Here is a 57,671-nt window from a genome sequence, read left to right on the forward strand (position 1 = left end):
TGCCAGCGTGAGCGCCGTCATTTTGCCAAGTCCCTTGGCACTGCCTGTGATCAGGGCAACCTTTCCCCTCAAAATGCCACCCTCCTTTCTGCTATCCGAGCTTCCCATCCTTTTAACCATTCGAGACACATCATTCCTATTAAAAATATAATGGTGTATGTATGTACAAACCTCACGCAAGATCATTGACCCTGTATAGTATAAAAGATTTCACGGCACCGCCGCAACTTGGAAACCCAGTACACCGGGCAGCGGGGAAAAGCGAGCCAAATAAAAAATGTTTGCCCGACGCAGATGCAAATAAAAAAGCCGCAGGGGATGAACCCCTTGCGGCTGTGCTGCGCATTGCACAGGCTTTAGAATGCCGGGATAACGGCACCTTTATACGTGTCTTCGATGAACTTCTTCACGTCGTCGGAAGTCAGAGCAGCAGCCAGCTTCTTGATGGCATCGGAGTCCTTGTTATCCGGACGGGCCACCAGAATGTTAACATAAGGGCTGTCTTTGCCTTCGATGAAGAGCGCGTCTTTCGTTGGATCAAGGCTGGCTTCCAGGGCGTAGTTGGTGTTGATGACGGCCAGGTCGAATTCGCTCAGCTGACGCGGCAGCATTGCAGCATCGACTTCCTTGATTTTCAGGTTTTTCGGATTCGCGGTAATGTCCTTCACCGTGGATTCGACTTTGTTCGGATCTTTCAAAGTAATCAAGCCTTGCTTGGCCAGCAGGCTGAGCGCGCGTCCGCCGTTTGTTGCATCGTTCGGAATGCCGACGGTTGCGCCGTCCGGAACTTCGTCAGCGCTCTTCACCTTTTTGGAATAAGCACCAAGCGGCTCCAGGTGAACGCCTACGACCGGAACAAGGTCCATCTTACGCTGTTTGTTTTCATTGTCGAGGTAAGGCTGATGCTGGAAAAAGTTGGCGTCGAGCTGTTTCTGGAACGTCTGCACGTTCGGCTGCACATAATCGGAAAACTCTTTGATGACGAGCTTCACGCCCTCTTTTTCAAGCGCAGGCTGGATATGCTTCAAAATTTCGGCATGAGGCTTCGCCGTCGCGCCAACCGTCAGTGTAACCGTTTCGGCTGCAGCCGGTTTGTCCCCGGATTCGCCCGCAGCATCGCTGCTGCTGTTATTCGGCTTGCTGCCGCACGCGGCGAGCACGACAACCAGGGCCAGGGTCAGAAAAGAAACGAGCCATTTTTTCATTGGATAAATCCCCCTTAAATTCATAAGAATAATATGATTTATATTAGAAAGGCAGTGCTTTGATGTTACCTGCCTTGCCTTTCCAGGTCAAATCCGGTGATCCGGATGCATGACTGTGAGCCAAACACGTTGTACGCCTTACTTTCTGGTAAAGTGACGCACCAGCCGGTCGCCCGCCATTTGCAGCAGCTGCACCAGCACGATCATGAAGATGACGGATATAATCATGACGGTCGTTTCATAGCGGTAATAACCGTAGCGGATCGCCAAATCGCCGAGACCGCCTCCGCCAACCATCCCCGACATCGCCGTATAGGATACGAGTGTCACGACCGTAATCGTAATTCCGGCCAGCAGGCCTGGTCTTGCTTCGGGCAGCAGCACCCGCGTGATGACCTGCCAGGTCGAAGCGCCCATCGAATGCGCCGCCTCGATTACGCCGCGGTCCACTTCGCGCAGCGATGTTTCGACCAGTCTGGCGAAGAACGGCGCAGCACCGATCACCAGCGGCGGAATCGTTCCCAGCACCCCGAAGGTGACGCCGACGATCGCTTTCGTGACCGGGATCAGGGCGACGATCAGGATGATAAACGGGACCGAACGGAGGATGTTCACGATAAAGGAAATGACCGCATAGACGGCACGCACCCAGCCCGTCGTCGAGCGCGATGCCATAAACAGCACGATGCCGATCGGAAGACCGAGGACAAAGGTGAACACCGCGGAAGCCCCGAGCATTTTCAGCGTATCCAGGGTGGCTACGCCGATCTCGTTCCAGTCAACCGAGGAAAAATCCAAACCCCACATCAGTTCATCACCTCCACGTCAAGCCCTTGCTCGCTCAGCTTCGCGAGCGTCGCATCGATCTGATCCCGTCCGCCCTCAAAGCGGACAATCAGCTGCCCGTACGGGGTATCTTTAATGGTGGAAATGGTGCCCTGCAGGATGGCGAAATCCGCCCCCGTCTCGCGCACGGTCCGGGACAAGATGGACTCGTACGTTTTGCTGCCGAGAAACGTAATTTTCACAGCCTGCGCCGAACCCGTTCCGGAAGCCTGGGCAGCCAGCTCAAGCGGTTCGCCCTGGCTCTGCTCCCCGCGGACAAAATCCTTGGTCACGGGGTGCTGCGGCTTCAGGAATACGTCCGTTACCGCGCCTTCTTCAACGATGCCGCCTTGATGGATCACGGCCACCCGGTCGCAGATGCTCTGGATGACGTGCATCTCATGGGTGATCAGGACGATCGTCAGATTAAACCTCTGGTTAATGTCCAGCAGAAGCTTCAGGATCGAATCCGTCGTCTGCGGATCGAGCGCCGAAGTCGCTTCGTCGCACAGCAGCACCTGCGGATCGCTGGCCAGCGCGCGGGCGATGCCCACTCTCTGCTTCTGGCCTCCCGACAACTGGGCCGGATATTTATTGCGGTGGGCTTCCAGCCCGACCAGCGCGATCAGCTCGTTAACCTTAGCCTCCACCTCCGCTTTGCCCTTACGGGCTAACCGGAGCGGAAAAGCAATGTTGTCATACACTGTCGCCGAGCTAAGCAGATTGAAATGCTGAAAAATCATCCCGATCTTCCGCCGTTCGTTCTGCAGCCGCTGCTTGCTCAGGCCCGTCAGATTAACGCCGCCTACCCATACCTCTCCGGAGGTCGGGCGTTCCAGCAGGTTCATGCACCGGATCAAGGTGCTCTTCCCTGCGCCCGAGTGGCCGATCACGCCGAAAATTTCTCCTTTATTAATGCTGAGGTTCAGCCCGGACAAAGCCTCCGTCGCCTTTGCCCCTTGGCCGTACCTTTTCGTCAGCTGCTTCAGTTCGATCAACCGAAGGGCCCCCTCTCTTCCCCCTATCCTACCCGGATAGGGTTCGCATAATCTATCTAAATGACCAGTCTATTCTATTGAATCCAGGCAAAATAAAAAGCCCCTCTGACAGAATCAGAAAAGGGGCTCCCTTATTTGTAAAAGTCGCTGCCTTCTCATCTGCCAACCTGCAGCTCAAGCTGCAGCTTGTAGGAATTAGCACCATGACATTCGAGTAACGGCGGATGCCGTGCTCAAATCGGTTGCCGGGCTTCATCGGGCCTGTCCCTCCGCCTCTCTCGATAAGAAAAGATTATGAAATTAATGATGACGTGTTTTCATTTTTACAGTATAGATATATTTGCCCACTTTGTCAAAAGGAAATTTGTTGTATCCCTTTATGGATGCATGCCTTCCTTTTTCCACAGCTTGTTGGCGTAATGAAAGGAAGCCGAGAGCGACTTGCATACCATGTCCAGCCCCTGCTTCAGCTCGCTCAAATGCTGGTCCAGATCCTCCAGCTCGACCTTATCCTTAAGACCTTGGTGCCGCTGCCACAAGTCATCCTGCATCTCGGAGTTCATGTAATGAACCTCCGCATTGCGCCGTTTGCGCAGCACGTTCAGGGCGCTCTTGTATTCGTCCTTAATCTTCGACAGCTGCCCGGCCAGGCCTTCATGGGTTTTCATGTAGTGAAACTGCCGGAGCACCGTAAAATAGGAAAAATGCGGTTTGGTCTTCTGCGTGTTCAGATCAAACAGATCATTGAGCACCGTACCGAGTTTGTCCAGAACGGAAAACACGCGGATAAACCCGTTTTTATAGAAGTATACGTACCTGGCGTACTCGGCCTGCTCCTCAATCGTCATGTCATCCACATAACCGGCCTTGACCGATTGACGGAAAAAGGAAGCGGCATACCAGCTCTGCTCCAATTCATCCAGGGAAGACACCAAACCGCGTGTCCATATCTCCAGTTTACGGTAATCATGGCTGGGATCCTCATTCTTTTCGATCTCGTTCTGGAGCAAATGGATCGTCTCCACCATCGTTTCGATGGCATCTTCGAGCAGCCCGTTATTTTGGCGGGGCATCTCTCCAAGCAGCGTTCGCAGCATCGGCATTCTCTCCCTGATCAGTATTTACGCAAAATAACTGTTCCAGCGTTCATCCACCTTCTTGACGATATCCTCCCGCGGAATCAGTTCGTCCGGATACCCGGTTTTCATGCGTGCATCCACTACAATCGGCAGTCGGTACGACAGATGGTGATTCCGTACTTCGGCACCCGCATAGATGTCCGTGGCCGGGTTGAAGCGCGTAAACACCGTCCACAGGAAGGACGTCTGGTCGGCTGCCGTCTGGCGGGCATCGTCCACCAGAAGGACGAGCGGCCATTCGGTTCCCTTCTCCTGCAGCCGCTGCAGCAGGCGCTCCGGCAGCTCCGGTTCGTCCTCGTACCCTGCGCCTGAGACAAGGAGGCAGCCTCCGCAGTAAGGAACAATCTGTTCGATCTCCGCGATCGGCCCCTCCTCATAAGCACGCGGCAGCTCGCGGACCGGCTCCCCGATCCCCATCAGCACGGCTTTGCTGCCGTGGTTCAGCTTGCGTCCGGTGTAATCGAGCGTATCGTGGGATGTCTTATTAAATATAAACAGATCGACGGTCGGGTTAAACCGCGCAAGCACCGTTTCCAGCAGCTCGCTGGCGTTCTCGAGATCGACCGGCTGGTCGGTCAGGATCAGGAATTTGGTGAGGGACAGCTGACCTTCGCCCAGCATCCGGAAGGCGGATACGAGCGCTTCGCGGGAGTAACTGACGCGGACAATAGCCGAAGCAAGGGCATGGAATCCCGTCTCGGCATATGTCCACAGCGATTTGATCGAAGGCATGACGAGCGGGAAGGCCGGCGACAGCAGACGCTGCAGAAATTCGCCCATGAAATAGTCCTCCTGCCGCGGCTTGCCTACGATCGTCGCCGGATAAATGGCGTCCTTGCGGTGCCACATATGGTTGACGTGAAAGACCGGAAAGTCATGCAGAAGGGAGTAATACCCGTAATGGTCCCCGAACGGACCTTCCGGACGCCGTTCGAACGGCGGGACGAGGCCGCTGATCGCAAACTCGGCTTCCGCCGGAATCCGGTGCCCGCCGAGCGGATTTTCCACCATCGGCAGCTTTTCGCCGAGAATCATGGACGTGAGCAGCAGCTCGGGCAGCATTTCCGGGCCCGGCGCAATCGCCGACGCGATCAGGGCCGGCGGTCCGCCAAGGAACGTCGTCATGCGCAGCGCTTCGCCGCGCTGCTCGGCTTCGTGGTAATGGAAGCCTCCGCCCTTATGGATCTGCCAGTGAATACCGGTCGTCTGGTTGTCATAAATCTGCATGCGGTACATGCCCAGATTGTGGTCCTTGGGCCGCGATGGGTTCTCCGTATAAACGAGGGGCAGCGTAATGAACGGGCCGCCGTCTTCCTGCCAGCTTGTGACCCGCGGCAGGTCTTTCAGCGGCTGGTCGCTGCGGGAGACGCCGAGCACAGGAGCATCGCCCATCGGAACGGTTTTCATGCCTACCTTTAGAATGTCCTTGATCAGGCCGCGTTCATTCCACAGCGCCGACAGCGTCGGCGGAAGCATCGTATCGAGCGCACCCACCAGGGACTTCATCAGCTCCTCCGGACGCGGTCCGAACGCCATATCTACGCGCCGGCTGGTACCGAACAAATTCGTAGCCACGGGAAACGGAGTCCCCTGTACATTCGTGAACAGCAGCGCCGGCCCCTGTTCGTCGATGACCCGGCGGTGGATCTCCGCCAGCTCCAGGTACGGATCCACGGGAGCCTCGATCACTTTCAGGTCATTTTCCTTGCGCAAGGCTTCGAGCCATTGGCGTAAATTTTGATAGCTCACACGATCATTCCTCTCCAGAATAAGCCAAAAAATAATAAATAAACTTACAAACAAAGCCCTCGAATCACTTCGCGGACTTTGGATGTGCAGCGGTATTCAGTTCATCGTTTGCCGCCCTGCGGCTCAAAGCCGATTCCCCGGGCGGCCGAAGCGGACTTCGGCTGCTGAAGCGTCGCCCTTCCGGTCTGCCAGACACGGACGCTCAAATAACAGAGCACGCCGAACAGAGACGAAATCAGCAGATTGTGCAGCAGCGCGGAAAAGATGTAAACCTCCGGCTTGTTCAGCGTCGACACGATCGCCGCCCCGCTGAACACCTGCATCAGGCACAGCGTTACCGCGGCGATGCCGAGGCCCTGCAGCTCCCGGTTCCCCCGGTTCAGCCGGTAGCCGCAGACGGCCAGTACGGCGATCGCGATCAACAGCAGCAGTGCCGCGATCCGGTGGACAAACGCGATAGTCACCCCTCCGGACAGCTCGGGAATGAACTTCCCGTTGCACAGCGGCCATCCCAGGCAGCCTCCCGCCGAGTTGGTGTGGCTGACATATGCTCCGATATAAACGACGATATAGGAGTAGATGGTCACGGCCCATGTATAGCCGCGGAAGGTCGCGCTGACGCGCGACGTACCGCCGGACGGGTACGAAGCCTCGCCCAGTTTGTCCATCCTGCGGGCGCCTAAGGCCAGCATCAGCGAGCTGGCAAACGCGATCAGCGAGAAACCGAAGTGGAAGGCAAGCACGGCCGAGGACTGGTCATACACGACAGCCATTGCCCCCATGACAGCCTGAACCAATACGAAAATAAGGGTCAACACCGAATACGTGCGCAGGTCGCGCCGGTTCTTGGCGAACAGATGGAAGGCGACCACCACCGCGACCGCTGTAAGTCCTGCCAGCCCGCTGACCAGCCGGTGCGAATATTCAATTAATGAGGCGATGGTATGCGCCGGAACGAACTCACCGTGACACAGCGGCCATTCATGCCCGCATCCGAGTCCGGAATCGGTCTTGGTGACCACGGTTCCGCCGAACGTCGCAAAAAACATCACGACAAACGTTAAATAACTGAGCCATTTCAATTGTCTGGTATTCAAAATTCTCTCACCTGCTGCTCATAATAAAAACTTTACCACTGAAGACAGGTACCTCAATATTTTACCAATCTCATCTATTATACCTGATTCCTTGACATACATCACGGCCACTTTGTGACAAAATGTCGGAGAAATGTCGGAGAAATGAAACAGCCCCACGAAGTGGGGCTTTGCTTCGCTGCCGGTTCGGCCAAATGGTGGTGAAACCCGAATACCTTCGGTTCCGTACAGCCATGCCATGAAGCTGCTCTTTAAAGAGAAAAGCACCGCCTCAAATGCCTCTGTGCGGCAAGAGCGGTGCGAATTAGCTTATTTATGAATCGTTCTGTATACGTCCAGCGCCGTATTCAGGAATCCCTCGATTTCTTCGCGCGATTTGCGAAGCTTGTTTACCAGCCGCACCAGCTCCCGGCCGTCCGAAAAGGCCACAAAGCTCGGTATGCCCAAAATGTTCAGTTCCTGGCTGAGGTCGCCGACTTGATCCACGTCCACTTCGACAAGCGTCAGATCGTTCGAAAATTTCGTTTCCACGTCCGGCATAAACGGGTCCATAAATTTGCAGTCCGAGCACCAATCCGCTTTAAATACGGCTACGGTCAGTCTCGGAGACTGGATTGCGACTTGAAATTCGGCTTGAGAAGTAATTTTTTGCATGGATATCCGCCCTTTCTATCCCATATCTTGTCCAATTCTTGTCCATTTCTTCTCTTAGTGAATCAAAATACCGAGTGGAAGTCAAATTTTTTAGCCATACTGAAGGTAATGAGAGATTTCCAAGAAAGGAGGATGCGGACATGCCGGTAACATCTGCGCAGCGCACCCTTGTACCCGCCTGGATCCGGATCATGTCGGCCCTGCCGAAGACGGCCGCCGAGATCGCTCGCGGCAAAGCCGCCGGCTGGAAAGCCTCCCGGCAGCTGACCCGCCGCCGCCGGCCGCTCGACTGGAAGGAGACCTCCGCCCAGAGTATCCGCGACCAACTGGACCGGATGGCCAGCGACATCGGCCGGATGCGGGAAATGCGCCACCACCTGGCTTATCCCCGGCATACGAATGCCCGCTCCCAGGAAGAGCAGGACATTCTTCATACGATCCGGACCCGCACCCGGGAGGCGAACCGCAGCAACATTACGCGGACGAAGGCCTATTACGATTGCTACCGGGAGTATCCCGAGCTCCATTGGTCCTTTTTGGCCCACATGGTGTCGCGGAACGCCGGCTGGAATATGAGCGACCTGAAGGGCGGACTCATGTCCGATCTGATGGAGCCTTCCGCCCGGGAAGACCTGTACCGGATGCTGGAGCGGTGCAACGCGCTCATTTTTCAGGACGCCTACCCCCAGCTTCTGCTGTACAGTCACAGCCGGCGCCTTGGACGGAGCTTGTTTCACCTGCTCCCGAGCTTTGGCGTGTCGGCGTTCATGAGCCCCTTCTGGGACCGCTTCTGGATCGAACGGGACAGCGCCCTGCTTGCCGTCGGGCTGATCATCAATGAACAAAATTATATTGAGGGCCGCGTTGTGCAGAACGGTTATTATCAAAGCCGGATTCTCCGTAAAAAGGCATTTTCCCTGCACAGCAAGTTTCAGATGAATCAAGTCGTCTTCCCGATGCTGCCGCATATCCCGGAGCTCGAAGCCGACGTGTTCCATACCCCCGAAGAAAAGTCCCGGATCCGCGAGTCGGCCGGCTACGCCGCCGATTCCATGGTCGGACTTATTCTGGAGCAGTTCTCCAGCCTGAACGAGAGGATTGCCTTCGGCAAAGCGCTTTACGCCACTCTGTTCGGTTACGAGGATGTATTGTCCGGCGTGCACTCGTTCGCCTCAGTCGTCGAGCACCGCGGTTCACGGAGCGAATATTGGCCGCAGCTGTTTACCCATGACAAGAAAAACGCGCTGAACTCCCCGCTGGAAAGTGTCGAGCTGATGAAGCAGGAATGGCTCCCCGGAGGCCGGCGCCTGTACAGCCCGCTCCTGCACGACGTGTGGCACGACCTGTACAGCGAACCGATCCCGCGATATGACTGGTTCAAAAACGAGGATGCGATTCATTACGTAAGCCGGCCGAGACGGCCCTTTATGATCGAAATGACGCATGCCCACCGGAACGCGCTGCAAAAAACAGCCCTCACGCACGATGTCGGGAGGGCTGTGACTTCAACGTATTAGCTTGTCTATAAACTGATGCGGCACGGACCGTATTAACCCCGTTCCTGCGATTTCAACCGGGACGGCTGCAGGCGCATCAGCGGACGCAGCGCCTTCTGCAGGATACGCGGATAGCTGGACAGCTCCTGCTGGCGCAGCACGCCGAGCATGACCAGCAGTGCAAGATACAGCACCACGACTACGACGCCAACCACCAGGCAGGTGATCAGGAACGCCAGCCTGTCCGGCAAAATGTGGACGAGCTGATCGCCCGCGGCGTTAAGCCCGTATCCAACGGCACCGGTGACGATCACGGTAATGAGAAAACCACGCCAGCGTTTCCCCAGAATGGAGAACGGCACGATTTTTTTCATGACACGCAGGTTCAGCCACGTAATGACGAGGAAGCAGAGTCCCGTCGCGGCGATGATGCCGTATATGCCAAGCCATGGAGCGAGAATAAGGCTTCCAAGGAGCTTGATGATAATGCCCATCATCACGCTGATGACCGTCAGGTACGCTTTGCCGACACCCAGCAGGATCGAGTTGGTCGTCATCATCGTAATCTGGAAGATCGTACCAAACGTCAGCAGCATAATCAGTCCGCTGCCGTCCAGGCTGCTGAACAGCAGGCCGTTGATCGAATACGACGCCACGCAGAGGGCGATGACGATTGGCATGCCGGTCAGGATCGAGATGCGCAGCGCAAGCGTGATTTGCTGCTTCAGATGCGCTTCGTCCTTCCGGGCGAAGGCGGCCGAAATGACCGGAATCAGCGAGGTGCTGAGCGCGATGGCCAGAATCGGCGGAATGCCGGCCACGCTCTGCGCGCGCTGTCCGAGAATCCCGAGCAGCTGCGTCGCTTTCGCTTCGCCGATCCGGCCGATCAGGAGCGGATTGACGATCGACGAGTCGATAAAGTTGACCACCGGCACGGTCATCGATGACAGGACGATCGGAATCGAGATCGTAAAAATATCCTTGTAAATCTGTCCCATCGGCAGATGCGAATCCGGACCGGCTTCCAGCATCAGCGCCCGGTCCTGCTTGCGAATCTTGACGGTGTAATACAGCATGACGGCAAACGCGCCGATGCTGCCGAGCACGCCCCCGAAAGAAGCGCCGGCCGCCACCCAGCTGTCCTCGTATCCGCTCTTCAGCAGAATATAAGCCAGCAGGATTGCAGTGCCGACCCGGGCGAACTGCTCGACGATTTGCGAAATGCCGCCCGCGGTCATGTTGCCGCGACCCTGGAAGTATCCGCGCATCATCGCGATCGCCGGAAACAGCAGCAGCGCCGGCGCCAGCGCGCGGATGGCGAGCGACGCTTCCGGCACCTTGGAAACGTAGGTCGCATAATACGGTGCGAGCACATACAGCAGAATGGTGATGATGACGCCCGCCGCCGCGGCGAAAATAAGCGCTGCGTGGTACACGCGCTGCGCTTCCGCCGGCTTCTTCAGCGCATAACGCTCGGATACCATTTTGCTCAGCGTACTCGGAATGCCTGCCGTTGCCACGGTCAGCAGCAGCAAATAGACGTTGTTCGAAATCGTAAACGAGGCCTTGCCTATGTCATTAAACAGGTGATCCAGCGGAACCCGCTGCACCAGTCCGAGCACGCGCGCCACCAGCGCAGCGGCAGCCAGAATGAGCGTGCCTCTAATAAATGATTCTTTCTTCGCCAAACCCTATTCCCCTTCTTTCCCCAGCAAGCACAACCCCGGACGGGTGACCGCCCATGCGTTATCTTCTCATTAGAAAAACACGATCCAAACGAAAAATACGATGATCATGACGATTTGCAGGATCACTTTCATCACCATGCTGCTGAACAGGCCGACAAGCGTCCCGAAGCCCACTTTCACCGCTTTTGACGGCGACGATCCGTTGATGAGCTCTCCCACAAACGCGCCTACAAATGGTCCGATCACAAGTCCGAAGGCCGGAATGACAAACGGCCCGATGATAGCCCCGATAGTGCTTAGAATGACCGACAGCCTGGAGCCGCCGAATTTCTTCGTTCCCCAGGCGCCGACGGCATAGTCGGCTACGAACAGCACCACGATGATGAGGCCCTGGATGATCCAGAACCAGGTGTTGAAATGGGAAAACGTAAAAAACCAGCCATACACAAAAAAGGCAAAAAAGATAGCCAGCGCCCCCGGCAGTATCGGGTACACGGCGCCGGCCAAGCCGATTGCGAACAGCGCAATGACCAAAATCCAGCCAAGCACAGCCATCGCCTATGCTCACTCCTCGTCAAAAATGAATTTTTGGATAACCTCAGCGATTCCGTCATCGTTGTTGCTTGACGTAATATAATCGGCTGTATCTTTCACGACCTGCTGCGCGTTGCCCATAGCTACGCCGAGCCCGGCCTGCTGGATCGCCGCCAGATCGTTCATGCTGTCTCCGACCGCAATGACTTCAGACATCGTCAGGCCCAGCAGCTTGCACACTTCCGCAATGCCCGCAGCCTTGTTCACGCCTTCCGGGTTGATCTCCAGATTAAACGGCGAGGAGTTGGTGATTTCAAGGCCGCCCATATCCTGCAGCTTCATGAGTATACGGTGTCTCGCTTCGTCATCCTCTGTATGATAGCCGAATTTGAGCCATTCCTTGCCTTCGACGTCATCCGTCCAATGATCCTTATTGTACAGCTGCTCAACGGAATAGGCCCAGTACCAGCAGTCCTCCTCCACCGCGATGTCGTGCATCGCCTTCACCAGCTCCACATCCATCAATGAGCGCAGGTGAAGCTCATGCGGGGCACGCCATACTTCGCTGCCGTTTACCGTAATCATGGGCGTGGTCAGACCGAGCTCTTCCCCATAAGGCAGGGCGCTCATAAATGCGCGTCCTGTCGACAGGCACACATGCACGCCGTGCTTCGACGCCTTGCGGATCCACTGCGCCGTTTCCTTCGAAATGTTCTGCTCATCGGTCAGCAGCGTTCCGTCCATATCCAGTGCGAGTAACTTGTATTTCGTACTCATGCCGTTTCCCCCTGTCCTTGTTCCAGCGCTTTTCTTTCCGTTTTGACACAGACATACGGACATTTTACCACAAGGACCGGGACCTCACAAAAAGGATTTACAGCGGCACTTACATTGCTGGACAGGCCTATCATTAAAAAAGCAGGCAGCCGGGGAAAGTCCCGTGTCACTGCCTGCCTAGATCAGCCAGTTTACCGCAAGCACCGATGGAATCCACGGCCTTGCAGGCACTGCCTGAATTTATTATGGGTTGCTTTGACCATCAGTCGTTTCCTTCTTGCCTTTCGGAACGCCGTCCAGTCCGTACACCTCGTCGTACGCGTCGAAAATTTTACGCGCGATCGGCGCGGCGCTCTGCGAGCCGAAGCCCCCTTCCGGGATCATAACCGCAATGGCCAGAACCGGATTTTCCTTCGGAGCAAAAGCGATAAACACCCCGTTATCGATCAGCTTGCCGCCGACGCTCTGGGTCGATGTCCCCGTCTTCCGGGCAAAGCTGTAAGGGAAGCCTTCAAAGGAGGAGACGTCACTCTTCATCCCGCGCTTGATTTCATCCCAGTACGACTGGCTGAAATTGACGGTGTTCAGCACTTCCGGCTTGAACGTCTTAAGGATGTTGCCTTTGTCGTCGGTGATCTTGCTGACGAGCTGCGGCTTCAGCCGCTTGCCTTCGTTAGCCAGCATGGCGGCGTATTGGGCGAGCTGCAGCGTCGTGTATTTCCCCTGCTGCCCGAAGGAAGCATAGGCCATGGCCGCCTGGGCTGAACCGGCTGCTTTTACATCCATATACTCCTTGCGGCCTTCCCATTCACCTGGCAAACCACTGCCCGTGCTGACCCCGAGGCCAAACGAAGTCATGTAGCCGTCCCATACTTGGATGGCTTTGGAGCCGTATTTTTCATACAGCTTTTTCCCAATTTCGTCGACCATAAACGCGTTGGACGATTTTTCGATCGCACGCGCCGGATCCATCCCGCCGTACACGTGGCCTTGGGAGTTCTGTACGCGGGTCTGGTGGCCTTCTTTACCGAAGTATGCCGCACCCGTATCGTTATAGTAGGTGTTTGTTCGAATCAAGCCTTCCTTCAGTCCGATCAGGACGCTAAGTGGCTTCATCGTGGAACCGAGCAGCACGACCGATTCCGGATGGCTGCCGGATTTACCCGGATTAAAGGAACGGATCGTGCCGTTCTGGTAAATGTTCTGGATTTTATCCCAGTTCTCCGGCGAGATGCTGCCCGACTGCCATACGTTCGTATCGTAGTCCGGCATGCTGGCCATGGCGACGATGTTGCCCGTCTTCACTTCCATCGCGACGGCAAATCCCGTCGTCGCGTTCGGATGCAGCTTGCCCGAAACCGGATGCGTATGGAGCCAGCTCAGCTGGTCGGTAATGGCCTGCTCCGTCTGCAGCTGAATCTCCTTGTTGATCGTGCTGTAGACGTTATGCCCTTTCTCCGGAGGCACGATGTCCTCCACGCCCTCCGGCATGTTGCGGGGATCGATCGGCACCTTCTTGTATCCGTTCTTGCCGCGCAGATCGTCCTGATACATCAGCTCCAGGCCATCGTAACCGACAAACTCGGGTTCAGTATAAATCAGGCCCGGGTCGGTCTGAGCATCGCCGCTGCGCTGCTGCTCGTCGATCGTCTTGTACTTGGTCAAACTTTTGGAACCCTTAAAAGTCCGGATGTACCCGATCGTCTGCACCGCCACGGTGTCGGGGTCATAATGCCGGATGCTTTCCTCTTCGATCGCGATACCCGGGAAATCGGACTTATGCTCCGAGAAGTAGGCGATTTCCTTGTCCGACAAATCCATCTTGATCCGGCGCGGTGAATAACCCGAGTATTTCTTGTAATCCAGATCCATTGCATCTATGATATCCTGCTTGGTCATTTTCTCGCCGTTCGGATCGCCGTATTGATTGAACACTTCCAGCAGATCCTCCGCCATCTTTTCGGCTTCCGGACGGTTCTTCTTCCCGTTCTTCTCGCTGTAATCCTTCATCAAGGTAAGATACAGCGACTGGGTCGGCGTGGAATAGGCCAGCTTCACGCCCGAAGCGTCGTAAATTGTTCCCCGGACCGGAGGCAACGGCACATCCTTGACGATGTTGCTGGACTCCTTCTCCGTCAGCGTCGGCCCCTCCACAAACTGCAAAATGGCGAGCCGGATAATGATGACACAGAAAATAATAAACGTACTGAAAAAGAACAGGTTAATCCGCAGGTTAAAGCTGTTTTTCCCCTTCTTCGGACCTTCCTGCGCATGGTCCGTCGTATAGTCGCTCACCAGCATTCCTCCTTCCTGTCTGACCTATGTAAAACGACCTTTATTATTCTAGCATAAAAGGCATGCATTCGACATCTTTCGCTCTTCCCCTGGGTTGGGACATAAGGATGCTGTTGCTTTTTTAAGAACAACAGAAAAAGACCGCCCGGAAAATCGGGTCGGTCTTCATCCAATATATACATATGAAAGCATGATTCTAACGGAGCGGACATCCAGGGAAGCTGCTAAGCCGAATGGCCGTTGTTTTCGAACGGTTTTAGGGGTTCACAGCCTGCTTGTTTTTCTTCGGTACCCCGTCGAGTCCGTATTCCTGGTCATACGCATCGAAAATTTTGCGGGCGATCGGAGCTGCGCTGTATGCGCCAAAGCCCCCTTCCGGAATGACGACGGCGACGGCCAGCTTCGGATTGTTCCGCGGGGCATAGGCGATAAAGACACCGTTATCCCGGTTTTTTCCATCTGCCCACTGCTCAGAGGTGCCTGTTTTTCTGGCAAAATCATATGGGAAGCCTGCAAACGCCGACTTTACGTCGGTGTTCATCCCTCGCCGCACAAGATTCCAATACGATTTGTCAAACTCGTCGGTCTTGTTCAGCACCTCACGCTTAAAGGTTTTGATCACCTTGCCGTTCTGGTCGGTAATCTTGCTGACGATCTGCGGCTTGATGCGTTCCCCTTCGTTGGCTAGTGTGGCGGTATATTGAGCGAGCTGGAGGGTTGTATACTTGCCTTCCTGGCCGAAGGAAGCATAGACGAGAGAACCCTGGGCGCTGCCTGTTTGCGGAAATTTGCCGTTTTTGTCGGGCATATACTCCCTTCTGCCCAGAAATTCATTGGGGAGATCGATCCCCGTTGATACCCCTAAACCGAACTGCTTCATATAGTTGTCCCAGACGTCGATGCCCTTGTTGTATGTACCGCCCTTGTTTTTATATTTTGAATACAGCCTGTCACCGACCATTTCGACCATAAAGGTATTTGACGAATGCTCGATGGCCTCGGCGGGGGTGCGGAGGTATCCGTAAGCATGGTTCTGCGAGTTGCGTACAGCTTTCTTCTCTTTGCCGAAATACGCAATGCCGACATCGTTATATGGTGTCGTCGTCGAGAACAAGTGCTCCTTCAGGCCGACCAGCACGCTGAGCGGCTTCATCGTGGAACCGAGCAGCAGCGTAGACTCCATATTGTGGCCTGATTTACCTGAGGAAATGGGGGTAATGGTCCCATTCTGGTAATTGAACTTGATCTTTTCATAATCCTTATCGGAGATCCCCCCGTCCGCCCATACATTTGTGTCATAATCCGGCATGCTGGCCATGGCCACAATCTTGCCGGTATCCACCTCCATGGCAACGGCGTAACCCGTCAGCGCATTGGGATGCGTTTCACCAGACACGGGATTGTGATGCACCCAGTCCAGCTGGTCCATGATCGCCTGCTCCGCCGTCTGCTGCACCTGCTTGTTGATCGTCAGCCAGACGTCGTTTCCCTTCTCGGGCGGGACGATCTCCTCAACGCCGTCGACGATGTTGCCCGGCGTTACCGAGACTACTTTATACCCGTTTTTGCCCCGCAACTCTTTTTGAAAGGACATCTCGACACCGTCGACCCCGACCAGCTCATCCGGTGTATAGACGAGTCCGGAATCCTTCTGGTCTTTGCGCGCCTCATCATACTCTTTTAACGACTCCGTATGCTTGAAGCTCTTAATATATCCGACCGTTTGCACCGCGATCGTATTCGGGTTATATGTCCGCTTTGATTCCTCAATAATTTCGATCCCCGGAAATTCGGATTTCCGCTCCATGAAATAGGCGATCTCCCGCTGTGATAAATCCATCTTGATCCGGCGCGGATAATACCCGTGCTCTTTCTTGGAATCCAGGTCCATCGCTTCGATGATGTCTTCCTTCTTGATCGGGTCCCCCAATCCGTTAAAGACATCCGCTATTTTTTGTGCCAATTGCTCCGCTTCCTTGCGGTTCTTCCTGCTTTTTTCCGTCGCGTTGCTGTAATCCTTCTGAAGGGTTATGTACAGTGACTGTACCGGCGTAGAAAAAGCCAGTTTGGTTCCGGTCGCGTCCAAAATATCTCCACGGGCAGGCGGGAGCGGAATATTTTTCGTGTTTTGCCCTGTTTCCTTCTCCGTCAGCGTATCCGCTTCGACGAATTGTATGACGGCCAACCGGATAATAATGACGCAAAATATGACGAAGGTGCTGAAAAAAAACAAATTCACCCGTAAGTTAAGCCCGGACTTAGGCTCATTGTCCTTGTCGCCCTTCACGTTCCTTCCCAAAAAATTGTTCACCGATCTCCCCACTTCCTAGCACTGATCTCTAACTGGAAAACACTCCCTACAATTTTAACATATCTTGACAGTGAGGAGAATGATAGGAAAATGATAAATATACGATTTCCTTGAATATATCGTTATGACTCAAGCGAAGTCGGCCTTTCGTCGTTCGGATTCTCAAATGGGGCGGGATATCAAATCTGAAGTCGCTGCCAAGCATGTGGAGGTATTGAAAAGACAGGGCCAGCATCCATCGGGAAGGGGGATGTCAACTGCTGGCATTTCCCTGTTGCAGGGTGAGCAATAAAGCGCGGGGATCCTGTATCATTTGTATAAAGCAAGCCATTTGCGCAAATTTCGTTTCATCATCTCCCTGTAAAATACAGGCTCCATGATTTCGGCTTCAGCCCCATACTGGGACAGCCAGCTTATAAATTCAACCACGTTGGTCACACATAACTCCACAATCAGACTGCCGTCCAGGCTCTCCGCCATTCGCATCGGGGGAATAAACGCCTCAGTTTTGAACATATTCGCCATCCGGGGGGAGATCCTGATTTTAAACTGTATTTGGTCTTGCTCGTGCTGCTCATGATAAGGATCCAACAACTCTTGCTGAACATGCATATGTACTTTGACGAATACGTCATCTAAAACTTCTACCTGCTGAAAATTGCTAAGAGGGTAAATTTGGATATTCCCTTCCGAATGACTCCGGCCGACCAGATAAAAGCGCTGCTTCCAAGGTACGAGCCAGTAAGGATCGATTCTTCCGGACTTTCGCTCCCGGCGGTCAGAAAGAACGTATTCCGCCTGGATCGTATGCTGGGACAGGGTGGCCATGAGGATCGGGATGAGAAACGGCGGCTGATCCCGTATCGCTGCCGCAGACTTGTCCGCCGATGTCATTGCTTCTTGCTGCTCTGTTACCGCGGAATCTGCTCTGCGCTTATGGTTCGCCGCCATGACTTTCTCATATGCACTTTCAAACGCCGCGGGCAGGATTGGTTTAATCTGATTCATAATGGAAGGAAGCGCCGCGAAAGCGGACGTTTCCTCTTCCGTCCAATCCAGCGGATACAAGGCAAAATCCCCGATGAACCTGTACCCCTTGCCATGCCCCTGATGGGTAATCGGAATGTGCATGGCGCTCAGGGCATCCATATCGCGATATATCGTCCGCTCGCTGGTCCCGCAGCGCTCCGCAAGCTCCCTCGCCAGAATGCCGGGCTTGGCCTGAACCAGGGTGATAATGCGCATTAGTCGGATCAGTCTGTCTGTCATGTGGATTCTCCTAGCTCGTATAGTAAATTAGACTCATATCTCAACTTCCGAAGTAGTCCATTCGACTTGTAGCAAAGTGAATCCTGCTTTCATGTTCCAAAGACCATCCCCTTCGTTTTTGCTATTTTTTCTTGAAAAATATGTACTTGAAATGGCAGGGTATACATGCGACTCCTTACCCGTTTCTGACCAAAGAAGTATTCCTATTCATGTAAGTTCCTACATAGTGCTCACTAAGCTGGTACAGCATGTCGGCCTCGGCCAGTAAACGGCCGTCCGCGTTCCGGGCCGCGTTGATCAGCAGCTCGTCCCCCTTGCGGCGGAGCACCCATTCCCCATGCTCAATATCGCCGAATTCGAACAGCCTGATGGCTTCCTTGACTACTCCCGGTGTTTCCAGAAGTTTCACATGCTTATGGACGTGGAAATCCTCCTGCTGACGCAAAAGCCCCATGTGATACGTGTAATTCATATAAAGTTCTTTGACGGGGAGCTCCTTGATCCGCTCCTTGTTCCGCTCCTTGTAACGCCACTGGGCCGAGATAACGCCGTGAAGACCTGGGCTTTGCGGCTCAAGGGCAAGCTCGATCGCAAAGAACTGCTTGACTCCGTCCTGCAGATGCCCAAGCGGCACGATCAATGAATGATTCAGTCCTCTTCTTGCCTTTGCCCCGTAAATACGCAGCAAGGTCACATGCGGTTCCAGCCACAAGTGCAGCTCCACATCCCGGGCGATAAGCTTAGGGGAGGTTCGCCTCCGGGCAGGACGCAGCGTCCCTCCGTACCACTCGACTAGTAGAATAGCCTTATTCATTCCGCTGGCAAAAATATGATTGCGGTTCCATGTAAATTGATCCTGTATACCTGACTGCATGGATGTTCACCCCTATCTTAATTCATCATCTTTATATCGTACCAATGTTGGCTGACAGCATCTTGTCACGGAACATACGTTCGCATTCATATATTTGTAAATAATATCACAACATTCCACTATTTTCTACCTGATTCTTCCTTTTTTTCGAGTAAACCACTCCCTTTATCGCGGCTTTTTCACTTCAATGCATCTTTATGTAAAAAGTCCTACGATTTGTCCTAAACTAGTATAAAAGAACGAAATTGAAATAAATGTCGAAACGTGTAGTGTAGATTCGAAGCGGCAAACTTTTTTTATCGGCATAAATTTCGCCCGTGCGAAAAAAGACCCAGAATCTCGAAGGATTCCAGGTCTTTTGTGTTTTGAAATATGGTATTATTTAGACATTAACTGACAATTGCATTCATTTTGGTTTCGGTTGGACCGGCCGTTTCGCGGATTTGGACCGGTGCATACGTAACTTTGTCAATCCACAGCTCCTTGCCCAAAGGCTCGCCGTTAACGGTAATCATAATCTTTTTATATTGTTGTTCTGTTTCACGCATCATTCATTGCTCCTTTTCATGTCGTATATATTCGTATATTTGAGAGGGCTTCTTCTATTCCTGCGACTGGCTCTTCTGTCCGCCTTTTGGTACGTCATCCGGCTTCCTTTTTCATTTACCCGCTTTGGGCGCCATTTGAAACCGGTCCGGCAAAAATGGACGAAAGTGGAACTTATCCGCCGGTTTTCGAGTATATTCTATGGACGGCTCCGGCCTGTCCTGCGTGATGGACAACCCTCACTTTCTATAACTCTATGCAGGAGGTTGTTGCTTTATGAACCGGAACTTATCGCTGATCCGCCTATTATGCGCGGTGATGATTGTCATATGCGGCACGATGCTGTTCAAGACTTCCGCCAAAGCGAATTATTTCGACGATTTTTATAAAGGGGTGGAGACGTTCTCCGGCCTCCCCAGCGAAGTCAACCGGCTGAAGGAGAGCTACCGGGAAACTTTGGACGACCTCGACCGGGCTCAAGCCGACGCGAAGCAGTACCAGGAGCAGAACGCCGAGCTGATGGCGCAGAACAAGGAGCTGTCCGAAACCGTTCAGGCGCTGCAGGAAACCAATCAGGCCAGGGCAGCCAGGGAGCATAAGCTGAAAGTCATGCTGGTCACAGTGGTTGCTCTGGCCGCCGGGTATTTTGTTTTTATCCGCATTATGCGGTACTTCATGCGCAGAGCCAACCGGATTTAGCGACAAATCCCGGAGTCCGAAGTAGGAGGAATTGCCATTGAATCTGTCGATACAGGAACATGCAAGCCCGGACAGCGGACAAGCCGTGACCTTCCTGCTGGAACAAGGGGAAGAGATGCATTTTCTGCATCCGGAGCAGATCATCGCCTACAGGGGACCGTCCGACGGGCGGAGCGACCGGCTGATGAACATCAAGGGGATGTACCGGAAGAAAAAGCTGATTCAGGCGGATATGCGGGGGAGCTGCAGTTTTACCGCAGCGCTGCCTCCCGGCTACAGCGTCAAGCCGATTGAGCTTGCCGGCGGCAGCGATTTGCTGTACGACCTGCGGCATTTATTTTTTTACAGCTCCGGCATCACCATGAAAACGCGGATTCTGAGCGCGAAAAATATGCTGATTACCCGTGACGCCATCAAGGTGAAATTTGCCGGGACGGGCACGATCGGCGTCCTGACCGAAGGCATGGTCCTGGAAGCCGAGCTTCATCCGGACGAGCCGCTGTACGTTGACGCGGGAAGCGTGATCGCTTATCCCGAGAATGCCAAGCTCGACCTGACGGTTTACGGCAATACGCTGGCCAGCCAGCACATGAATTATCATTTTAAAATGACGGGTGTGGGAACGGTGCTGTTTCAGGCCGGACACCGGAGCAGCCACCTGGAGAAGGAAATGAACAACGACGGGCTGATCAAGCGGGTGCTGCGGGAGATCATTCCGTTCGGGGGAGTTTTCATCAAGTAAGGGGTATACGGTTTGCCTGGATCTGACATATAATCTCCTTAAATATTCCGAACGAAAGAGGACCTGACATGTACATAGCCGATCCGTCTTAAGTTCAAACACAAGGAGGTAACATGTCCGTTCAAACGATGACCAAGACTTCTCCGCCAAGTGGACAGCAGCCGCTGACGCAGCCGGATATGTCGGCCACGGTCTACCGGATCCTCATCGCCATCAGCCTCGTGCATCTGTTTAATGACTCGATCCAATCGGTCATCCCGGCGATCTTCCCGATTCTGAAGTCGTCCATGCACCTGACCTATACGCAGATCGGGGTCATTTCTTTTGCGATCAACTTTACGTCCTCCCTCATGCAGCCGGTGGTCGGATGGTTCGCCGACCGCAAGCCGACGCCCGCGCTGCTCCCGATCGGGATGGGCTTCACCTTCACTGGGATGCTGCTGATGGCCTTCGCCACAACCTATCCGGCCGTGCTGCTGGCCGTCGTATTTGTGGGCCTGGGCTCGGCCGCCTTTCATCCGGAAGGCTCGAGGGTATCCCACATGGCCTCCGGAACGCGCCGCGGGCTGGCCCAGTCGATCTTCCAGGTCGGCGGCAACGCCGGGCAGTCCCTGGCTCCCGTGCTGACGATGTGGATTTTCATCCCGCTCGGCCTGTTCGGCTCGATCTGGTTTACCATCGTCGCCGCGGCCGGCATTGCGGTCCAAATCTTTATCGCCAGATGGTACGGCAACCGCCTGCGCACCGGGGCGTACCAGAAGAAGAAAACGCAGGCGCGCCAGCTGCGTCCGGAGGTGCGCTCCCGCGTCCGTTTCGCGATCGTGCTGCTGGTGCTGCTCGTGTTCGTCCGTTCCTGGTACAGCTCGTCCATCAGCACGTTTTTTTCATTTTATCTCATGGAGAATTTCCACCTTTCCGTGAGCGACGCACAGGTTTACATTTTCCTGTTCCTTGCAGCAGGCGCCGTCGGCACGTTCTTTGGCGGTCCACTGGCCGACCGGTTCGGCAAACGGAACATGATCTTCTGTTCGATGATCCTTGCTGCTCCGCTGGCCATCCTTCTGCCTTATGCGAATCTGTTCTGGTCCGGCGTGCTGCTGGCGATCATCGGCCTGATCGTCTTCTCCAGCTTCTCGGTGACGGTCGTGTATGCGCAAATGCTGTTCCCCGGCAAAATCGGAACCGTCTCCGGCCTCATTACCGGCCTGGCTTTCGGGATGGGGGGCCTTGGCGCACTTGTGCTGGGTAAATGGACCGATATCGTAGACATTACGACCGTCATGCAGATATGCAGCTTCCTGCCGCTGCTTGGCATTCTGACTTATCTGCTTCCTTCCGACAAGCTGCTGAACCGGTGGTCCGAAGGAACGGAAGCCTGATCAGAGTTGTTGTGCGTCAAAGCGATCGATCCGAAAAAAAGGACTGCCCTGGGCTTTATAATATGCCTGGTGGCGGTCCTTTTAAGTTGCCGGCCCTATGCCTCACCGTCCGGCTGCTCCGAGCGCAGCTTGGTCACAATCCGGCGCTTCCTGTACAGCATTTTTCCGGCTTCGGCCACATCCTCAATCGTGCCCTTGTTGCTGATGGAGCCGAAGAAAATCCCGGCAATCGGCACGAGCTGGAACAGCTTTTTCCATCCGAAGCTGTCACGGTACGTCTGCACCACTTCCCGCCAGCCCTGAATCTGCGACATGACTTGGGCCGGCGCGTGCTCTCCGTCAAACTGCCCAAGCTCGTCCAGCACCGCCTTTTTGCCGACGATGTCGGCCGATGCGAACTGCAGGCACTTGACGATAAACAGGCGCTCTTTCTCATCCCTCGGATCGTATCCGTAGCAAACGGCGATCTCCTGCAGCACCTTCAAAGAGAGGCCCAGCACCGCAGGGATGTCGATGGCCAGCGTCAATACGCCGCCGATGCCCGTTGTCGCCCCTTGGGCAGCAGCAAGCTTGGCGCGGCTCGCGGTGAGCTCATCCGCCACGCTGTCCATGACCGCAAGCGGCAGATCCGCCGCCTCGGCGAGCGTCAGACCGGCTCCATCCCCGCCGTCATGCCCATCCGCCGGTTCCGGCGCTCTGCTTCCCTCCGGACCGCTTCCCATAAGCGAATGCGTCCGCTCAAGCCGCTTGAGAATGGATCTGCGTTGCACCAAATACTGCCCGCCGGTCTGCAGAAACCGTCCGACCTCGCCAAGCCCTTCGGCCAGCTTATCCTGAATCACTTTCGGCGTCAGCCGGTCCAGCAGCATAAACGGCAGCCGGCTCCATTTTTCCCAAAACCACGCGCTTTTCTGATCCTTCTCCCATTTTTCAATCCGCCTTAATTCCTGCTCTAGCTGATCTTTGGTCTCCATCTGTCCAGACACCTCCCAAAATTGGTTGTTCATCTAACACGCCCGATACGCCTTCCCCGCGATCCGGTTACCCACATACATAGATAGGCATGATAAACGAGAAAGAGCGCATGGATGCAGCTGCATGAAGGACATCTTAAATCTGTATGCCTTCCCGCTCTTTGAACCGGCGGATCAGAAACTCGCTGTGCACGTTCGTGATGCCTTCCACCGTCTGGAGCTTCCGCAAATATTTTTCCACATGCTCTTGGTCATCCATCAGCGCATGGACATGCAGGTGCGGGCCGCCGCTCATCTGGTAGACGCTCGTGATCTCATCATCCGCAAGCAGCGTTTCGGCAACGGTCTCAAGCAGGTTCCACTCCACTTCGATCAAGAAGTACACCGACATGCTTTTTCCGGCCTTCAGCGGGTTGACAATCACCGTAAATTTATCGATGATTCCCTGCTCCATGAGGCCATTGACCCGTTCCCGCACGGCAGCCCGCGTCAGGTTCACAAAACGGCCGAGCTCGGCATGGCTGAGCCTGCCGTTATCTAGCAGATGATCCAGAATCATATTGTCTTTTTCGTCCAAGTGTTTGAATTTCATGGCATTCTTCCTCTCCCGGCATAAGCTTCATTGCTTCGTTGTATTTTACATTGTAAAAATATAATGCATTAATATCGTCCGTTTGTATGGTTAATATTATACAAACGGTGTATAATGAATCCGTTCCACGGCATCCGGATGCGATAAGCCCCGTGTTTTTAGTGTACAGGGACACGGCGGAAGAGCGCAATCCGGACTCTTATTTTCTGACACAGGCAGGTGTACTCATGTGATTACGTTATCTTTGGAAATTCTGCTCATCTCCGTTCTGGCAGGCATCGTCGGATCGGTGCTGGGGCTCGGAGGCGGCATTATCGTCACGCCGGCGCTGACGCTTCTATTCGGGGTCAGCATCGAGCATGCCATTGGCGCCAGCATCATATCCGTCATCGCCACTTCAAGCGGCTCCGCCATCGCATACATCCGCGACCGGATCACCAATATGAGGGTCGGGATGTTTCTGGAAATCGCCACGACCATCGGGGCGATCACCGGAGCGTTTATCGGCGGCATCATCGCCCCTAATCTGCTCTATATCATCTTCGGGCTGCTGCTCATCTACTCCGCGTTTAATATGATCAAGAAGAAGAGCGAAGGTGCCGCCGGTGAGGTCAGCATGAGCCCGGCTGCCAAGAAGCTCCGGCTTGAAGGAAGCTATTATGATAAAGCCATCAAGCAGGACGTCCCTTACCATGCCGGAAACGTCTACGGAGGCTTCTCCGTCATGTACGGCGCGGGAATCGTATCCGGCCTGCTCGGCATCGGCAGCGGCAGCTTCAAAGTGCTGGCCATGGACGTGTTCATGAAGCTTCCTTTGAAGGTCTCGACCGCTACCAGCAACTTCATGATGGGCGTGACCGGGGCGGCCAGCGCGGGAGTCTACCTGCTGCGCGGGGATATCGACCCGCATATCGCCGGACCGGTGGCTCTCGGCGTTCTGGCCGGAGCGACCGTCGGTGCGCAAATTATGCAGCGCCTCAAGAGCAAGACGATCCGCCTGCTGTTCATTCCGGTGCTGGCGTACGTGGCCTTGCAGATGATTTGGGAAGGAGTGGGACTGACGAAATGAGCGAACCGAACGAGCAACGTCAAGAGCGGCAGCAGAAAGATATTTTGGAGGTGGAGCTGGCCGTCAGCCGCTGGCTCCGGGTCGGCGTCGTGCTGAGCGCAGCCGTCATCATCGCGGGATTGGTGCTCTTTTTTATGGAGGGAAGCAGCGGATACCCCGGCAGCTCTTACCCGCACAGCCTCCCCGATGTTGTGAGCGGAATCGCGTCATTCAAGCCCTACGCCGTCATCACGGCTGGATTGATTCTGCTCATTCTGACCCCCGTACTGCGCGTCGCGATCTCCATCTGGGTATTTGTGCGCGAAGGCGACAAGCTGTATACGGGGATTACCACCCTGGTCCTCCTGATTCTGATCATCAGCTTTATCCTGGGAAAAGCCTGAACCTCCGGCATTCCAAAAAGCCCTGCTTCTTTGCAAAGAAGGCAGGGCTTTTGTGTTAAGTTTCCTGTTCCGGAGGGTCGTCCGGGTCTTTAGGCGGTATGATGTTGGTGGCTTCTTCCGGCTTCTGCTTCACCTCGTTGAGATGAACCACCGGAAGTGCCGGGGAAGTCAGAATCGCCTTCACCTGCTTCCGCTTCGCCTTCGGGCTCAGCACATACACCGTATCTCCGGACTCGATCCTCGTGTTTCCGCGCGGAGCGATGATCTGTTCGTGGCGGATGATCGCCGTAAACAAAATGTCCTCCGGCAGGTCGAGCTCGGAAATTTCCTTGCCGGCGATCGCCATCGTCTCGTTGACGTCCACGTGGTTGATTTCCGATTTGGCTTTGCCTAAGGCCGTCAGCTCCAGGAGCGAAGGGTTGGACGGTTTGATTTCTCCCGCCAGCCCCAGCTTCCCGGCAAACGGGGAAATCGTCGCCCCTTGGATAATAGCCGAAGTCAGTACGACGAAAAACACTACGTTAAAAAATAGCCGCCCGTGCTCCATTTCCGCCAGCATCGGATAAGTCGCCAGCACGATCGGTACGGCTCCGCGCAGGCCGGCCCAGGAAATGAGCAGCTTTTCCCGGAAAGAATACTTCATCCCGAGCGTGCTGAGGAAGACGCCCACCGGTCTTGCAATCAGCATCAGGATCAGAGAAAGCAGCAGACCTTCCCCGACGATACCCGGCAGCTCGGTTGGAAAGACAAGCAGGCCGAGCAGCACGAACATGACGATCTGCATCATCCAGCCGAATCCCTGGTTAAAATGCATGATCGAACGCCCATAGGCCAAATCGGAATTGCCCATGACGATGGCCGTCACGTAGACGGCGAGGAGCCCGCTGCCATGGATCACCGAAGTAGCGCTGTACGCAAGAATGGCGAATCCGAGCGCCATCACGGGATACAGTCCGGACGAATCGAAATTGATCTTGTTGATGACGTAAACCGCCAGCCTGCCGATGAGCAGCCCCATGACCAGGCCGATGCCCATTTCCCAGAAAAACGACAGGATCATTTGGAAGATTTCCGCCTCGGGATGCTGATAATATTCGATCAGGGAGACGGTAAGAAAGACGGCCATCGGGTCATTGCTGCCGGACTCGGCTTCCAAGGTGGAGGTCAGACGCTTTTTGATATTTTTCCCTCCAAGCACCGAGAACACCGCGGCCGCATCCGTCGATCCGACGATGGCACCGAAGAGAAAGCCTTCCACCCAGGACACGCCCAAAATATACTTGGCGCAGACGCCGACGATAAAGGTCGTCAGCAGCACCCCCACCGTCGCCAGCGACAGAGCAGGCTTGATGACCGGCTTGATATCGTCAAACTTCGTCTGCATGCCCCCTTCGAACAAAATGACAATCAGGGCCAAAATCCCGACGATCTGGGTGATGAGGACGTTATCGAAATACACGAACCGCGTAATCAGCATGCCGACGATGATAAACAGCACAAGGGCCGGCATGCCGAATCTCGAGGAAAATTTGGTGGTCAGTACGCCGACGAGCAGCAGGCCGGCCATTAATAGAACAAGTGAATTAACCAGTGTTGTGGAATCCAAACAGCCTCGCCTCTTTAAAATGGAATGTAAACACGCCTTGATTTCGGTTGCGAACAAGAAAATTGCCCTAGTTATATATAAACCAAGCAACTAACGTTACAAACAAAAGCGGTATGTCCCCTCCCCCTTTAGGGCCGTCAATTGGCGGTGAGAACAGCCCTCTGAAAAGGGGAATCATGGGTCTACATTTTCCAAATAAAGGCGCGATTATGCGGGGTTATTGGACATGTGCGGGTCATGGTAAATAAAAAAGGGAGCACCGCTTTTATCGCGGTGCCCCTCCTTACAATTTAAACGTCCTCATCCGTGACGGCTCCCTTGGATGCCGAGGATACGAGCCGCGCATACTTCCGCAGCACGGCGGCGGAATGCTTCAGCTGCGGCGGGAACCACTGCTTTGCTCTCTCCTCCAGCTCCTCGGAGCTGACCTGCATATTGATTTCCTGGGTTTCGCTGTCGATGGTAATGATATCTCCTTCCCGAAGGAGGGCAATCGGACCGCCGACCTGAGCTTCCGGAGCCACGTGTCCCACCACAAAACCGTGCGAGCCGCCGGAGAACCGGCCGTCGGTCAGAAGCGCCACGTCACCGCCCAGTCCTTTGCCCACAATCATGGCGGTGACGGACAGCATTTCCGGCATGCCGGGACCGCCTTTCGGTCCGCAGTAGCGGATGACAACGACATCTCCCTTCCGGATCCGGTCGCCCACGATCGCTTCCGTGGCTTCTTCTTCACTGTCAAATACGCGGGCAGGCCCGGTAAAGGACAGCCTGCTCAGGCCGGACATTTTGGCCACGGCCCTTTCTGGGGCCAAATTACCTTTTAACAGAACAAGCGGCCCTGTAGGCTTCAGCGGCTGATCCAGCGGTCTGACGACATTCTGGCCGCTCCGCAGCGGGGGCACCGCTGCCAAATTTTCCGCGATCGTATGCCCGGTTACGGTGATGCAATCGCCGTGAAGCAGGCCCGCTTCAAGCAGCAGCTTCATGACCGCAGGGACACCCCCGGCATCGCTCAGATCCTGCATCATATACCGGCCGCTCGGCTTCAGATCGGCAAGATGCGGCACCTTCTTGCGAATCCGCTCGAAGTCGTCGATGGTCAGATCGACCTGAACGGAATGGGCGATGGCCAGCAGATGCAGAAAGGCGTTGGTCGATCCCCCCAGCGCCATGACGACGGTAATGGCGTTCTCGAATGCCTTTTTCGTCATAATGTCTCTTGGATAAATCCCTTTTTCGAGAAGCTGAATCACCGTTTCTCCCGCCCTCGCACATTCATCGGCTTTTCCGCTTGCGATGGCCGCCGTCGATGAGGAACCAGGCAGGCTCATGCCCATCGCTTCCGCGGCCGCAGCCATGGTGTTGGCGGTGTACATCCCCCCGCAGGCTCCGGCACCCGGACAAACGTGACATTCGATTTGATGGAGCTCCTCGGGAGTCATTTTGCCGTCATGATACTGCCCGACGGCTTCGAAGGCCGTCACGATATTTACGTCCCGGCCGTTCAGCGATCCAGGCTGAATCGTGCCTCCGTAAACGTATACAGCCGGAAGATTCATGCGTCCGATGGCCATCAGGCAGGCCGGCGTATTCTTGTCGCACCCGCCGATCGCTACCAGGCCGTCAAAACGCTCGGCGTTCACGACGGTTTCGATCGAATCGGCAATAATTTCCCGGCTGGGCAGCGAAAATAGCATGCCTTCATGCCCCATCGATATCCCGTCGGAAACGGTGATCGTATTGAATATGAGCGGAGCCCCGCCGCCGGCCTGAGCGCCTTTCTTGGCTTCCCTGGCCAATTCATCGATATGCATATTGCAAGGTGTCACTTCGCTCCAGGTGCTGGCCACGCCGATCATCGGCTTCTTGAAATCCTCATCTTTAAACCCGACCGCACGGAGCATGGCCCGGTTCGGGACCCGGTTTACGCCCTCACTGATGACTTTGCTGCGAATCCGCAGATCAGGTCGATCTTGACTCGTCATTTCGAATCGTCTCCTTCCGAGTGGTTTTGAATGAATGCATAAAGCTCCTTCATCGGTCTCAGCAAATTCTGCTTCATCACCGAGGCGGCCAGCGCCGCATCCTTCTTCTCGAACGCCTCAATGATGCGGGCATGCTCTTCTACCGAGGCAGCGGTTGCCGCCACCGGCTGAGCCAGAAAAACATACTTGAACCTCCGAATATGGATTTGCAGCGATGCGCTGAAGGATGCAGCGTAGGCATTATCAGAGGCGTCCACGATCAGATTATGAAACTGCTCGTCAAGCTCCATCGCCTGGTACGGCTGTCCCTGCTTGATCGCGGTGGCGAAATCGGCGTTAAGCCCCTTCAGCTGTTCGATCTGCTCCGCCGAAATATGAGTCGCAGCCGTTTCAGCAGCCAGGGAATGCAAAGCAGCCAGGGTAGCGTACATTTTCAGAATGTCATCCTTCTCGACCGTCTGAACGCGCGTATCCCTTCCCGGATGCATTTCTACCAGCCCTTGAACTTCAAGCAGCTGCAGCGCCTCGCGTACGGGGGTGCGGGAAACCCCAAGGGCCTCCGCCAACTCGGCATCCACCAGTTTTTCTCCCGGTTGAAGGGTGCCGTCGATAATCCATCTCTGAATTTGGCTGAAGGCCCGCTCCTTAGCGGTCATGCGCACAGGCGTGGAATAACTTTTAGGGATCGGCATGATCGCTCACTCCTTTATCTTATGTATGCAATATATCGCATACATATATTAAATTCAAGAATAAAAATAAAATGCCCTCCAATTTCCCGTCGCCTGTTATGCGGATCGCAACCAGTCATGCTATATTGGAAATAATCAGACGGATTATCGCTCCCTGCGGCCCCAGGTTATCCTATACCGTAGAGATGACTTGAAGACGGCGGCGAACAGACCCTTACTTACGGAGGTGCAAACGTATGGATCAACCGGTGAAAATATACAATACGGCGGTGGAAGTAACCCTGGAGGTGATCGGTGGCAAGTGGAAGCCGGTCATCCTGTTTCATCTGACCTTCGGCAAAAAGCGGAACAACGAGCTCCTTCATCTCATTCCTTCCATCACCCAGAAAATGCTGACCCAGCACTTGCGCGAACTGGAAGACGAGGGCATCATTCAGCGCATCATCTACAATGAGGTTCCTCCCAAGGTCGAGTATGAACTGACCGAATACGGCTGGAGCATGAAGGAGCTGCTGCACATGATGTGCCGATGGGGAGAAATGCATGTCGATAAAAAGTACCAGGGAACGGCGGCCATCAGAGAAAACTCCCGCTTGAAGTCTGCGCCGTAAACAAGCAGGTTGACCGGCTGCAAGGGCAGGCGGCCATCGGCAGATCAGTCGTTTGAAAGGCACCGGCGGCGCCAAGAGATATCCTGCGGCATAACTCGGAAGGATCAGAAGCATATATAAGCAAAGAGGCTGCATCCCTGCAAGATCAGGGGCAGCCTCTCTTTTTTATACGTTGAGGATATCATAGACATAACGGCCAAACCTACACGTTACGGAATGACCTTACGCCGGCGTAAATCATCGAAAATGCTCATGAACATCTCTTCTGTATCCACGTACTCATGGAAGCCAAAGCGGCGGGCTTTGGTCCCGTCGGCGAAGAAATCGTAATCCCAGGAGAAGACGAAATCGCCGAAGCTCCAGGAAGAAACCTCTTGATAAGAATGCGGGGCAAGCCCGTGCTTCTGGACCATGTCATTCCACAACGGCTCCTTGTCGGCCATAACGACGTCCAGGGACATCTGAAGGGGCGGCGCCGTCTCCATTCCGAAGTAAGCGGCGATCTTCGGCCACATCTCGTTCCAGCGGAACAGATCCCCGTTGTTGATATTGAACGCCTGATTCGCGCACCGCGGATCGGTTGCGGCCCACACGGTGGCTTTGGCAAGAAGCCCGGCATCAGTAACCTCCATCAGCGTATGATAGGCCCCCGGTTTCCCCGGAAAACGGAGCGGAATGCCCAGTTCCTTGGAGATGGACGCGTATACGGCGATAACCATGGCCAGATTCATCGGATTGCCCAATGCAAAACCCGCTACTACCGAAGGACGAATGGCCGACCACGTCCAAGCCTTTCCCTGCTGCCGTTTCTCCAAAAACTGCTGCTGATCCACATTAAACTCGGGCGGCATATGACCGGCATCCGATTCCTTGGCCGGGGTTTTGAACGGGCCGAGATGCGCACCGTACACTTTGTACCCCTGCATCAGGCTGACATGCCGCAGCCCCGGCGATCCCGCTTCGACCGCCTCGACGCTGTTGACCAGCATGGCCAAGTTCGGCGCCACCAGCTCGGCCCAGGTCGGGCGGTCCTGATAAGCGGCGTAGAAAAGATGCGTCACCTCGGGAAGCGCGCCCAGACGGCGCCGGGCATCTTCCGGGTCCAGCAGATCCGCCGCGATATAGCGGACCCGCTCCCTGTCCTCCCCTCCCCTCCGGGATACCCCGATCACTTCCCACTCCGGCAGCGTCAGCAAATAGTCGATGAGATTGCGTCCAATCACCCCATTGGCCCCGACGACCAATGCTACTTTCCGTTCTTCCTTAACCGATTTATGATCATTCATGGAATGTCAGCTCCTTTATATATTGTGCTTGGTGATGGCTCTATTGTGCACCCGGATGGCTCCGTCGGGAAGTACGCACTTCAAAGTCATTTAAGCACTTTTTTGTAACGTTGGAGCAGACAACGGCTTTCCGGGCATTTGTTTTTTTCAATAAAGGAAATGGTTCGCCCGTCTTCACTTTATCCCGTTAGAGGACTATACTTATTCTCGACCTAGACAACAAGCATAACGGATGAGGAGGTATGTATAACTTGAAGATTCGGCTGCTTTATTCAAATGAATTACAACAGGCCGCAGACCTGTCAGACCTTGTATTTGGCAAGCCCGGCCAGCCTTCTATGGGCAAATCGTTTCCGGCCCTGTTTCATCCGGGCGTCAGCCATTCATATGGCGCGTTCACCGATGAGGGCGAGCTGGTGGCGTTCATGGGACTGGCGCCGGACGTGATGCGGATCGGGGAAGCCAGGCTGAACGTGTTCAGCATCGGTTCGGTATGCACACACCCCGACTTCCGCGGGCAAAATCTAGCCAGCACGCTTCTGGCGGAATGCATGGATCATGCACGCCGCTCCGGGGCATCCCTCGTATTCGTATCCGGCGGCCGTTCCCTGTACCGCCGGGCAGGCTGCTACGATTTTGGCAGAGTTCATTATGCCATGCTGGATAGCGGCAGCGCGGCAGCCCTTTTGCAACCGGATACAGAAGAATGGAGCATCAGCCCTATGCGGCCGGAGGATACCTTTGGCATCTCCGCGATCCTCTCCGGCGCATCCCCGGCCTATGAGCAGGGCCCCGGACAGCTGCTTACGCTGCTGGGCAGCAGCGCCATCGCGGACATCACCATGATGCGCCAAGAGACGCTCACCGCTCGCAAAGACGGCGCGATAACAGCCTTTCTGGCCGCTGCCGTGCCAACGGCTCCTGAATCCTCGACGTCCGGCGAACCGGCCAAGGCCGTCGAGTGGGGAGGCCATCCGCATGCCGTTGCCCGGCTGCTGGCCGAAATGCTCCAGCGCCACCAGATTCAGCGCTTGGAGGTTCCGGTGCCTTGGCAGGAGCAAGCCCTGCTGAAACTGCTGCAGCAGGCCGGCGCCGCGGTCCAATCCGGCCCGAACAGCGGCACCGTATGGATCGCGGACGCCCAAAGCCTGCTCACGCAGTGTTCCCCGCTGCTCCAGGTTGACTGGAAATCCTTTATCCGCATCGATGAAGCCGGCGGCAGATCATATACGGTCACAAACAAGGGACAGGAACTCGTGCTGGATGACAGCGGTTTGCTGTCGCTGCTGTTTGATCCCGAGTCTCCCCACCTGGCGGGGGCTCCGAAGGATTTCTGCACGATACCTCTGCCTTATTTATCCGGACTGCATTATATTTAACAGCAGCGACTACAGCGCTGGTGCATACGCGTCCACCCCAAATAAAAGGAGCCGTCCCGGTACCCGGACGGCTCCTTTGTATGCAAATATCCTACTTTACGATAAAGTCCGCCATCGATTTCACTTCGATCCGGCCCGGTCTGGCCGGGATGAACGGCTCTTCCCCTTCCGAACGGGCGTAAAACTGTACGCGCTGCTCCCTGCCCGGGATCAAATCGAAGAAATTGTCGCTGAAGCTGCCCTCCGCCTCGCTGGAAATCCATACTTGTTTGGCCAGCGTATCCGTTGTAAGGATCAGCGTATGACCCTGGCTGCCTTCTTCTTCCCGTACCGTGATATTCGCTTTGGCGAACGCAAACTCCTTAGCCGGCACAAAATAATGCTCCTTGCTGTCCACCACCTGTCCGGACACTTCAAGCTGGACGAGCAGAAACGTTTCCTGAGGGCGGCTTCCGCCCAGCAGCTGCTCCACGGAGCAGGTATGCACCTTTTCCGATGTGTTGGCGCTTATGCTGAAGCTCTCCGCCGTTTCCTGCAGGACGTTCCCTTTCAGGTCCATGACCTGCAGGCGAAGATTTCCGGACAGCGGCTGAAGCACATCGGAAAGGACGTAAATGTCCAATTCGTCGCCGCTCGTACCGTCGATGGAAACGGCGATGTCGCGGAAGCTTCGTTTGGCGTAATACTGGAGCGCCTTCCAGCGGCCGAAATAATCCATTCCCGCCCAGGAAGCCACCGGCCAGCAATCGTTCATCTGCCAATACAGCGTCCCCATGCAGTAAGGCTTCTTGCGGCGATGCGCCTCAATCGCCATCTTCATGGCCTCTGCCTGCAGCACCTGGCTCATATACAGGAAGGACGGAAAATCCTTCGGCTCGTTCATGTACATATCCATATACTGCTTGATCAGACGGTTGCCCTGCCCGTTCTTCTGGTGGGCCAGCATCACTTCCGATTCCAGGGCCAAATCATGCTCTTCGGCATAACGGCGAACCGATTTGTATTCCGGAAACGACTGAAAACCGTATTCGCTCATGAAACGCCCGATGTACACGTTATAATTTTCAAACGGCTCCACATTGTGCCATACGCCCCAGTAATGGATATCCCCGCCGGTGGAGTTGTTCGTCGCATGCTGACGAATGTCCCCGGTCAGCTCGATCATCGGCGAAGACGGCCAGTAATCGGCCTGCGGCGCATACCGGGAAATCGCTTCCGGCAAAATCCGGTGGAAGATCGCCTCGTAATCCTGCCACAGGCGCTCGCGGAGCTCCGGAGTATACTGCTGCTTCCAGCCCCAGCCGGTATTTTCGGAATAGTGGGACCAGGCGGTATCAATTTCGTTATTTCCGCACCATAAAACAATCGAAGGATGATTTCTCAGACGTCTGACGTTTTCCTCCGCTTCCAGCCGCACATTTTCCAAAAATGCTTCGTCGCCGGGGTACATACTGCAGGCAAACATGAAATCCTGCCATACCATCAGGCCGTATTCGTCACACAGCTCGTAGAAAGCGTCCTGCTCGTAAATCCCCCCGCCCCAGACGCGAAGCATATTCATGTTGGAGGCTGCTGCGCTGGCAATCTCATGACGGTAACGTTCGTAGGTTACTTCGGTAATAAAGCTGTCGTTCGGAATATGGTTGGCACCCTTGGCGAACACCGGTACTCCGTTCAGCTCGATATAAAAGGTGGAGCCGGCCTCGTCTTTATCGCGGACCAGCCTGACCGAGCGCAGGCCCGTTTTAATGCTTTTCTCGGCTGTCACGCCGCCGTCAACGATCAGCTCCGCACGGAACTCATACAAATTCGCCTCACCGAGTCCACGGCACCACCACAGCTTCGGATTGTCGATCACCAGCGGGAGTTCCACCGTCTGGGTGCCTTGTGACAGCTGGACCTTCTGGTCCCAGGTCTGACCGTCCGCGCTCAGGCGAACCAGCGCTTCCCCTTCCAGGTCTGACTCCAGCTCGATCACGGCCGTTAACTTGGCGGACGCTGCCGTAACCTCCGTCTGATCGATGTATACATCCTGAATCCGGCTGTGATCCCATCCTTCAATATAGACATCCCGCCAAATGCCGCTGGTCACGAATCGAGGACCCCAGTCCCATCCGTAATGATACGGCGCCTTGCGGGCGAATACGCTGATTTTCCGGTCTCCAAGTCCTCCGACATCCGACTGGTCATTCGTTGCCGGCAAATCGTAGCCGAGGCGCTCCAGCTTGGGAAGATCCTCCTGGACCGGCGAGCGGAAACGCACATGGACCGTATTGTCCTTCGGCTGCAGCACATCCTTGACATCGGCCTTCCATGTACGGAACATATTATCTGCCTGAAGAACAGGTTTGCCGTTCACGGCGACGTCAGCATAGGTGTCAAGCCCTTTAAAGACGAGCTCCAGATGCGGAAGGGACAGCAGCTCCTCCGGCAAATCGAACCGGCTTTCATATTCCCAATCCTGCTTGTCGATCCACTGCACTTCCTTCTCATTCGTTCCGTAGAACGGATCCGGAATTTTGCCGTTGGCCAGCAGATCCGTATGTACGCAGCCCGGTACCTTCGCCTCCATCCATTCCTGGTCCTTGCAAGCCTTAAAGCTCCAGCTGCTGATGCTCCATTGCGTTTTGTCCATGATATCCTCCTGCCATTGCTCGTATTCTCCAAAGAAAGTTAGCATAATTTATTATAACAAAACTAACAATCTAGTAAATGCCCATTTTCTCACCAGCCGGATGTTTTCGACATATTCGGATCACCCGGGAAGGGACGGCACGAGGTCAAGCCGGGACCTTATTTTTTTGCTCCTGCGATAACATCTCTGCCGCCCCATCATACACTGCAATAAGACCTCTGGCTTCAGCTGCGGCTACGAGCTGTATAAACCTATTTCTGATGATCAAACATACATCGGTTTCTTTCCTCAGTTTATTTTCTCTTGGCCTCGGAACGACCCGAACTGCAGTAACATAACTTACTGTGAGTTCGTTAAAGTACCCCTGCCATCGTTCTTAATGAAGGATTCTCACGCAAAGGAGTGTCTACCGTGAAACCAGTGAAATCGGCAAAGCCCGGGAAACGGGTTAAGTCAAGATCAAAACCGGCGAAGCCCGTTCGAATCAGCGGAGTGGTCCCCTCCGCAACCCCGGGAATGGGAGCAGGAGGGAATATGGGTGCGCTAAGCACCGGAAAGCAGCTTGCTTTTATTTCCGCTTTCCTGTTCCTTATTGCCGCAGCGATCAGCTTATATCTGGCCTGGAGGGACATTCAAGGAGGAAACGCCCCTGAAATGCTCTTTTAAACGCAAAAAAATGACGCCGATGCAGGCGCCATTTTTTTGTTCCAGTGTATGCGGATCACGGGATCATTCCGTTCCCTGTTCGCCGGATGCGGCGGCCGGGAAACGGACGGTCATCACCGTACCGGCGCCTTTCTTGCTCTCAATCTCGATCTTTCCCTGCATCACCTCAATGATGCGGAACGTGACCATCAGCCCGAGCCCGGTTCCTTTCGATTTGTTGGAGTAATATGGCTCGCCGAGCCTCGCCACCTCTGACGGCTCCATCCCCTCTCCATTGTCGGCGACGCGAATGACAACCTGGCCGTTGTCCCGGTAAGCCCGGATTTGAATGTGGCCTTCCTCCCGCAGCGCTTCAATGCTGTTCTTGATCATATTGATAAAGGCCTGTTTGAACTTGGACGAATTGCCGTGGACGTACAAGTCTTGGGGAATATCCGTCGTCATTCGGCCGCCTTGAAGGTTGGCCAGGGGGATCAAGATGCCCTCGATATGCCGGAATTCATGCCCCACATTGAGCAAGGCGACCTTCTCCGCCTCCGGCTTGGCAAACGTAAGAAAATCCGTAATAATCCCCGATGCCCGGTCCAATTCCTCAAGCGCCAGCCGGAGATACTCCTTCTCCCGGTCCCTTGACTTCTCCTGCAGCAGCTGCAGAAAGCCACGGGTGACTTGAAGCGGGTTTCTCACCTCGTGTGCAACCGAGGCGGCCAGCTCGCTGATGACTTCCATTTTCTCCGACCGCTGCAGCTCGCTGTTAAACATTTCAAGCTCCCCGGAATACACGACAATCTGCCGATGATTATGGGCGAACTTCCGGCCAAGGATCATGATGAGGCTGATCACGAAGCCAAGGACTCCCCATTTCCACCAGAACAGCACGTAGTCCCCCTGGCGTACATAGAACCAGACAAGTTCACCCAGCGCCGGGATGGCAAACAAGGCAAATCCCGAAGCAAACACAGCCGCATCCCTGTTTCCTTTGGCGGCGTAGGATATCGCGCTGGCCGCCAAAATCATCAGCAGAACAATCATAATGCAGCCGAGCACCTTGACGGAAAAGAAATAATAAATATCGGAGAAACGGCTGCCGCTAAGCAGGTTGATGACCATAAACCCGAGGCAAAAGAGCGAGTACCCTGCCTGGAATTTACGGCAAATCCGGATGATCAGCATGTAGCCGGGGCCAATGGTTCTTTCAAAATAATAGGTTATCGCCGGTAAGAGCGACAGCAGGCCAAGGTCAAAAACGACCTGAAACAATTCTCCATAGCTTCCGAACAGACTGTACACAAAAGGAGAATAAGTCAGGATCATGAGCCCGATCGACAAAATGACTACCGTCAGCGACAGCCAGCTGTTCCGCTCACTCCGGTTCAGGAGTACAGCCGAAATCAGCATAATCAGCGCAATGAATATAAACGAGCTTCCCAAAACGATATCACCCAGATTAGCCTTGATCAGCTTGGTCAGCAGCGTCTGGTAATCGCCGGCCCACACGGGACCGTCCATGCCGATCCGGCCGGTTCCCCCCTGAATTTTCATGAGCAGCGTTTGACCGGCGTCTTCACGGCTCAGCGGAAGCAGGATATGATGAACATCATACTGGTAATCCCGATCGATTTCGTATCGTTTCTCTTGACCGACGTAGATGTCGATTTTGATTCCATAAACCGGTTTGAGCAAAATGGCAGGCGTATTCCAGATGAGCGCCGGCAGCTTCGTTTCGAACCATCCCGCCTTCTCTTCCCCGGTGCTTAGCTGCAGCGGCTGCTTCATCCGGTACGGCTCCCACCCGGAAGCCGGCCCGATGCCGTCCGTGCTGCGGCTGCCTGTACCTCCGCCCTCCCATGTGAACCGCCAGTCCGTCAGCGGCTTTAGAGCCGGTTCGGAACTGCCGTAACAGGAGGCGGCAAGCACAAGCTGGATGACTATACATATCGCCGCCGCGATGATGCCGTATTTTCTCGAAGCTTTCATATGTGCACCTCTACCGAATGTTAGTGTACCGGAACCAGCAGTCTGCAGCCTCGCATCCGGTTCTTTCAATTACGGATTTCATAAATTGGAAATATATGCTAAACTAATAAAAACCTCAACTAAATTTCATATAACAACATACACACAACCTCCCACTCATAACCAGTCAACGGCTCAATGATGTCTTCAGCATCGGATACCGCCGCTTGGAACAACAATCCTATCTAAAAAAGGTGATTTTATGGAATGGTTAGAGCGTTATGAAGCCGATTTGTCGTATGTATTTCGCGAAACCGAGTGCATCATTGCATCGTTCCCCTCTCCGTTGAACACGAAAGGCCTTTCCTATTTAAGCCATTTTAACCCGCTCGAAGAAAACAGCGCCAAAAACTATATCTGCTATTTGCTGCCCTTCTGGCTGATAGAAACGGCAGGACTTTCGGCCGAAGACGCCCGGAAGCTGTCGGTCGGCAACGTTTGCGCCATGCTCTACTTTTTCATTCAGGACGATTGCATGGATTCCTCCTCGCCCCAGGACAAGGAGCAGCTGCCGCTGGGAAATTTGCTGTACCTGCAGTTTCTCGACATCTACCGCGGCTACTTCCCCTCAGCGTCCCGGTTCTGGTCCTATTTCAGGCAGTACCTGCATGAATGGGCGGAAGCCGTTACCAATGAGCACACGGCCGACTATTTCCGAGTGAATCCGCTGTTCATCGCGCGCAAGGCTGCGCCGCTGAAGCTGTCGAGCACCGGAGCGCTGCTCTTGTCGAACAGGGAGGAACAAATTCCGGCCGTGACCGACTTGCTCGAACACGTATTGGCTACACTGCAAATGGCGGACGATTGGGCAGACTGGCGGGAAGATCTTGAGGAAGGCAGCTATAACAGCCTGCTCTCGCTGATCCGGTCGCAGTTTGCCCCCGACGAACCGCTCACTGCCGATCGTGTCGAGCATTATATTGCCGTTCACGGCATTCTGCGCTCATACACCGCCGTAGCGGAAGCCAACCATGAGCACATCAAGCAGACCCCATTGAGCATTCCACAGCTGCTTTCTTTTCACCAGCATATTCTGATGTCGATTCAGGACGACGCGAACCGGATCGAAGAAGAGAGAAACGCCTTGCAAAAAGGCGGATTAAGTTTGTGGATGTTAAATCATATCAAATAATGATAGATTTATAATTTATTCCATGGTATACTCATAAAGGTAATATTAACCATTTAGTTGAAAGGGTGATTCTAATGACAGCAGAAGCTATCCTTCACAACCAAGTTATTCAAAAAGCCTGGGAAGACCCAAGTTTCAAGGAAAGACTCCTGGCCGACCCTAAGGCCGCAATCAAAGAAGTGCTCGGTATTATTTTACCTGAACACATCAAAGTAAAGACAGTGGAGGAATCATCCAACGAGTTTTATCTCGTGCTTCCCCCAAGTCCAACAGAAACGGTCAGAGCGGCCGCGGCGCCGAAATACTCCTGGTAATTGAGATTACACACCTCATCTTGAATATTACATAAATCTTGAAAGGGTTGGGAACAGCGAAGTTCGCCACCTTACCGTCAAGCGGCTTATACAGCCGCTGATGGAAAGGAGACGACCGCTTCGGTTCCCACCCCTTTTTCGCTTTTGAATTCAAGACTTCCCCCCATGGCTTCCACGATCCGGAACGTAACCATAAGACCAAGCCCGGTCCCTTTCGTCTTGTTGGAGAAATACGGCTCACCCAGCCGGGCAAGCTCCTCCTTGCTCATCCCTTCCCCATTGTCCTGAATATGGATTACAACCCGCTCGTCCATCTCGTAAGCCCATACGTTAATCTGACCGTCTCCGTTAAGCGCCTCGATGCTGTTCTTCACCATATTGATAAAAGCCTGCTTAAATTTCGAAGAGTTCCCTTTCACCTGCAGATGGTCCGGAATACGCATGTCGATCTGGGCGCCCTGAAGGTTCGCAAGCGGTACGATGACGCCCTCCACATGCCCCAGCTCCTCTTTGACGTTCAGGACGGAAATCCGTTCAAACTGCGGCTTGGCAAAGGTCAGGAAGTCGGTGATGATGCCTGCGGCCCGGTCCAGCTCCTCCAGAGCCATCGTCATATAGATTTTATCCTGGTTTCTGTACTTCTTGGTCAGCACTTGCAGGAACCCGCGCGTCACCTGAAGCGGGTTCCGGACCTCATGGGCGACGGATGCCGCCAATTCGCTGATGATGGCCATTTTCTCGGAGCGCTGCAGCTCGTTGTTGAACATTTCCAGCTCTCTTGAATATTTTACAATCTGTTCGTGATTGATGGTATAGTTCCGGCCGAGGATCAGCATCAGGGAAATGATAAATACAGCCGCCCCCCACTTCCACAGAAACAGGTCATAATTGCCATCCTTCAAATAGAACCAGACCATTTCGCCAATGACCGTCAAGCCGAACAACGCAAAACCGACGGTGAGAATCTCGGCGCTCCGGTTCCCTTTCACGGCATGGATGATCGAATTGCTGACGAGCAGCACGGCTTGTACGATCATAACGATTCCCAGAACACGGACCGACAGAAAATAATGGATACCGAACAGTTTGTCGTTCAGCACGATGTTTGCCAGCATGAAGAGCAGGCAGAATGCCGAATATCCGATTTGAAAATACAACAGCTTCTTGATCACCGACCGGTACCCGCTGCCGAAGATCCGTTCGATAAAATAGGTTAGTGACGGAAGCAGCACGAACAGCGCGACATCCCATAGGCGGGTGTAGAGCTTGCCGTAATCCTTGTAAAAGGTATAAAGAAACGGGGAATACGTGATGACCAGCACTCCGGCGGAGGCGATCACCAGACTCAGTGAAATCCAGGAGGCGTTCTGCTCCTTTTTCAAAAAAACCGAGCAAATGAGCATGACGAGCGCAATAAAGACAAACGCGCAGCCCAGTATGATATCGATCAGGTCTCTCTTGACGTAGTTGTCCAGCAATTCCGGATAGTTGCCCAGTTCAATGCCGTGGCGCAGTCCGATGCGGTCCTTGGCGGATTGAACGCCTATGTACAGTATTTTATCGGAATCATTTCTCTGAAGGGGAGTTAACACTTTGTTGTTATCGTAAATATAGTCGCGGTTTGATTCGTAGATGGGGGTCGTGCCGATAAAAATTGCAATGTTCTGTCCGTATATCTTAGGGATAAGCATGGAGGGGATGTCCCAGTTCAAAGCAGGGAGCTTCGTTCTGATCCATAATGTCGATGATGTTCCGGGCCTCTTCGGCAAAGCCATGCCGGATTGATTCGGGCTCCAGCCTTCGCTTGCCGTTACGGATCCGGGAACTGCCGCAAGATCCGGGCTGTCCGCCCATTTGACCTCCCACTCGGTAATCCAACGCTCTCCACCCGTCTGCATCGCCCCAGCAAATACCGGTACCGTCACAAACACCAGCGTCAGGCAAGCGATCAGAGCGAGCTTAGTGATTACGGATTTGGGGAAACCCTTCATAAAACACCTCAAAAGTTAATATTTGTAAATTTTAAACTGTTATGTAGATTCGCTATCATCATCGTCCACTCCTTCCTGTTCTTTCGGTCATCGTCAAAAAATATATCATTTGCATAAATATACATATAATATCGAGTATACTGGCTACATTATTATATTTATGCATTTGAAAACATAAGGATCCCCGGATTGACTTCAACCTGAGCGCAACTGCCTTCGGGGTTACACAGGCCGGGACTTATTTAATCATACCACTTTTTCCTAAGTATGGTAACGATGTTTCACCTTGGGCGGGTACGTTTATTAAAGTAGCAAACGACAGAGACTTCCCGCTCTGCGCTGAAAGGAGGATTACCCATGAGTGAATTCCGCCGGAACAACGTTGAGGTTGAGCATAAGGAAGTTCAGCAGAAGTCCGATTCCAGTCTTGTAGCAGCCACTTTTATCAAATATGCCGCGTACATTATCATTTTTTTCGGTTTCCTCTACTTCTTGATCCGATACGTATTTCCTAAGTTTTAATCCGGGAGCGGATATACGGGCTCAATTCGGGTAACGGTAAGGAAAGAAAATACGCCAAAGGAGATGGATGACATGGCTGATGATTATAATAAGAATATTAAAAGCGATGCCGATTTGACCTATGAACGGTACGACCAGCAGCGCGAGCTTCCGCCCGAGTTTGAGCTGCCCCGGGATGACTTCAAGGATACGGGAACATACACCAAGCAAAGCATCAGCCGTGAGCCGGAAGCGGAGGACGTGGAATTCTATGTCCGGTCCGACATGAGTCCCGAGCTTGGGGGCCGGGACTCGGCTCCAGCCTCTGCCGGGACGTCCGGCGCGTACGCCGGTGAATCCTCGGCCGTGAATGAACTGACGGAGGACGAAGAGCTGCCGGATGTTCCGGATGCGGACGACATTTCGGCGAACAGTCCGGTCGATCCTTCCGCGATCGCCATGGTGGAGGATATGCACGGAACGGACCTGATCAATGGATATGACGGTGATGATTCCGAAGAACTGTAGCGGATACGTTCATTTAAGATTGTAAAAAAAGAGGAGGACTCCGCCGTTCCCGGCCGGAGTCCTTCTTTAGGTGTTGGCCGGTACGTTCCGGCGTTTATGCTAATCCCAACGCCTTGACCAGCACATATCCAACGCCGGCAAGCAGGCAGGAGCCGAGCAGCGCTGCGGCGAACGGCCGGCCCCCTTTGCGCCCGAACACGGCAAAGTCGACGTTCAGGCCAAGACCGGCCATGGCCATGGCCATCAGCATATAAGCTGCCGTGACGATCTGCGAGGCAGCCGATTCCGGCAGGATGCCCAGCGTATGGATGCCGCTCATCACAAGAAAGCCAAGCACAAACCATGGGATGGGTATGCGGCTTCTTTCCCCCGGTGCGGTGCGCCCGCCCTTGCGGTTGCTCCAGAGGCCGACGAGAACGGCGACGGGCACAAGCAGCGCCACCCGTGTCAGCTTGACGATGACGGCCATATCTTCGGCCTCCTTGCCCCCTGGTGCTGCTGCCGCGATGGCATGGGCGACTTCATGGAGCGTGCCGCCCGCAAACACGCCGTATCCGGCCGGCGACAGGCCGAGCAGCGGATACAGGCCGATGTACAGCAGCGTAAACAAGGTGCCGAGCAGGGCAACTACCGCGGCGCTGACCGCCGTCTCCTGCTCGTTCGCCCGAACCTGCGGCGCGATGGCGGCCACAGCCGCCGCCCCGCAAATGGCCGAACCGCAGGCGGCCAGCAGCGACATAACCGGATCGACCTTCATCAGCCGGGCGATGCCGTATACCGCGAGCAGCGTCACGCTGATATTGACCGCGGCCAGCAGCAGAACCTTTGGCCCGGCATGAACGATGTCCGCCAGGTTCAGCCGCATGCCGAGCAAAATAATGCCCAGCCTGAGCAGCTTTTTATTGGAAAAGGCGATGCCGGGCATCGCGTACTCCGGCACGCCGGCGAATGCGCGGTAAACCATGCCAAGCAGGATGGCCAGCACCAGCTGCCCCATGATGCCGAGAAAAGGCAGCAGCGCCAGCCCCTTGGCCAGCAGTGATAATACAAACGTGAGGCAGAGCCCCAGCATATAAGCGTTCAAATTGCGCTTTTTGCGCGGCAGGGCCGATCCCTGAGATGCAATCATGATTCATTCCTCCCGTCCGTAGCCTGGTCATTCAAGCGGCTATCGATACGCTCACTATAGAATGTCCTGCTCCGGAAGGGAAATACCGATTTGCTATCCCGATCATCAGGATAACTTATGATTGATTGCGGCCCTCCCCCACGTTACACTGAGTGTAATCTTCAGCACCGCCTTAGCCTTAGCCTCGCTTGCCGCTGAAGAAATGATAAACAGGAGTCCACGCCATGATCACAGACACACTCAAGGTCTTCGTCACTGTCGCCGAAGAGCGCAATTTCTCCCGCGCCGCCAAGCTGCTCCATCTGTCCCAGCCGGGGGTAAGCCTGCACATCCGGAACTTGGAGGATGAGCTGGGCACGAAGCTGATGCTCCGGTCCCCGAAGCAGGTCAGACTGACCGAGGCCGGCGAAATCTTGTTCCGGAAGGCCAAGCAGATGCTAGCGCTGTACGAGGAGGCCCAGCAGGAGATCCATCTGCTGCGGGATGTCGTGACCGGCTCCTTGAGCATCGGTGCAAGCTTTACGATCGGCGAATACATCCTTCCGGCCGTTCTCGCCGAATATGCGCACCAATACCCCGAAGTGGACGTGCAGGTTCATATCAGCAACACCGACAACATCGTGCACGATATCCGCGAAGGGCGGTTTCATATCGGTCTGGTTGAAGGCAGCACGACCGCCAGGGACGTGCAGCTGACCACGTTCATGGAGGACGAAATGGTGCTGGTGATGTCGCCTGACCATCCCCTCGCCGCCTACAAATCGATTGATCCCGGCATGCTGCAGGACCAGGTGTGGGTCTTGCGCGAAAGCGGTTCGGGCACGCGGGCCTACAGCGACCGGCTGATTGAGGAGGGAGGACTTGCGGTCAAGCGGAGCTTCGTCTTCAGCAGCAGCCAGGGTGTCAAGGAAGCGGCCGCCGCGGGCCTTGGCATCGCTGTCCTGTCCCGCTGGGTCGTCCGCAAGGAGCTTGGCAGCGGCGAGCTGTGCGAGGTCAAGCTGAAAGGAATGAAGCTCGGCCGGGACCTGCTGATGGTTCAGGGCAAAGATCAGCCGGCCGGCATGGCGCTTCTCAAATTCGTGCATATTTTGGAGCAGTACGCCAAGCGGCATTACGCCGATTTATGATTCGCCTTCTCGGCCAAAGGCAGCATGGAGCCGGCGGGCTGGCGGTAAGCGGCGAAATATGCAAGGGCCACAAAGACCGCTCCGCCGATGAGGTTGCCCAGGAACACCGCCGCGAAGTTCGGGAAGTATTGACTCCAGCTCATCTGTCCGGCAAAGATCGCGGCCGGAATGACGAACATGTTCGCGACTACGTGCTGAAAGCCGATGGCGACAAACGCCATGACCGGAAACCAGATCCCGAAGATTTTTCCGGTAACATCCTTTGCGCCGTAACCGAGCCAGACCGCCAGGCAGACGAGCCAATTGCAGCCGATGGCCGATACGAAAGCCTGCAGGAACGAATCATGCACCTTTGCTTCGGCCACAGCTACTGTTTTGGCCAGAAACGCTCCTTCCGTCAGCCCGGCGACATGCCCGAAGAAATAGGCGACGAACACCGCCCCGATAAAGTTGGCGACCGTAACGAGAATCCAGTTTTTGAGGACGGCGCCAAAGCCGATTTTACGGGAAAACCACGCCATTGGAAGCGTCATCATGTTCCCCGTCAATAGTTCCCCTCCGGCCAGGACGGTCAGGATCAGCCCTACCGGGAAGACGGCTGCACCCAGAAATCCGGCGACCGAGCCCCATTCCTTCGGAGCCGTTCCGATGACACGGATATCCAGCAGAAAACCAAGCGCAATAAACGCACCCGCCAGGAAGCCGAGAATGAGGACCGCGGGCAGCGGCAGTTTGGCTTTCTTCTCCCCTGTTTCAATGGCAATATCACGAATTTGCTGCGGTGAATAAAAAGACGACATCGAACCATTCCTTCCATTTTCCTTCATAACTTTCTTCGATAAAAGCCTGTGATTCGCAAAAAGATCCACTTTCCCTTGTTCATTCCAACAACAAAAAAACCGCCACAAATCAAACCCCGGCCCTGCAGCCGAAAGTTGATTGACAGCGGTTAATTCCCCTACCCGATTCCTATAGGGAGATCAAACACACATGACACGTAACGAATAGGGCAGGTGCATTCCCTACATCCACCCCATTTGTCTATGACATTTCATACATATGATAAACACCGGTTCATAAATTTGTCAACAATTTTAAAGAAAACGTTGATCGATGTACATTCTAGGAAGCCAGAGCGGAACAAGCCGTCATCCGCCGATCCGGGACATTTCCACCTTGGCTTCCCGGCCCGTACCCGTGCCGGCTTTACCGCGGTCCAGCGAATACCGGTCATGCCGTCCTTCCCAAATGGCTATGATATGATCCGCGATCTCGTCGTCGGTTGCGCCTGAACGCAGCCATTCCCTCAGGTCATGCCCCTTCGTCGCGAACAGGCAGGTGTAGAACATGCCGTCCGCCGATAATCGGCCCCGCGTACAGGTGGAGCAGAAGGCGTCGCTGACGGATGAAATGACGCCAATTTCGCCTTGGCCGTCAAGAAACCGGAAGCGGGAAGCCACCTCTCCCTCATAGTTGGGATCGGCAGGCGCCAGCGGAAATTCGGCGTGAATCCGCTCCAGCATCTCACGCTTGCTGACGACCTGATCCCAGTTCCAACCGTTCGTATTGCCGACATCCATATATTCGATCATGCGCAAAATATGGCCCCGCTCGCGGAAATAGCGGACCATAGGCAGCAGGGCATGCTCGTTGACGCCCTTCTGCACCACCATGTTAACCTTCAAGGCCAGACCTGCTTCGGCGGCGGCGTCAATGCCCTTCAGCACCTGCGCCACCTTGGCCTTTCCGCCGTTCATCGCCAAAAAAGTGTCGTCATCGAGCGCATCCAAGCTGACGGCGACGCGCATCAAGCCCGCCTCACGCAGCGTCCGGGCGTGCCGGGCGAGCAGGCTGCCGTTCGTCGTCAAGGCAACGTCCTCCACGCCAGGGATCCGGGACACCTCCCGAATAATATCCGGAAGCTCCTTGCGCAGCAGCGGTTCGCCGCCGGTGATGCGGATTTTGCGGGCCCCGAGACGGGTGAAAATCCGCGTAATCCGCACCGTTTCCTCGACGCTAAGAATATATTCCCTGGACAAAAAAGCGTAATCCTTGCCGAAGATTTCCTCGGGCATGCAATACCGGCAGCGGAAATTGCAGCGGTCCGTCACGGAAAGCCTCAAATCTCTGAGTATACGGTTGTATTGATCATGGGTTTCCATGATGATCCCTCCTTCATTTGAAGCTGCAAATTCCCTTGATGTGGGCTGGTGCCCGAAACAATTCGTGCTGCTGCAGCAGGTACGCCTGGGGCCGCTCAGGATTGCGGCCTGCACTCCACAATGCGGTGCGGGTGGGTATACACGTTGCAGGATTGGCCGCGGATAAAACCGACGGCGGTAATGCCCAAATTGTCCGCCAGCTCAAGCGCAAGCTCCGTTGGCGCCGATTTGGACAGGATGACGGCACAGCCGATTTTCGCCACCTTCAGCAATATTTCCGAGGAAATTCTGCCGCTGAATACGATAATTTTATCATCCACCGCGATGTCGTTTTTCAGGCAGTAACCATAAATTTTATCCAGCGCGTTATGCCGTCCTATATCCATCCTCGACAGAAGAATCCCGTTCCGGTCGCACAAAGCGGCGTTATGCACGCCGCCCGTACGGTTAAACGTCTCGGCTCCCTCCTGCATCTCCCGCACGAGCCGGAAGCAATCGTCAAAGGACAGCTCCACCGGAGCCTGATCCAGCACCTTGGCCGTTTTCGCGTCATTGAAAAACACAAAGCCCTGCCGGCTGGCGCCGCAGCAGGACGTGACGTACCTTTTGCTGTACAGCTGGCGATGGAGTGGACTCCACTTGCTTACAGACGCGTGGACGAACCCCTCCTCTTCCTGAACCCATAAGTCCTTGATTTCCTCAATGCTTGAAATGACGCCTTCCGATGCGAGATAACCGACAGCCATATCTTCAATGTATTCGGGCGTACAGACGAGAGTCGCAAATTCCTCGCCGTTGATTTTGATCGTTACCGGATGCTCGTTCACGACCAAGTCGGTCTTTTCCTCCATCTTTCCCTGTTCATACCGGATCATGCCCGGCCTGCTCGTCACAGCCTCCATCATCGCTTCATCCCTGCTCTATATTTTTCTCGAACATAAAGACCGAAACGGCCATGTCTTCTTCCACCTTGATATCCGTAAACAGATGGATCAGCTTCGATCCGCACAGCTCCTCCAGCCCTTCCGGAACCTGGGATTTGTACAGTTCCTTGATCATGTGTGTTCTCGCGCTGTGCACCATCTTCTTGCCGTCTTCGGACTGTGCGATAAACTTTTCAGTAGGTGTGAAATTGCCGTGCATCCGGGTGATCGCCATGTTCTCGACAAACGTGGTATGAATGCGTTCCGGACCTTTTCCGAACGTATCTTTCCTCACTTTGCGAATGATATCGTTAAACGCAACTTCCTTCTTCATCCCATTCTCACCTCATCACAAGTTTAACACTATACTAAATCTTAGTAGGATTGTACAGAATAATTCAACCTTGTTTTTCTGCCCGGGCGTAGTATAATCATGACGAGAATACATTTATGCCATACAGGCGCCGGAATGATCCATTAGTAGGCCAATGCTAATCGGTTACTCCACTACAACCTGCCGCGCACAATGATTAGCGGAGACGGGTTTAGTGGAGTTTTTTTGTTTTTATGGCCTGCTCTTTAGCTTATGGACACCCGCCTAAGCGCTGCAAACACCGGGACGCTTGGCGGCTCCATTTAACATTGGGGTGAAAAGGGGTTTTATGTTCGTGAACCAAAATTTTGTTAACATTACGCTCGACGGACAGGCGGTGGAAGTCACATCGGGCATGACCGTGCTCGAGGCGATCAACCTTGCCGGCCTGTCGCATCCGCAAATTTGTTATGTTCCTGAGGTAGACCCGATCCAGACGTGCGACACATGTATTGTAGAAATCGACGGGAAGCTTGCGCGCGCCTGCTCGACCATTGCCGTTTCGGGAATGAACGTCAAGCTGTCTTCCGCATCCGCCAAGGCTGCACAGACGGAAGCGATGGACCGGATCCTCGAAAACCATCTGCTCTACTGCACCGTATGCGACAACAACAACGGCAACTGCAAGCTGCACAATACCGCCGAAATGATGGAAATCGAACACCAGAAGTACCCGTACCGGCCGAAGGTCGAACCTTCGGAAGTCGATATGTCCCATCCGTTCTACCGTTATGACCCGAATCAATGCATTGCCTGCGGACAGTGTGTTGAGGTCTGCCAAAATCTGCAGGTGAATGAAACCCTTTCCATCGATTGGGAAGCAGACATCCCGCGGGTCAAGTGGGACAACGGGGTCGATATCAACGACTCGTCCTGCGTCAGCTGCGGCCAATGCGTCACCATCTGCCCGTGCAACGCCCTCATGGAAAAATCGATGCTGGGTGAGGCCGGCTTCATGACAGGCATCAACGAGGAAGTATTGAATCCGCTGATCGACCTCGTCAAGGAAGTGGAGCCGGGATACAGCGGCATCTTCGCCGTTTCGGAGATCGAAGCGGCGATGCGGGACACACGCACGCGCAAGACCAAAACGGTATGCACGTTCTGCGGCGTCGGTTGCTCCTTCGAGGTGTGGACCAAAGGCCGGAAAATTTTGAAGGTACAGCCTTCCCACGATGCGCCGGTCAACGCGATCTCCACCTGTGTCAAAGGCAAATTCGGCTGGGATTTCGTCAACAGCGAAGAGCGGATTACGACCCCGCTGATCCGGCAGGGAGACGCCTTCGTAGAAGCTACCTGGGATGAGGCGCTGAACCTGGTTGCCGAACGCCTCGGAGGCATCCGTAAGGAGTACGGCAACCATTCGGTCGGCTTTATTTCTTCCTCGAAAATTACGAACGAAGAAAACTATGTGATCCAAAAGCTGGCCCGCCAGGTGTTTGAAACGAACGACGTGGACAACTGCTCCCGCTACTGCCAGTCTCCGGCATCGGACGGACTGATGTCGACGGTCGGCATCGGCGGCGACGCCGGCACGATCCAGGACATCGCGGCAGCCGGCCTCGTCATCTTGATCGGCTGCGCGCCGGCCGAAGGCCATCCGGTCCTGGCGACCCGGATCAAGCGGGCGCACAAGCTGCACGGCCAGAAGCTGATCGTCGCCGACCTGCGCAAGCATGAGATGGCCGAGCGCTCGGACCTGTTCATCCGTCCGAAGCAGGGTACGGACTTCGTATGGCTGACGGCGGTCACGAAATACATGATTGACCAGGGATGGCACCAGCAGGCGTTTATCGACCAGTATGTCAATCAGTTTGCCGAATACCAGCAGCTGCTGGACACCTTCACGCTCGAGTACGCCGAGCAGGAAACCGGCATTGCCAAGGAGACGCTCATCTCGATCGCCGAGATGATCCGCGACGCCGACGGCACCGTCATCTGCTGGGGCATGGGCGTCACCCAAAACATCGCCGGCTCGCACACGTCGGCGGCCATCTCCAACCTGCTGCTCGCTACAGGCAACTACATGCGTCCCGGCGCCGGAGCCTACCCGCTGCGCGGACATAACAACGTGCAGGGCGCCTGCGACATGGGCACGCTGCCGCCGTGGCTGCCGGGATACCAGCATGTCTCAAACGACGAAGCGCGGACGCGGTTTGAAAAAGCTTACGGCGTGGCGATTTCGCCGCAGCCGGGTATGGACAATATCCAGATGATCGATGCGATCGACCGCGGTGACATGAAGGCGATGTACCTCGTCGGCGAGGATATGGCCTGGGTCGACTCCAACGCCAACCACGTGCACGAGGTGCTGGCGAAGCTCGACTTCTTCGTCGTGCAGGACGTATTTCTGTCACAGACGGCCCAGTTCGCCGACGTCATTCTGCCTGCCGCGCCGTCACTGGAGAAGGAAGGCACCTTCACCAATACGGAGCGGCGCGTTCAGCGCCTGTATCAGGTGCTGGAGCCGCTCGGCGACTCCAAGCCGGACTGGTGGATCACGACCCAGATCGCCAAGCGTCTCGGGTATGACTGGGGCTATACCCACCCGAGCGAAATTTTCGCCGAAATGGCCAGCCTGACCCCGTTCTTCTCCCAGTGCAGCTATGACGTGCTGGAAGGCTGGGGCAGCTTCATCTGGGGCTCGGCGAGCGGGGAACATACACCGCTGCTCTATACGGACGGCTTCTTCTTCCCCGACAAAAAGGCGCGCTTCTCGCTGGTCGGCTACATTCCACCGGTGGAATACCCGGCCGAATTCGATCTCGTCCTGAACAACGGACGCCTGCTGGAGCAGTTCCATGAAGGCAATCTGACCAACAAATCGCACGGAATCAATCTGAAGCTGCCGGAAGTGTTCGTGGAAGTATCGCCTGAGCTGGCCGCCGAACGGGGCGTCGAGAACGGATCCTTGGTGCGGCTCGAATCGCCTTATGGCGCGATCAAGCTGAAGGCGGTCATTACCGACCGCGTCCACCGCAACGAGCTGTACGTGCCGATGCACTCGGTCAGCCACGAAAACGCGGTCAACCTGCTCACCGGCAATGCGGTCGATGTGCGCACGCACACGCCGGCCTATAAGCAGACGCGCGTGCGGATGCAGATTCTGAACGTGAAGGGTACCAATCCGCTGCCGCTGACCAATCCGCGCAACAAGAAGCGCTATCCGCAGGAAGGCGTCGAGGTGCACCGGAAATGGAGCCGGCCGGATTATGTATCGCTCGTCGATTAAAGGAAAGGTGGAATCTATATGGCACAACCGATTTCATACATCAAAAAACGCGAGCTGACGGAAGAAGAGCTGAAGCAGCAGTCGCTGGAGCAGCTGACGGATTCGATCGCCGAGCATGAGCAGGCGCTAGAAAAAGCCATCGGGGTGCTCAGCGAGCTGCACGACAGCGGCATTCTGGAAGCGGCTGAGTCGCTGCTGAAGGCCAAAGCCAAAGTGGCCGAAATCGTCCTGGGCCAGGCCACCCGGCCGGAAGTGACAAACATGATCAACAACGGCATGGCCGCCGCCGGCGCCCTCGCCGCTATCGATCCGGAGCAGACAGCGAAGTTGCTCGGCAGTGTGGCCAAGGGCCTGGAGGAGGCCAATCAGCCGCAGGATAAAAAAGTGACAGTCTTCTCCCTCATGAATGCGCTGAAGGATCCTGACGTGAACCGGGCGATCGGTTTCGGGTTGCGGTTTCTGAAAGGCATGGGCAAAGGCCTGGGGGAATGAGTCAAATAAGAACAGCCGATGATCATAAGCCGATAAAAACAAACGAATAGAAATAGCAAGATGAAACAGACCCTTTGCGGTAGCACCGCAAAGGGTCTGTTTTCGTTTCTGAAGTTTCGATAATTCATAGGATAATTCTTTCGTTGCCGAGCTTAATCTTGCCATTCGTATAATATTACATATATTTACAAATAAAAATACATCATTGATAATATAAGTGTTTTAACGCCTTTGCCAAAATGCTTGATGGCGTGCGTGATCTACAGGATTCGTCGCCATTGAGCCATTGTCCATATCATTTAAAAAGAGGGGAAATCGTGTATTTACTCGCATGGATTATTTTAATCATTACCGGTTTAGTGTCCGTAGTTCATATTTTATTTGGATTAGCAGACTTAGGTGAAGAAATGAAACTGGCGGTTAAAATTTCACAGTTTCTATTCTTTTCTTCGTTGTTATTTATTGTGATTCGAATCCCTCGACCTTGATTCTCCTAAACTGGAACCACCGGTTCCCTCTTCGTTCGATAATGATCCTCTCCCTGCATGGAAATACGTTATTCAATTAGGAGGCGACGTCCCTTGAACCTCGCTCAAGCTTTGGGCTTCCCGCCGGATGCGCGGCTGCTGATCATCAATGCGGATGACTATGGCATGTGCCACTCGGCCAACGCGGGCATCCAGCTGCTGCTTGCCGAAGGGGCCATTTCCTCGGCAACGATCATGATGCCGTGCCCGTGGGCCAAAGAGGCTGCCCAATGGGCGGCCGCGCGCCCGGACGTGGACGTCGGTGTCCACTTGACCTTTACCAGCGAGTGGGACACCTTCCGCTGGGGACCGGTCACCCGCCGGCAGACGGTGTCCTCTCTCATTACGAATGAGGGGTACTTTCCCCGCGACTGCCGCACAGTGGAGACCAGAGCCCAGGCAGCCGAGGTGCACGCCGAAATCATCGGCCAAATCCGGCTCGCCCGGCGCATGGGGCTGAATCCGACCCATCTCGATAATCATATGGGGAGCCTGTACGGGCTGGAAACGGGGCGGGATTTCCTCTCCCTCGTCCTTGGCGTCTGCGCGGAGAACGGCCTTCCGTTTCGGCTGCCAAGGCATATTCCCGCTTCGCTTCAGCTCCCTTCCGCCGCCCGGCGCATCCATAAAGCGCGGGTTCGTGAAGCGGACTCGCTCGGGGTCGTCATTCCAGATCACTTAATCCAGCTGCCCTTTTCACTGCGCCCGGGAGAAACATACGAAGCCTTCAGGGAAAGCGTAGCGGCTATGCTGTGCTCGCTCCAGGCCGGAGTCAGCGAGCTGTATATCCATCCGGCCGTCATTACGGATGAGCTGATGGCCATCCATCATGAGTGGCTGAAGCGCGGCATGGAGCTGCAGGTTTTCCGCGATCCCTGGATCCGCGAAGTGATGCGAAGCCAGGGCATCCGGCAGATCTCCTGGCGCAATCTACAGCAGCTTCAGCTGCGCAGGCGGCGCCAGAAACCGTAAGTCCGGGGCCGGGCTGCTGGGCGTTTGTGCGAGGATGGGGCTTAACAAACTGATTAACTATAAGATACCCGCGATATACGGCAAAAGTAATATGCCAGGCGACAAGCAGCGTTCATCCGTTCCGGATAAAGCCTTATACGAAAAATGGACAAAAAAATAGACCCTAGTCCCGTGCCTAGGGTCAATTCATATATAAAAGGGGTATGAGTGCATTATATGAGAGTTTTCTTAAAAACACCTGAAAATTACCTTCAGAATACATTAAAATTCAAGGCAATTCTATCCAAATGGCTGTTTGACGCGGCCCTGGCATGAATAGCCACTATCCATACCATCGTGTCTTAGATCAGCGCCTCTATAGCCGATTCCAGCTCCAGCGGACCGACCGGTGTCTCAAACCGCTCCACCACCCGTCCTTCCCGGTCGATCAGGAACTTGGTGAAGTTCCATTTAATATCGTCGCCTTCCAAAAGCTCCGGCTGCTCCTTCTCAAGGAACGATTGCAGCATTTTCCCTTCGGAATTGTCCGTGCTAATCCCCTTAAACGGAGCCTGCTCCGTCAAGTAAGCAAACAGCGGATGCTTGTCTTCTCCACGCACGTCCACCTTCTCAAACAGCGGGAAGCTCACCCCATAATTAATTTGACAAAACGTATTCACTTCCTCATTGCTTCCGGGCTCCTGTTCGGCGAACTGATTGCTTGGAAAACCGAGCACTTTGAATCCCTTGTCTCCGTATTTCTCGTATAGCTTCTGCAGGTCGGCATACTGCGGGGTGAACCCGCATTTGCTCGCCGTGTTGACAATGAGAAGCACGTCTCCCTTATATTCCGAAAGTTCCTTTTCCGCGCCGCGAATGCTGTTTGCTGTAAAAGAATAAATACTCATGGTCCCATCCTCCACTTTAATTGTATTTTATAAAATTAAATTGTACACAATTTATATATTGAATGTACCACCATCTTTTCCGGAAAGCAAGCTCTTTTTGCTCCGTTCGCGGCATTTTATTCTCAGGGTATCTCCAAAGCGTCGGCTAATATTTTCAGAAAATTGGGTAAATTAACAAAGATGAACCCGATTCCGGTGACGGATACGGACAATTGCTGTGAGAAGGAGTGACGCGAGGTATGAAACTTTCCGGTAAAGTAGCGATCATTACGGGCGGTGCCAGCGGGATCGGACAAGCCACCGCACGCCTGTTTGCCCAGGAAGGCGCCAAGGTCGTCGTGGCCGACCGCTCGGAAGCGGGCCAGGAAGTGTCCGACCATTTGAAAGAAAAAGGGTACGACTCGATTTACGTCCGGGTGGATGTGACCAAGGAGGAGGAAGTCCAGGCACTGGTGGAACGGACCGTGAAGGAATACGGAAAACTGGACATTATGTTTGCCAATGCGGGCGTGGCCAACGATGAGCCGGCCGATCAGCTGTCGCTGGACAAATGGCAGCGCACGATCGACGTCAATCTGACAGGCGTCTTCCTGTCGGATAAACACGCCGTGGTCCAAATGCTGAGACAGGGCACCGGGGGTGCCATCATCAACTCCGCTTCGATCCACGGCCATGCGGCCAAGGCGGGAGTTACCGCTTACGGCTCGGCCAAAGGCGGCGTCGTCATGCTCACCCAGACGCTCGGCATTGAATACGCCAAACACGGCATCCGGGTGAATGCCGTCTGCCCGGGTTATATCGATACGCCTCTGCTAAAGGCGCTTCCGCCAGAAGCCAAGCAGCAGCTCGTGGAGCTGCACCCGATCGGCCGGCTCGGCACCGCGGAAGAGGTGGCCAAATCCGTCCTGTTCCTGGCCAGCGACGACTCTTCGTTCGTGGTCGGAACGAGCCTGATGGTAGACGGCGGATACACCGCCCAATAATGCCTGCGGCAAGTATAAAAGAAGCGCCCTGGCGGCATCACTGCCGCCGGGACGCTTTTTTTATGCTCAGCTAACTCTCTTACCCACGATCCTGCTCTACTTTTAGCCTTTGGCCGATCGGGGTTTCACCCGACTTTTTGCCTTTCACATGCCATAGTCCCGGCGTATCCCGCATCCCGCTGACTTCGACCAGTACAGGCCGCCGGGGAAGCCCGTTTACCCGCAGCCATAAACGGTTGCCGTCGACGGCCCTCTGCTCGATGGTGATGCCGGCCAGCGGCCCAGCCTCCGTGTTCTCCTCCGCAAAGAACAGCACCGTTCCCAGCGTATCCGGATCAATCCGTTTGTTGAACGAAACCGTCAGCTCTTGTTCTCTGCGCATGACCGCTTTCACAGGGACAGGCGGTTCGTCATACATATACCCGCCGAGATGGTATTCGTACGCCGTCCACGTATCGTAGCCGAGCTCGTAAACCGTGTTCTGGAAGTCATTGAGCCAGCGCCGGTTCTTCACCATGCTGCTCCGGGATCCGATGTCAGCCTGAATGCCAAGGGGAAGTCCGGGATAAGCGGCCCGGATCGGTGCGGCGAAGCTTTCGTATCCGCCCGCGTACTGCGGCGGCAAATGGCGTTTCATCCAGTCCGGCCAGTGGGTTTGAAGCACGTGCATATCCGGCCGGACCTTCCCGATCATCGAAATCGCATCCAGCCCCTGCCATTCCTTCAGCCGGAGAGTGGATACCGCTCCGCCGTCAACCGCCAGCGACCAGGTCGCCACGGCAATATCCGGGCGGACACTTCTTGCGCCCCCGCTGCCGTTAATAATTTCATCGATGAGTCCGTTCACGGCGTCCACGCGGAAAGTAATCCATTTGCCGTAGATGTCGGGCACCTTTTTATAATAGTTAGCCGCCCGTTTGTTCAGAAATTCGGGAATATCATGGCCGTACTTGTCCCGGAACGCTTTCTTTGCATGGGGGCCGACGTCGCCGTATACCCCTCTGCGGATGCCGTCCCATTCCGGAAAATAGGGCTCGGCGATCTCAATGCCGTCAAACGGATGGTCCAGAACGACCCGGGCGACCGCCTCCTTTTTCCATTCCACGTAAGATGCCGAGAACGGAGAAAACCGCTCAAAGCCGTCATTGAGCTCCTTCAGCAGCCCCATCCGCCAGGAACGCCATTCCCGTGGGAGATGTTCAGTGGCGAACGTTCCGTTCCCGATTACAAGCGCCCATACGGCAATATCCCGGGCGTGAAAAGCCTCAATGATGTCCGTTCGGACCCTGCTCTCGTTCACGACAAAATAATGCACCGTCCGGTAGCCGGACAGCTCGATCTCTTCGGCGATGCTCTCGGCAGAGCGGTCCGCATAATAAGGAAACAGCGGGTCGATTTGAATGCTGGGCCCTTCCAGCGCCCATGGTCTTGATAACACCCTGCTCTCGTTCATGGTTCCTCCTTTCGCAAATCTAAAGCCGTCTTTGCTGTACCTGCGTAAAACGACCTGTGATTCTCTTCAAAAAATCGAAGCACCCGCCCAGTTCAGGGCATACAATGCAGTAAACGTTCATCGGAGGGATCCAAGTGCTGCTCATGAAGTTTAAAAGAAATATAACCCTGCAGGAGCGTCTCGCCAAATTCACCGGGCATCTGGTGGAAATCAACGGCGCTGGCCTGGGTCTGGAGCCGGGGCGGCTGCAGCATGTGTATAAAAGCAGCTTTATCCGCGTTCAGGGGGAGCTGTTCGTTCCGCTCAGTCTGCAGACCATCCGCGTCTTTGACGTCAAGCCGCCGGCGGTATTCCGCCGCGTCGGGATCCGGACGGTATTCCAGTCCGGCAAAGCCTTTTCCAACATGAAGCTGGTGCTCATCGGTTCCGACTTCATCGAGGTGCAGGCCAAAGGGAAATCGCCATCCCGAATTTTATTTCCCCTGAATCAAGTCGAAGGAATCTTTCCGGTCTGATCCGCACTTCCCTTATTGTACATCTTTGAACCGGAAAATGCCCAGACACTGCGCTTTGGGTTCTGCCCAGCCATTTTGGCGTTTTATTTAAGGTATGCTCTATTTCTTTCCATAAAAACCGCACCTATACCCTCATTTTTGCGGACCCTGCAGCTGCAGGCGACGGCCTCTTGTCTCCCCTTATCGGCAAACCAAAAACCGGCCGTTATACATAACGGCCGGTCGTTTGCGCCTCATTTTAAAAAGGCTTGCTGAC

The 57,671-nt window shown here is 54.7% G+C and carries 54 protein-coding genes and 1 riboswitch (2 of these 55 cut by a window edge); of the genes, 20 read left to right on the forward strand and 34 right to left on the reverse strand.

The features are described from left to right. From IAE55_RS21090 to IAE55_RS21130, 9 genes are all read right to left on the reverse strand, one after another. A protein-coding gene (locus IAE55_RS21090) for an SDR family oxidoreductase (RefSeq protein ID WP_145163265.1) crosses the window boundary here: on the reverse strand, positions 1–72 show its beginning. 714 nt of this gene lie to the left of the window's left edge; 72 of the gene's 786 nt are visible here — the first part of the coding sequence; the start codon lies at positions 70–72; the stop codon falls past the left edge of the window. A gap of 284 nt (positions 73–356) precedes the next feature. After that, entirely contained in the window at positions 357–1,205 is an 849-nt protein-coding gene (locus IAE55_RS21095; RefSeq protein ID WP_145163267.1) for a MetQ/NlpA family ABC transporter substrate-binding protein, read from the reverse strand. 138 nt (positions 1,206–1,343) lie between these two features. Further along, complete coding sequence (locus IAE55_RS21100) at positions 1,344–2,012, reverse strand: methionine ABC transporter permease (protein ID WP_145163269.1); 669 nt, start codon at positions 2,010–2,012, stop codon at positions 1,344–1,346. Beyond that, a complete protein-coding gene (locus IAE55_RS21105; protein ID WP_116234113.1) occupies positions 2,012–3,028 on the reverse strand; it encodes a methionine ABC transporter ATP-binding protein in 1,017 nt (338 codons plus the stop codon). Before IAE55_RS21105 ends, IAE55_RS21100 begins: the two co-directional genes overlap by 1 nt. Positions 3,029–3,180: 152 nt before the next feature. Beyond that, positions 3,181–3,316: riboswitch (SAM riboswitch) on the reverse strand. 89 nt (positions 3,317–3,405) lie between these two features. Further along, entirely contained in the window at positions 3,406–4,125 is a 720-nt protein-coding gene (locus IAE55_RS21110) for a Cthe_2314 family HEPN domain-containing protein (protein ID WP_116234112.1), read from the reverse strand. A 24-nt stretch (positions 4,126–4,149) separates the two neighbouring features. Continuing rightward, entirely contained in the window at positions 4,150–5,916 is a 1,767-nt protein-coding gene (locus IAE55_RS21115) for a UbiD family decarboxylase (RefSeq protein ID WP_145163271.1), read from the reverse strand. Between the two features lie 101 nt (positions 5,917–6,017). Continuing rightward, entirely contained in the window at positions 6,018–7,013 is a 996-nt protein-coding gene (locus IAE55_RS21120; RefSeq protein WP_105445075.1) for a COX15/CtaA family protein, read from the reverse strand. Positions 7,014–7,031: 18 nt separating this feature from the next. Next, positions 7,032–7,253, reverse strand: coding sequence for a hypothetical protein (locus tag IAE55_RS21125; protein WP_145163274.1), 222 nt, complete (start codon positions 7,251–7,253; stop codon positions 7,032–7,034). Between the two features lie 69 nt (positions 7,254–7,322). Continuing rightward, positions 7,323–7,667, reverse strand: coding sequence for a thioredoxin family protein (locus IAE55_RS21130; protein WP_076173701.1), 345 nt, complete (start codon positions 7,665–7,667; stop codon positions 7,323–7,325). 140 nt (positions 7,668–7,807) lie between these two features. On the opposite strand from IAE55_RS21130, the gene IAE55_RS21135 reads away from it, so the two are divergent. After that, the gene (locus IAE55_RS21135; RefSeq protein ID WP_200633819.1) at positions 7,808–9,184 is read left to right on the forward strand and encodes a DUF2515 family protein; all 1,377 of its coding nucleotides are present in this window, start codon (positions 7,808–7,810) and stop codon (positions 9,182–9,184) included. Positions 9,185–9,216: 32 nt separating this feature from the next. On the opposite strand, the gene IAE55_RS21140 is transcribed toward IAE55_RS21135, so the two are convergent. The 8 genes from IAE55_RS21140 to IAE55_RS21175 all read right to left on the reverse strand — a co-directional run bounded on the left by IAE55_RS21140 (position 9,217) and on the right by IAE55_RS21175 (position 19,462). After that, positions 9,217–10,851, reverse strand: coding sequence for a putative polysaccharide biosynthesis protein (locus tag IAE55_RS21140; protein WP_105445073.1), 1,635 nt, complete (start codon positions 10,849–10,851; stop codon positions 9,217–9,219). Positions 10,852–10,920: 69 nt separating this feature from the next. Further along, positions 10,921–11,406, reverse strand: coding sequence for a DUF456 domain-containing protein (locus tag IAE55_RS21145; protein WP_076173695.1), 486 nt, complete (start codon positions 11,404–11,406; stop codon positions 10,921–10,923). A gap of 9 nt (positions 11,407–11,415) precedes the next feature. Next, complete coding sequence (locus tag IAE55_RS21150; RefSeq protein ID WP_076173693.1) at positions 11,416–12,162, reverse strand: Cof-type HAD-IIB family hydrolase; 747 nt, start codon at positions 12,160–12,162, stop codon at positions 11,416–11,418. Between the two features lie 243 nt (positions 12,163–12,405). Beyond that, positions 12,406–14,457, reverse strand: coding sequence for a peptidoglycan D,D-transpeptidase FtsI family protein (locus IAE55_RS21155; protein WP_258168828.1), 2,052 nt, complete (start codon positions 14,455–14,457; stop codon positions 12,406–12,408). 256 nt (positions 14,458–14,713) lie between these two features. Then, positions 14,714–16,768 carry a peptidoglycan D,D-transpeptidase FtsI family protein gene (locus IAE55_RS21160; protein WP_438822546.1) on the reverse strand — a complete coding sequence of 685 codons (2,055 nt, stop codon included), beginning with the start codon at positions 16,766–16,768 and terminating at the stop codon, positions 14,714–14,716. A gap of 309 nt (positions 16,769–17,077) precedes the next feature. Beyond that, the gene (locus IAE55_RS21165; protein ID WP_200633820.1) at positions 17,078–18,037 is read right to left on the reverse strand and encodes a helix-turn-helix transcriptional regulator; all 960 of its coding nucleotides are present in this window, start codon (positions 18,035–18,037) and stop codon (positions 17,078–17,080) included. 175 nt (positions 18,038–18,212) lie between these two features. Further along, positions 18,213–18,911 carry a hypothetical protein gene (locus IAE55_RS21170; protein ID WP_145163280.1) on the reverse strand — a complete coding sequence of 233 codons (699 nt, stop codon included), beginning with the start codon at positions 18,909–18,911 and terminating at the stop codon, positions 18,213–18,215. Positions 18,912–19,300: 389 nt separating this feature from the next. After that, positions 19,301–19,462 carry a hypothetical protein gene (locus IAE55_RS21175; protein ID WP_167527104.1) on the reverse strand — a complete coding sequence of 54 codons (162 nt, stop codon included), beginning with the start codon at positions 19,460–19,462 and terminating at the stop codon, positions 19,301–19,303. Positions 19,463–19,733: 271 nt separating this feature from the next. Between IAE55_RS21175 and IAE55_RS21180 the strand changes: the two genes are divergently transcribed. The 3 genes from IAE55_RS21180 (at position 19,734) to IAE55_RS21190 (ending at position 22,277) form a co-directional block, all read left to right on the forward strand. Continuing rightward, a complete protein-coding gene (locus IAE55_RS21180; protein WP_145029353.1) occupies positions 19,734–20,156 on the forward strand; it encodes a hypothetical protein in 423 nt (140 codons plus the stop codon). A 37-nt stretch (positions 20,157–20,193) separates the two neighbouring features. Beyond that, positions 20,194–20,898 carry an AIM24 family protein gene (locus tag IAE55_RS21185; protein WP_145163282.1) on the forward strand — a complete coding sequence of 235 codons (705 nt, stop codon included), beginning with the start codon at positions 20,194–20,196 and terminating at the stop codon, positions 20,896–20,898. Positions 20,899–21,011: 113 nt separating this feature from the next. After that, positions 21,012–22,277: an MFS transporter gene (locus tag IAE55_RS21190; RefSeq protein ID WP_105445067.1), complete on the forward strand. Its 1,266-nt coding sequence runs from the start codon at positions 21,012–21,014 to the stop codon at positions 22,275–22,277. 95 nt (positions 22,278–22,372) lie between these two features. Here IAE55_RS21190 and IAE55_RS21195 read toward each other — a convergent pair whose 3' ends face one another. Continuing rightward, positions 22,373–23,251 carry an EcsC family protein gene (locus IAE55_RS21195; protein WP_234489749.1) on the reverse strand — a complete coding sequence of 293 codons (879 nt, stop codon included), beginning with the start codon at positions 23,249–23,251 and terminating at the stop codon, positions 22,373–22,375. A gap of 136 nt (positions 23,252–23,387) precedes the next feature. Beyond that, a complete protein-coding gene (locus IAE55_RS21200; protein ID WP_089548473.1) occupies positions 23,388–23,843 on the reverse strand; it encodes an Lrp/AsnC family transcriptional regulator in 456 nt (151 codons plus the stop codon). Positions 23,844–24,072: 229 nt separating this feature from the next. On the opposite strand from IAE55_RS21200, the gene IAE55_RS21205 reads away from it, so the two are divergent. Both IAE55_RS21205 and IAE55_RS21210 read left to right on the forward strand, forming a co-directional pair. Beyond that, on the forward strand, positions 24,073–24,912 hold the full coding sequence (locus IAE55_RS21205; RefSeq protein ID WP_105445064.1) for a sulfite exporter TauE/SafE family protein: 840 nt from the start codon (positions 24,073–24,075) through the stop codon (positions 24,910–24,912). Next, positions 24,909–25,295, forward strand: coding sequence for a DUF1634 domain-containing protein (locus IAE55_RS21210; RefSeq protein WP_105445063.1), 387 nt, complete (start codon positions 24,909–24,911; stop codon positions 25,293–25,295). Before IAE55_RS21205 ends, IAE55_RS21210 begins: the two co-directional genes overlap by 4 nt. A gap of 55 nt (positions 25,296–25,350) precedes the next feature. Here the strand turns inward: IAE55_RS21210 and IAE55_RS21215 are convergent, their stop codons facing one another. The 3 genes from IAE55_RS21215 to IAE55_RS21225 all read right to left on the reverse strand — a co-directional run bounded on the left by IAE55_RS21215 (position 25,351) and on the right by IAE55_RS21225 (position 29,581). Further along, positions 25,351–26,901, reverse strand: coding sequence for a potassium/proton antiporter (locus IAE55_RS21215; RefSeq protein WP_105445062.1), 1,551 nt, complete (start codon positions 26,899–26,901; stop codon positions 25,351–25,353). Positions 26,902–27,191: 290 nt separating this feature from the next. Further along, on the reverse strand, positions 27,192–28,889 hold the full coding sequence (ilvD, locus tag IAE55_RS21220) for a dihydroxy-acid dehydratase (RefSeq protein ID WP_200633821.1): 1,698 nt from the start codon (positions 28,887–28,889) through the stop codon (positions 27,192–27,194). Then, positions 28,886–29,581 carry a GntR family transcriptional regulator gene (locus IAE55_RS21225; protein ID WP_200633822.1) on the reverse strand — a complete coding sequence of 232 codons (696 nt, stop codon included), beginning with the start codon at positions 29,579–29,581 and terminating at the stop codon, positions 28,886–28,888. The genes ilvD and IAE55_RS21225 overlap by 4 nt, the downstream gene beginning before the upstream one ends. Positions 29,582–29,817: 236 nt before the next feature. Here IAE55_RS21225 and IAE55_RS21230 point away from each other — a divergent pair, with 236 nt between their 5' ends. Beyond that, complete coding sequence (locus IAE55_RS21230; RefSeq protein WP_116234094.1) at positions 29,818–30,192, forward strand: winged helix-turn-helix transcriptional regulator; 375 nt, start codon at positions 29,818–29,820, stop codon at positions 30,190–30,192. 209 nt (positions 30,193–30,401) lie between these two features. Here IAE55_RS21230 and IAE55_RS21235 read toward each other — a convergent pair whose 3' ends face one another. Then, complete coding sequence (locus tag IAE55_RS21235; RefSeq protein WP_200633823.1) at positions 30,402–31,478, reverse strand: SDR family oxidoreductase; 1,077 nt, start codon at positions 31,476–31,478, stop codon at positions 30,402–30,404. Between the two features lie 251 nt (positions 31,479–31,729). On the opposite strand from IAE55_RS21235, the gene IAE55_RS21240 reads away from it, so the two are divergent. Further along, positions 31,730–32,857 (forward strand): GNAT family N-acetyltransferase, encoded by a 1,128-nt coding sequence (locus IAE55_RS21240; RefSeq protein ID WP_200633824.1) that lies wholly within the window; start codon positions 31,730–31,732, stop codon positions 32,855–32,857. A gap of 91 nt (positions 32,858–32,948) precedes the next feature. On the opposite strand, the gene IAE55_RS21245 is transcribed toward IAE55_RS21240, so the two are convergent. Next, entirely contained in the window at positions 32,949–35,492 is a 2,544-nt protein-coding gene (locus tag IAE55_RS21245; protein ID WP_200633825.1) for a beta-mannosidase, read from the reverse strand. A 411-nt stretch (positions 35,493–35,903) separates the two neighbouring features. Between IAE55_RS21245 and IAE55_RS21250 the strand changes: the two genes are divergently transcribed. Next, positions 35,904–36,158: a hypothetical protein gene (locus tag IAE55_RS21250; protein WP_145163299.1), complete on the forward strand. Its 255-nt coding sequence runs from the start codon at positions 35,904–35,906 to the stop codon at positions 36,156–36,158. Between the two features lie 63 nt (positions 36,159–36,221). Here the strand turns inward: IAE55_RS21250 and IAE55_RS21255 are convergent, their stop codons facing one another. Next, positions 36,222–38,135 (reverse strand): sensor histidine kinase, encoded by a 1,914-nt coding sequence (locus IAE55_RS21255; protein ID WP_200633826.1) that lies wholly within the window; start codon positions 38,133–38,135, stop codon positions 36,222–36,224. 241 nt (positions 38,136–38,376) lie between these two features. Between IAE55_RS21255 and IAE55_RS21260 the strand changes: the two genes are divergently transcribed. Both IAE55_RS21260 and IAE55_RS21265 read left to right on the forward strand, forming a co-directional pair. Further along, positions 38,377–39,306 carry a hypothetical protein gene (locus tag IAE55_RS21260; RefSeq protein WP_200633827.1) on the forward strand — a complete coding sequence of 310 codons (930 nt, stop codon included), beginning with the start codon at positions 38,377–38,379 and terminating at the stop codon, positions 39,304–39,306. A 74-nt stretch (positions 39,307–39,380) separates the two neighbouring features. After that, positions 39,381–39,620: an NHLP leader peptide family RiPP precursor gene (locus tag IAE55_RS21265; RefSeq protein WP_076173667.1), complete on the forward strand. Its 240-nt coding sequence runs from the start codon at positions 39,381–39,383 to the stop codon at positions 39,618–39,620. Between the two features lie 86 nt (positions 39,621–39,706). Here IAE55_RS21265 and IAE55_RS21270 read toward each other — a convergent pair whose 3' ends face one another. Further along, positions 39,707–41,611, reverse strand: a complete 1,905-nt coding sequence (locus IAE55_RS21270; protein ID WP_200633828.1) for a sensor histidine kinase — start codon at positions 41,609–41,611, stop codon at positions 39,707–39,709. 357 nt (positions 41,612–41,968) lie between these two features. Between IAE55_RS21270 and IAE55_RS21275 the strand changes: the two genes are divergently transcribed. Then, positions 41,969–42,133, forward strand: coding sequence for a hypothetical protein (locus IAE55_RS21275; protein ID WP_167372908.1), 165 nt, complete (start codon positions 41,969–41,971; stop codon positions 42,131–42,133). A 72-nt stretch (positions 42,134–42,205) separates the two neighbouring features. Further along, on the forward strand, positions 42,206–42,640 hold the full coding sequence (locus tag IAE55_RS21280; protein ID WP_200633829.1) for a hypothetical protein: 435 nt from the start codon (positions 42,206–42,208) through the stop codon (positions 42,638–42,640). Positions 42,641–42,734: 94 nt separating this feature from the next. Here IAE55_RS21280 and IAE55_RS21285 read toward each other — a convergent pair whose 3' ends face one another. Continuing rightward, the gene (locus tag IAE55_RS21285) at positions 42,735–43,769 is read right to left on the reverse strand and encodes a putative sulfate exporter family transporter (protein ID WP_200633830.1); all 1,035 of its coding nucleotides are present in this window, start codon (positions 43,767–43,769) and stop codon (positions 42,735–42,737) included. A 224-nt stretch (positions 43,770–43,993) separates the two neighbouring features. On the opposite strand from IAE55_RS21285, the gene IAE55_RS21290 reads away from it, so the two are divergent. Further along, positions 43,994–44,896, forward strand: a complete 903-nt coding sequence (locus IAE55_RS21290) for a LysR family transcriptional regulator (protein ID WP_200633831.1) — start codon at positions 43,994–43,996, stop codon at positions 44,894–44,896. Here the strand turns inward: IAE55_RS21290 and IAE55_RS21295 are convergent. From IAE55_RS21295 to IAE55_RS21310, 4 genes are all read right to left on the reverse strand, one after another. After that, positions 44,881–45,696, reverse strand: a complete 816-nt coding sequence (locus tag IAE55_RS21295; RefSeq protein WP_200633832.1) for a formate/nitrite transporter family protein — start codon at positions 45,694–45,696, stop codon at positions 44,881–44,883. The genes IAE55_RS21290 and IAE55_RS21295 overlap by 16 nt on opposite strands. A 348-nt stretch (positions 45,697–46,044) precedes the next feature. After that, the gene (moaA, locus tag IAE55_RS21300; RefSeq protein WP_234489750.1) at positions 46,045–47,058 is read right to left on the reverse strand and encodes a GTP 3',8-cyclase MoaA; all 1,014 of its coding nucleotides are present in this window, start codon (positions 47,056–47,058) and stop codon (positions 46,045–46,047) included. Positions 47,059–47,153: 95 nt separating this feature from the next. Beyond that, entirely contained in the window at positions 47,154–47,960 is an 807-nt protein-coding gene (gene fdhD, locus IAE55_RS21305; RefSeq protein WP_076173758.1) for a formate dehydrogenase accessory sulfurtransferase FdhD, read from the reverse strand. Positions 47,961–47,967: 7 nt separating this feature from the next. Then, complete coding sequence (locus tag IAE55_RS21310) at positions 47,968–48,315, reverse strand: DUF2294 domain-containing protein (protein ID WP_076173660.1); 348 nt, start codon at positions 48,313–48,315, stop codon at positions 47,968–47,970. A gap of 334 nt (positions 48,316–48,649) precedes the next feature. Here IAE55_RS21310 and fdhF point away from each other — a divergent pair, with 334 nt between their 5' ends. From fdhF to IAE55_RS21330, 4 genes are all read left to right on the forward strand, one after another. Then, positions 48,650–51,586 (forward strand): formate dehydrogenase subunit alpha, encoded by a 2,937-nt coding sequence (fdhF, locus tag IAE55_RS21315; protein WP_260986969.1) that lies wholly within the window; start codon positions 48,650–48,652, stop codon positions 51,584–51,586. Between the two features lie 18 nt (positions 51,587–51,604). Then, positions 51,605–52,078: a DUF1641 domain-containing protein gene (locus tag IAE55_RS21320; RefSeq protein WP_105445051.1), complete on the forward strand. Its 474-nt coding sequence runs from the start codon at positions 51,605–51,607 to the stop codon at positions 52,076–52,078. Between the two features lie 317 nt (positions 52,079–52,395). Beyond that, positions 52,396–52,566, forward strand: coding sequence for a hypothetical protein (locus IAE55_RS21325; protein WP_200633833.1), 171 nt, complete (start codon positions 52,396–52,398; stop codon positions 52,564–52,566). Between the two features lie 93 nt (positions 52,567–52,659). Next, positions 52,660–53,577: a polysaccharide deacetylase family protein gene (locus tag IAE55_RS21330; RefSeq protein WP_200633834.1), complete on the forward strand. Its 918-nt coding sequence runs from the start codon at positions 52,660–52,662 to the stop codon at positions 53,575–53,577. A 341-nt stretch (positions 53,578–53,918) separates the two neighbouring features. Here the strand turns inward: IAE55_RS21330 and IAE55_RS21335 are convergent, their stop codons facing one another. Continuing rightward, on the reverse strand, positions 53,919–54,464 hold the full coding sequence (locus IAE55_RS21335) for a glutathione peroxidase (protein ID WP_200633835.1): 546 nt from the start codon (positions 54,462–54,464) through the stop codon (positions 53,919–53,921). 239 nt (positions 54,465–54,703) lie between these two features. Between IAE55_RS21335 and IAE55_RS21340 the strand changes: the two genes are divergently transcribed. Next, the gene (locus IAE55_RS21340) at positions 54,704–55,447 is read left to right on the forward strand and encodes an SDR family NAD(P)-dependent oxidoreductase (RefSeq protein WP_200633836.1); all 744 of its coding nucleotides are present in this window, start codon (positions 54,704–54,706) and stop codon (positions 55,445–55,447) included. Positions 55,448–55,526: 79 nt separating this feature from the next. On the opposite strand, the gene IAE55_RS21345 is transcribed toward IAE55_RS21340, so the two are convergent. After that, positions 55,527–56,900: an N-acyl-D-glucosamine 2-epimerase gene (locus tag IAE55_RS21345; RefSeq protein ID WP_200633837.1), complete on the reverse strand. Its 1,374-nt coding sequence runs from the start codon at positions 56,898–56,900 to the stop codon at positions 55,527–55,529. A gap of 143 nt (positions 56,901–57,043) precedes the next feature. On the opposite strand from IAE55_RS21345, the gene IAE55_RS21350 reads away from it, so the two are divergent. After that, positions 57,044–57,415, forward strand: coding sequence for a hypothetical protein (locus IAE55_RS21350; protein WP_076173757.1), 372 nt, complete (start codon positions 57,044–57,046; stop codon positions 57,413–57,415). Positions 57,416–57,653: 238 nt separating this feature from the next. Here the strand turns inward: IAE55_RS21350 and IAE55_RS21355 are convergent, their stop codons facing one another. After that, positions 57,654–57,671, reverse strand: the 3' end of a protein-coding gene (locus IAE55_RS21355) for a DUF2269 family protein (protein ID WP_116234077.1). Its footprint extends 444 nt past the window's final position; only the last 18 of its 462 coding nucleotides appear in the window; its start codon lies off the right edge, out of view; it ends in the stop codon at positions 57,654–57,656.

Origin of the sequence: Paenibacillus sp. S28 (assembly GCF_016624415.1) — a bacterium.
Taxonomy (GTDB): Bacteria; Bacillota; Bacilli; order Paenibacillales; family Paenibacillaceae; genus Paenibacillus_AQ; species Paenibacillus_AQ favisporus.

Coding starts and splice junctions, on each gene's coding strand:
- IAE55_RS21095 (WP_145163267.1), bottom strand. CDS start 1,205: ATGAAAAAATGGCTCGTTTCTTTTCTGACCCTGGCCCTGGTTGTCGTG.
- IAE55_RS21100 (WP_145163269.1), bottom strand. CDS start 2,012: ATGTGGGGTTTGGATTTTTCCTCGGTTGACTGGAACGAGATCGGCGTA.
- IAE55_RS21110 (WP_116234112.1), bottom strand. CDS start 4,125: ATGCTGCGAACGCTGCTTGGAGAGATGCCCCGCCAAAATAACGGGCTG.
- IAE55_RS21125 (WP_145163274.1), bottom strand. CDS start 7,253: ATGGCATGGCTGTACGGAACCGAAGGTATTCGGGTTTCACCACCATTT.
- IAE55_RS21130 (WP_076173701.1), bottom strand. CDS start 7,667: ATGCAAAAAATTACTTCTCAAGCCGAATTTCAAGTCGCAATCCAGTCT.
- IAE55_RS21135 (WP_200633819.1), top strand. CDS start 7,808: ATGCCGGTAACATCTGCGCAGCGCACCCTTGTACCCGCCTGGATCCGG.
- IAE55_RS21145 (WP_076173695.1), bottom strand. CDS start 11,406: ATGGCTGTGCTTGGCTGGATTTTGGTCATTGCGCTGTTCGCAATCGGC.
- IAE55_RS21150 (WP_076173693.1), bottom strand. CDS start 12,162: ATGAGTACGAAATACAAGTTACTCGCACTGGATATGGACGGAACGCTG.
- IAE55_RS21165 (WP_200633820.1), bottom strand. CDS start 18,037: ATGACAGACAGACTGATCCGACTAATGCGCATTATCACCCTGGTTCAG.
- IAE55_RS21170 (WP_145163280.1), bottom strand. CDS start 18,911: ATGCAGTCAGGTATACAGGATCAATTTACATGGAACCGCAATCATATT.
- IAE55_RS21175 (WP_167527104.1), bottom strand. CDS start 19,462: ATGATGCGTGAAACAGAACAACAATATAAAAAGATTATGATTACCGTT.
- IAE55_RS21180 (WP_145029353.1), top strand. CDS start 19,734: ATGAACCGGAACTTATCGCTGATCCGCCTATTATGCGCGGTGATGATT.
- IAE55_RS21190 (WP_105445067.1), top strand. CDS start 21,012: ATGTCCGTTCAAACGATGACCAAGACTTCTCCGCCAAGTGGACAGCAG.
- IAE55_RS21195 (WP_234489749.1), bottom strand. CDS start 23,251: ATGGAGACCAAAGATCAGCTAGAGCAGGAATTAAGGCGGATTGAAAAA.
- IAE55_RS21200 (WP_089548473.1), bottom strand. CDS start 23,843: ATGAAATTCAAACACTTGGACGAAAAAGACAATATGATTCTGGATCAT.
- IAE55_RS21210 (WP_105445063.1), top strand. CDS start 24,909: ATGAGCGAACCGAACGAGCAACGTCAAGAGCGGCAGCAGAAAGATATT.
- ilvD (WP_200633821.1), bottom strand. CDS start 28,889: ATGACGAGTCAAGATCGACCTGATCTGCGGATTCGCAGCAAAGTCATC.
- IAE55_RS21225 (WP_200633822.1), bottom strand. CDS start 29,581: ATGCCGATCCCTAAAAGTTATTCCACGCCTGTGCGCATGACCGCTAAG.
- IAE55_RS21230 (WP_116234094.1), top strand. CDS start 29,818: ATGGATCAACCGGTGAAAATATACAATACGGCGGTGGAAGTAACCCTG.
- IAE55_RS21235 (WP_200633823.1), bottom strand. CDS start 31,478: ATGAATGATCATAAATCGGTTAAGGAAGAACGGAAAGTAGCATTGGTC.
- IAE55_RS21245 (WP_200633825.1), bottom strand. CDS start 35,492: ATGGACAAAACGCAATGGAGCATCAGCAGCTGGAGCTTTAAGGCTTGC.
- IAE55_RS21255 (WP_200633826.1), bottom strand. CDS start 38,135: ATGAAAGCTTCGAGAAAATACGGCATCATCGCGGCGGCGATATGTATA.
- IAE55_RS21260 (WP_200633827.1), top strand. CDS start 38,377: ATGGAATGGTTAGAGCGTTATGAAGCCGATTTGTCGTATGTATTTCGC.
- IAE55_RS21265 (WP_076173667.1), top strand. CDS start 39,381: ATGACAGCAGAAGCTATCCTTCACAACCAAGTTATTCAAAAAGCCTGG.
- IAE55_RS21270 (WP_200633828.1), bottom strand. CDS start 41,611: ATGAAGGGTTTCCCCAAATCCGTAATCACTAAGCTCGCTCTGATCGCT.
- IAE55_RS21275 (WP_167372908.1), top strand. CDS start 41,969: ATGAGTGAATTCCGCCGGAACAACGTTGAGGTTGAGCATAAGGAAGTT.
- IAE55_RS21280 (WP_200633829.1), top strand. CDS start 42,206: ATGGCTGATGATTATAATAAGAATATTAAAAGCGATGCCGATTTGACC.
- IAE55_RS21285 (WP_200633830.1), bottom strand. CDS start 43,769: ATGATTGCATCTCAGGGATCGGCCCTGCCGCGCAAAAAGCGCAATTTG.
- IAE55_RS21290 (WP_200633831.1), top strand. CDS start 43,994: ATGATCACAGACACACTCAAGGTCTTCGTCACTGTCGCCGAAGAGCGC.
- IAE55_RS21295 (WP_200633832.1), bottom strand. CDS start 45,696: ATGTCGTCTTTTTATTCACCGCAGCAAATTCGTGATATTGCCATTGAA.
- moaA (WP_234489750.1), bottom strand. CDS start 47,058: ATGGAAACCCATGATCAATACAACCGTATACTCAGAGATTTGAGGCTT.
- fdhD (WP_076173758.1), bottom strand. CDS start 47,960: ATGGAGGCTGTGACGAGCAGGCCGGGCATGATCCGGTATGAACAGGGA.
- IAE55_RS21310 (WP_076173660.1), bottom strand. CDS start 48,315: ATGAAGAAGGAAGTTGCGTTTAACGATATCATTCGCAAAGTGAGGAAA.
- IAE55_RS21320 (WP_105445051.1), top strand. CDS start 51,605: ATGGCACAACCGATTTCATACATCAAAAAACGCGAGCTGACGGAAGAA.
- IAE55_RS21335 (WP_200633835.1), bottom strand. CDS start 54,464: ATGAGTATTTATTCTTTTACAGCAAACAGCATTCGCGGCGCGGAAAAG.
- IAE55_RS21340 (WP_200633836.1), top strand. CDS start 54,704: ATGAAACTTTCCGGTAAAGTAGCGATCATTACGGGCGGTGCCAGCGGG.
- IAE55_RS21345 (WP_200633837.1), bottom strand. CDS start 56,900: ATGAACGAGAGCAGGGTGTTATCAAGACCATGGGCGCTGGAAGGGCCC.
- IAE55_RS21350 (WP_076173757.1), top strand. CDS start 57,044: ATGAAGTTTAAAAGAAATATAACCCTGCAGGAGCGTCTCGCCAAATTC.